We start from the raw sequence: 54,948 nt of genomic DNA on the forward strand, positions 1-54,948 counted from the left end.
ACTGAAGACTGCAAGCGATGCAAGGAAAATCGCCAGCACCAGGCTCGATGCGATAACCGATAATGCAAAGCGGAAGCTGAAGAAGAGGTTCGCGCCCATCATGAAGATCGCGCCGAACACCATATAGTAGGACAGACTTTCAACTCTTGTCGTCAACAGCGTCGGAATGACCCATCCCGCATAGCCCAGGACCAAGGCGGCCGCGCATGTCAGATCGAGGTAATTGGTACGAACGCCTCGCCGAAGTTGAACTTCAAGCACGAGCAGCGCTCCGACCCCGACGATCACCCGCGCGATTATGGTGAGCATCGCCACATCCGGAACAAGGAGCAGGTCGGTCACGAAGAACATCAGATAGACCGGGACGGCCAGCCAAAGGCCAGCGCGGGTGGATGTTCTGCGGCGCTGATCGCCCTGTTCGAGATAAAGCGCGCGCAGCTCGCAGGACTGATAGGCCCTTTGCTCCGCAAAGAGCGTTGTTTCGACTTCTGCCAGCGTGTGCCTCATGCACGGTTCACCCGAACTCATCGAAATTGAAGGGTTTCCGTCCGCTTCCGCGACGTCGAAACAATTTGCGGTCATTGCAGATGGCACAGCCAAGGTTATCGCGATGATAGATATTGCCGATGAAGTTTTGGTTAAGCCCCATGCCCGCACAAGGTTGCAGGGTGACAATGGGTTACCAATTTTCCGCTATTGCGCCATTTATTAAACTCTAGCGCGAGGCAATTTCTTTTTCTATAGTTAGCTTAGTATTAACGGAAACAACAAAGTGAACCGATTTCAGACAGTTCTCGACGGAGTTAGCCTCGTCACCCCTGACCTCATCGCGGGAAGTTCAAAATTATCAGACAGCGGGTATCTGCAAGAACGCTTCATTGAAGGGCGTGCAGAACTGGCCGTTTTGCTCGCCTTGAGCGAGCAACAATTCCAGAACCGCTTGCCACCGGCAGAAATCGTTCGCGATCTGACGACGCGGCTGAGTGACCTGAGGCAAAAGCTGCCTTCCTCCGTCTGGCAGCGCCTCACGCCGATTGCTCGCGAGCATCCCGTCGCTGCCTATCTTCTTGAAGATCCCCTGACCCGCTGGTCCTTTGAAAAACCTCGCGGCTACTCGGGCGACGCTCAACTTCTCGACTTCATTTACGAGCATCCGAGCATGAAGGGGGCGATCGAGCAGGCTTCGGCTCTCGGACGGGATCTTTATGCATACACAAAGCAAGCTTCGTCATCTGTCGCAGTGCGCGAAAGACGGAACCTTCTGACCGCAAAGGTGGACGCCATCGCCTCTGATCGGCCGGGCGACACCGAGATCCTGACGATCGCCGCTGGACATCTGAGGGAAGCGGACCAGTCGCAAGCGTTGCAGGACGGCGCGATCAGCCGCTGGGTGGCGCTCGACCAAGACCCGCTCAGTGTCGGATCAGTGGCGCGCGACTTTGCCGGAAGTCCGGTCGAGGCCATCAATGGCTCCGTCCGCACGCTCTTGTCACGTTCTCAGCAACTGGGCCGTTTTGACTTTATCTACGCGGCCGGCCTCTACGACTACCTTGCGCACAATGTGGCCGTGAAGCTTACCGAACGTTGCCTGCAGATGCTCAAGCCCGGCGGTCAATTTCTGTTCGCCAACTTCGCGCGCGACATACGCGTCGAGGGATATATGGAAACGTTCATGAACTGGGCTCTTCTATGGCGCTCTGAATCGGAAATGTGGTCGATTATAGGGGGCCTTCCAAATCAGGATAAGTTTGAAGCAAAGGTGGAGTTCGGCGAAAACAGGAACGTCCTCTACGCGATCCTGAAGACCTGAAGATCGACGCTGATGCGGGCGGCCTGAGACATGGACCGCCTCGACTGGCTCTTGCTGGAACGGCGGTCGTGAAGAGGCAGCAACAGCGCCGCGCCTTTGCGCGGCGCTTGAATTATCTCTGCGGGTTCAAACCGCCAGGACCGCGGCGCAATCGCCAGGCTTTATCAGTCCCGGAAAATGCCGTGCAGCGAGGATGCCTGTCATGCTTGAGCGGAGCTCGACCGGCAGACCACCGGTCTTTCCGACCGGATGGATGCGAGCTACAACCTCACCCTTTTTCACGGCTTCGCCGAGGTCGACTGCAAATTCGACGAGCCCGGCTTCCTCTGCGAAGAGGAAGCAGTCTCCATCCGGCATGTCGAGCCATTGGGTGGGCTGCTCTTCGACGATGCCCTCAACGATGCCGGCATGCGTTAGAACGTTCATCACCCCGCGTTTGGCAATGGCTGCGGTTTTCGCCGTCGCCGTTCCGCCGCCGCCGAGCTCGGTGGTGATGAAGATCTTGCCCATCTCCTCGGCGGCCGTGTCGTACATGCCCACGGCGTCGATCTCCAGCATTTTCATCGAGTAGGGCGCGCCGAACGCCTGAACGAACTCGAAACCCTTTGCCTCCTGTTTCTTGTCTGGAAGAATGTGGGCGGCGCAGAAAGGTAGAAAATCGAGTGTCCTGCCGCCCGAATGGAAGTCGAGCACGATATCGGCAAGTGGCAGAAGGACCCGCTGGAAATAATCGGCGATCTTCTGCGTGACCGTGCCGTCCGGCCTGCCCGGAAAGCTGCGGTTCATATTGCCCTTGTCGATCGGCGAGGTTCTCGTCTGCGACAGGAACGCCGGATAGTTCATGGCGGGCACGATGATGACGCGGCCTTTGACGTCTTCTGCCCCAAGCGTGCGGGCAAGATCGAAGAGTGCGATCGGCCCTTCATATTCATCGCCGTGATTGCCGCCTGTCAAAAGCGCGGTCGGGCCTCGGCCGTTTCTAATGACGGTGATCGGAATCATGACCGATCCCCATGCGGAATCATCGCGGCTGTAGGGTAGCCGCAAGAAACCATGCTGAACGCCGTCCGCCTCGAAATCGACCGTCGCACTGATCGGCGATGGGCGCATTATTGTATCGCTCATCATCCCATCAGTCCTTGACCATCAACTTTCGCGGCACATTGGCGAGGCACTCGACGCCAGTCTTCGTGATCAGAATGCTTTCGGTCGTCTCGAAGCCCATGTCTTCGAGCCAGAGACCTGTCATGAAATGGAAGGTCATGCCGGGTTTCAATTCCGTCTTGTCGCCGGGACGCAGGCTCATGGTCCGCTCGCCCCAATCCGGCGGATAGGAAAGCCCGATCGGATAACCGGTACGATTGTCCTTCACGATCCCGTATTTTTTCAGGACCGCAAAGAAGGCATTGGCGATGTCTTCACAGGTATTGCCCGGCTTTGCGACGGCAAGGCCGGCTTCCATGCCTTCGAGCGTTGCTTTTTCCGCATCGAGAAAAGCCTGCGTCGGCTTGCCGAGGAAAACGGTGCGCGAAAGCGGCAGATGGTAGCGATTATAGCAGCCGGCGATCTCGAAGAAGGTTCCCTCGCCCCGTTTCAACGGCCGGTCATCCCAGGTGAGATGCGGGGCAGAGGCCTCCACGCCCGACGGCAGCAAAGGCACGATGGCCGGGTAATCCCCACCGATCCCATCGACGCCTCTTGTCCCTGCATCGTAGATCTCTGCGACGAGATCGCATTTGCGCATGCCGACTTCGATCTTGTCGAAGATGCGCTGATGCATGACTTCGACAATTCGGGCGGCATTGCGCATATATTTGACTTCCGTCTCGCTCTTGACGGCGCGCTGCCAGTTGACGAGCGCCGTCGCGTCGACGAAACGGGCATTCGGCAGATGCTTCTGCAGCGAAGCGAAGGCTGCCGCCGAAAACCAGTAATTGTCCATCTCGACGCCGATCGAACTCTTACTGAGGCCGCGGTCCGTCAAAATGCCGGAGAGGTAATCCATCGGGTGCCGCTCGGTCGACTGCACGTAGTGATCAGGATAGCCGATGATGTTTTCGTGTTTCAGGTAGGCGGTGAGCTTCGCGCCATTGGCGTCCTGCCCACGGCCGAACCAGATCGGTTCGCCGGACGGCGGCACGATCACGGCCTGATGCACATAGAAGGACCAGCCGTCGTAGCCGGTCAGCCAGGCCATGTTCGATGGATCGCTGACGATCAACAATTCGATGCCCTTGGCTTCCATCGCCTTTCGGGTCTTGTCGAGGCGGGCGCCGTATTCCTCGCGCGAAAATTTGAGTTTAGGCTCACTCATGGTCTTTTCTCCCTTGTCCGGTGCCGCACCGGTCAGCTTTCGAATATGGTTCCGGCGTTGGCGGCCTTGGCTCGCGCAAAGGCAAGCGTGGCGATGGCGGTGTCCTGTATGCCGGTGCCGGTCAGGTCCGCGATCGTGATTTGCGTGGCGTGCGAACGGCCCCGACGTTGACCGGCTACGATCTGTCCGAGCTCCGGAAATGCCGCGTCGGCGGCAACCGTGCCTGTTGCGATCGCGTGGTGAAGTTCGCCCAGCCGGCGCGTCTGCTTCAGGCTGTCGGCGACATAGAGCCAGGCTTTGGCGATTGCGACGGGGTCAATCTCGTTCTTGTGTTCCGCATCAGAACCCATGGCCGTCACATGCTGGCCGGCCTCCAACCATTCGGCTTTCAGGATCGGCGTTTGCGAAGGCGTTGTCGTGACGATGACGTCGGCCCCAGCGACCGCATTCTTCGGGTCCGCCACCGCGGTGACGGCCAACCCAAGCGACTTCGCGAGCTGCGCGGCAACACCCTGCGCCTTGGCAAAATCGCGCGCCCAGATCCGCGCCTCGCGGATCGGCCGTACCAGCATCAGGGCCTCAAGCTGCAATTTCGCCTGCATACCCGCCCCGAAGATCGCCGCGACCTTCGAATTCTCGCGCGACAGATGCTTTGCTGCGACGGCCCCTGCAGCCGCGGTCCTCACGTCGGTCAGGTAGCCGTTGTCGAGGAGCAGCGCTTGAACAAGGCCCGTTCTGCTGGAAAGCAGCACCATCATTCCGTTCGTGCTCGCAAGCCCGATTTTGGGATTGTCGAAGAAGCCGGGACTGATCTTGATGGCGAAGCTTTCGATGCCTGGGACATAGGCCGTCTTCACATCGAGTTCGCCACGATGTTCCGGAACATCGAGCCTCAGAATCGGGGGCATGGAGACGGCTTTCGTCGCCAGCGCTTTAAAGGCGTCTTCGACGCAGCCGACCGCATCAAGATCGAGGCCGATGACCTTCCGGAGATCTGCTTCCGTCAGAATGACCATGGAGCTCATGCCACATCCTTTCTGGTAGGCGCGGTCGCGCCGTTGATCACACTTCGATGCTGCTCCATGTCGACATTGCGCCCTGACAGGATCGCAACCACCGGCCCGGTGATCTCGATCTTGCCGGCAAGCAGCGCCGCAACACCGACAGCAGCCGCTCCCTCGATCACCTCGCGTTCCACGCAATAGGCATGACGCATGCCCGCGGCGATCTCCGGTTCGCTCAGAAGAACGACGTCATCGAGCAGGTCGCGGCACATCGAGAAAGTGAGCTGGTTATGAAAGCCGATGCCGCCACCCAGGGAATCGGCAAAGCTCTCCTCTTCCTGGACCTCCACGGGGCGCCCTGCCTCAAGGCTTGCCTTCATGGCGGCACCCCGCTGCATGGTGAGGCCGATGATGCGAACGTCCGGATTGATCGCTTTCAGCGCGGCTGCGACACCAGACGCGAGACCGCCGCCCGACAGCGGCACGAGGACCGTTGCGGCCTCGGGGCAATCCTTGAAGACCTCCAGCCCGAGTGACCCCTGCCCGGCAATCACCCTGGCGTCATCAAAGGGTGGGACCGCAACCAGCCCGTCGTCTTGTACAAGACGGTCGACCTCCAACTGGGCGTCGTCCTGCGAGCGCCCGATGATTCTGACATTTGCCCCGAGCCGGCGGATCTCGGCCACTTTGTTTTCGGGAACCAGCCGCGACATGCAGATCGTCGCCGTAGAACCCGCCGCCTTTGCGGCATAGGCAAGCGCGCGCCCGTGATTGCCGGTCGAGGCGGCAACGACGCCCCGCGCCTTCTCCTCTGCCTTAAGCGAGAGCACGGCATTGGTGGCGCCGCGCAGCTTGAAGCTGCCGGTAATCTGCTGGTGTTCGAGCTTCAGGTAGACGGCTGTGCCCACGCGCTCGCTGAGTGCGTCCGACCTAATGATCGGGGTTTTGCGGACCCGGCGGGAAATGCGCTCGGACGCAAGAATGATGTCCCGGAGGCTGACTGGCAAAGAAGTGGTCATGACATCAATTTTCCGGATAAGGCATCGTCATGAGACGGGCGACTTCCGGCCGCGCTTGATCCTCGCCGCAAAGCCTCAGGCAGGCCCAGGCAGTCGCAAGATTGCTGCTGACCACCGGCTTGCCGATCTTCTGTTCGACCCTGCCTGCGACCTGGGCGGCCCGCAGCGCCGTACAGGAGATGAAGAGGGCATCGGAGCCTGGCGCAGTGGCGTCAAGCGCAAGCGCTGCGATCTCGTCCGGCGCAATCCGCGCCATCTCGCGGTCGTCGGTGAACCCAAGGCAGGTGAATCGGTCTATTTCGAAACCGAGCTCTGCAAAATAATCCGCCATCGGCCTGCTCGTTTCGACGGTGTAGGGCGTCAGGACCGATATTCTCTTTGCACCGAAGGCGCGCAGCGCGTCGACCGCAGCCGCCGTTGGCGTGACGACCGGCACGCCGGGCTTTGCAGCGGTAATTGCAGCCTCGACCTTAGCATCGCCGATGACGACCGAGGCCGACGTGCATGAATAGATGATCGCATCGAGCGGTTCGCCTGGCAGGATGAGACCTGCTCCTGACGTCAGCGAAGGCTGCATTTTCAGCAGGTTTTCCGGCGTCGTCGGATTGGCATAATGGATGCGGCTCACATAAACGCCGATGCGATCGCTCGCGACCATTCGCTGGAAGTCGACTTCCGTCGTATGGTCGGTTGCAAGGATCACAAGGCCGACGCGCTTTTCCAGGGGGCGCTCGTCCAGCCGCGGACGGCGGCTTGCGGTCAGGATATCGATCGTTGCCGTCATCTCAATCTTCCGTGCGAGCATAGCGCTCTTCGAGCCAGCGCAGCCCGATCACCGAGATCAGGCTGATCGCCAGGAAAAAGATACCGACCAGCGTCATCGGCTCGATATAGCGGTAGTTGCTGTTGGCGATGCTCTTGGCCTGGTTCATCAGTTCGAGCACCGTGATTGCCGAAAGCAGCGGCGTCTCCTTGAACATCGCGATGAAATAATTGGCGAGTGCCGGGATCATCGGAGGGATCGCCTGCGGCAGGATGACATGGATCCACGCCTGGCGCGTGGTGAGGTTCGTCGCCTTTGCCGCTTCCCACTGCCCACGCGGCACATTCTCGATGCCGGCGCGGTAGACTTCGGCGGTATAGGTCGCGTAGTGCAGGCCGAGGCCGATGACGCCGGCGACGAGTGGCGCAAGTCTGATGCTGATATCCGGCAGCACGTAGAAGATGAAGTAGAGCTGCACCAGGAGCGGCGTGCCGCGGATGAACTCGGACAAGAAGCCGACGCCGTGCGATACCGCGGTGATCGGCGAACGCCGCACAAGCGCGATCGCAAGGCCCAGGATCGCTGCAACCACCGCGCCGAGTACCGTCGCAAGGATGGTGATCTTGAAGCCTTCGATGAGCGTCGGCATGATCTGCCAGACGAAATCCCAGTCCCATTCCATCGATCTAGACCCTCATTCCGTCGAGACCGCGGCTCATGCGCCGCTCAAGCCAGCGCATCGCAGTCGAAATTGCCCAGGCCATCAGGAAGTAGAGAACGAGAATGGTCGCAAACGGTATCAGCGTATTGCCCGTCTGTGCTCGCACGACCTGCGCCTGGAAGGTCAGATCGGTCAGCGAGATCAGCGAGACGACGGCGGTGCCTTTCAGAAGTTCGATCGCATTGTTGCAGAAGGTCGGCAACATCAAGGGCAGCGCCTGCGGCAGGATGATGTAGCGCATGCGCTGGTAGCGCGACAGGTTGAGCGCGATGCAGGCTTCGGTCTGTTCACGCCCGATCGCCTTGACGGCACCGCGAACGACTTCTGCCGCATAGGCGCCGACATTCAGTCCGAGAGCAAGAACGCCTGCCTGGAGCGGCGTCAGGGTGAGCCCGGCAAAGGGCAGCACGAAATAGACCCAGAAGAGCTGCACGAAGATCGAGGTGCCGCGAAAGAACTCGATATAGGCTGTTGCAAGCGCCCGCACGGCGAAGAAGCGGGAAAGCCGCGCAAGCCCGGCCACGAATGCCATGACAAGCGCCAATGCCGATCCCATGAGCGTGAGCTTGATGGTGACGAGCGCACCTTCCAGGATCAATGTGAGGTAGCCGGACCATACCGACATCTGGACGGGTCCCTTTCAGGAGATTGAGAAACCGGCTCCGCTCGTTGGCGGAGCCGAACGTCGGCAGGCTTACTTTGCTGCGCAGAGCTTTTCGCGGCTGGTCGACATTGCGGCTGCGGCCGAGAAGCCGTAGGGCTCGATGATCTTTGCGAACTCGCCGGATTCCTTCATCTTCTTGAGCTCGACGTCATAGGCGTCGCGAAGGGCAACGTCCTGCTTGCGGAAGGCCGCACCATCGCAATAGACGGGGGCGCCCACGACCGGTGCAACCGTCTCAAGGTTCGCATCATTGGCCTTGGCCATCAGATCATGGATCGACAAAACCGGCAGGGAGTAGGCGTCGATGCGGCCATCCTGCAGCATCTTGATGCCGCTCTGGCCGTCCGGAACGACGATGACGCGATCGCGCGGCACGCCGGCCTCAAGCGCGAGTTTTTCTTCCGTGCCGCCGCCGGGTGCGCCGATCTTGGCATCCGCATTGTCGGCGATATCCTTATAGCTCTTGAGCTTCAGCGGGTTGCCCTTCTTGACGGCGAAGGCTTCGGCGTCGCAGAGCATCGGCTCCGAATAGGCGACAGCAGCACAACGCTCGGGCTTCATGAAGAGGCCGGCGGTGATCGCATCGTGGCGGCCGGCCTGCAGGCCCGGGATCATCGCGCCATATTCGGAAATCGAGGCGACAACTTCCTTGACGCCGAGGCGCTCGAAGATAACCCGTGCAACGTCGGGGGCAGCGCCCGAAACCTTCCCGTCCGCGCCGACCGACGTGAACGGCGGCTCGTTTGCGATGGCGATGCGGGCAAAGCCCTGCTCTTTCAGCTGTTCGAGATCGACGGCCTGTGCTGGCGCAATCGCTGCCGAAAGAAGTGCGGACAATGCGGCTGCACTGAAAAGAATTGTCTTTTTCATGTTCCCTGCTCCTGGTTTTCCTTGGATTATTGCTTGAGGCTGCATAGCGGTCAGATGCGATGTCCGGCCGCGATGATCTTGCGCAGGAAGGTTTGCGTCCGCTCCTGCGTCGGATTGCGGAAAATGTCGTTGGGACTGCCTTCCTCGACGATCTTGCCGCGGTCGAAAAAGAGCACGCGATCGGCAAAATCGTGGGCGAAGCCCATTTCGTGCGTGACGAGAAGCATCGTCATGTCGGTTTCCGACGCGAGGTGCTTCATGACGCTCAAGACTTCCTCGACGAGTTCGGGATCAAGCGCTGATGTCACCTCGTCGAAGAGCATGATCTTCGGTGACAGCGCAAGCGCTCTGGCGATTGCGACACGCTGCTTCTGGCCGCCGGACAATTGGGCAGGAACGCTCTTGGCCTTGTCAGCCATGCCGACCATGTCGAGGAGTTCCATCGCACGCTTTTGCGCGTCGGCGCGCTTGATGCCTTTCGTCAGCATCGGCGCAAGCGTCACGTTGTCGAGGACACATTTGTGGGGAAACAGATTGAAGTGCTGGAAGACCATGCCGATCTTCTCCCGCATGCGATGCAGGTGGCGCTCGTCTGCCGGGACAAGCTCCTTGCCGCGCGGCATGTGATAGAGCTGCTCTCCGTCGACCTCGATATGACCGCCGCTGATCGATTCAAGCGTCATCAGGATGCGAAGGATGGTCGTCTTTCCCGATCCGGACGGCCCGATGAGCGCCAGCTTCTCGCCCGGCATGACATTCATCGACAAACCGTCGAGCACAGTCAGCGGACCGTACTTCTTGACGATGTTGTCGATGCGGATGATCGGCGCCGTCATTCATCTCTCCCTGTTGAGACAGGCAACGCACTAACGATGACGGCCGATCCAAATCATGTCAATTCGCAAAATAATATCATGACAATTATTCTGGCGCTGCCCGTTTCGCAGGCAGCAGCGTCAAATCGCAAGCAGCAGCGCCTCGGGATTTCCTTGCGCCAGCGATGCGACAATGCCAAGGCCGGTGCGCAATTCGTTTTCCGTGGTCGAGCCGAGTGAGATGCGCACGGCGGGCGTCCAGCCCTGGTCGACGGTCCTGAAAGAGGTGCCGGGCGCAATCGCAACGCCACGCAGGCGGGCCTGCGACACGAAGGAATCCTCCTGGTGTGCGCCCGAAAGCGGCAGCCAGACGTGTAGGCTTTGGGGATGGGCGCGATAGGCAAGGCCCGTCAGCGTCTCTGCGGCGATCGCATGCCGGCTCTTCAGCGCCTCGCGCTGCCACCTGACAAGTTCCAGAGCCGTGCCGTCGCTTACCCAGCGGGTGGCGATTTCGGCAATCGCCGGCGTTGCCATCCAGCTCGAAACGAGATGGCGGTTGGCAACGGCGGCGACGTAGCGGTCGGGTGCTGCGAGATAACCGATGCGCAAGCCCGGTACGGTGATCTTCGTGAAGCTCGTGACATAGAGCGTGCGCTCCGGCGCAAAAGCGGCAATCGGCGGCGCGCGATCCTCCACCAGCGGACCCAGGATGTCGTTTTCGATGATCGCGATATCGTGGCGCGCTGCGACATCGGCAAGCTGCTGCCGGCGCTTGGCGCTCATCAGCGCCGCCATCGGGTTGATGACGGACGGCTGCAGAAAGACCGCCCGGATCGGGCCCTTGCGGCAAGCCTCGTCGAGCGCTTCGGGGATCATGCCCTCCTCGTCGATTGCCAAACCTTCCAGATGAAGGCCCAGATAGGTGGAAAGCGGCACGAGCGTATGGTGGCTGATTGCTTCGGTCGCAACGGTGGAGCCAGGCGGGGCAACGCTCATCAGCGCGACGGTCATGCCGGAGGTCGCACCATTCGTAAGGCAGATATTCAGCGGAGAGACGTCCAGGCCGCAGCGCGACAGCCAGTCCGCCGCAATGGCGCGGTGACGCGGAAAGACCATGTTCGGTCTGAAAGACAGCGCCGAACTTGATGGAAGATTCTCCGAAAGCCAAGCAAACGCCTGGCGCATTTTTTCAAGATGGACCTGCTCGCAGACCGGCTTGAGGATCGAAAGGTCGATCACCTCGCCGAGCCGCTCGGGCAGGTAGGGCGGTTCGGGCTCGCGCGGCTGCGTCTGCACGAAGCTGCCGCGGCCGATCTCCCCCGATATCAAGCCGCGGCGGATCAATTCGTCGTAGGCCCGGCTCACCGTCTGCACGGAAAGCTGCAGGTCATCGGCCATCTTTCGGTGCGGCGGCAGCCGGTCCCCGTCCGAAAGCTTTCCGTCGGCAATCGCCCGGGCGATCTGCTCGGCAAGCGAAAGATAGGCCGGCCGGCGAAGCTGGGAGGGATCGGGGCGCCAATTTGTCATGATTTAAACACTGGTGAAAATCAGTTCAATTGACAATGGCAAAATGCGCTCCCATTGTCTTTTCCTCACCTTTGGAATGATTTGCGCAGCCGGGAATGCCATGAAACTCGACGCCATCGATCTGCGTATCCTCGACGCCATTCAGCGTGACGGACGCATCACCAAGCTGGCGCTTGCCGAAAAGGCCGGCCTCTCGCCGACACCGTGCTGGATGCGGCTTAGAAAACTGGAAAAGGCAGGCATCGTTACCGGCTATCATGCCCGCGTCGCGCTTCGCCGGATCGCCCCGGTTGCCAGCGTCATGGTGGAAGTGACGCTCGCCAATCATCGCCAGAGCGACTTCGAGCGCTTCGAACGCGTGATTGCGACGATTCCGGAAGTCATCGGCTGCTGGTCGGTGGGCGGCGGGATCGACTATTTCTTGAAGATCGCAGCACCCGATATAGACGCCTACCAGCGGCTGATCGATGACCTGCTTGACCGTGAACTCGGCATCGAGCGCTATTTTACCTATATTGTCACGAAGACGGTCAAGGACGAGACGGTCCTTCCCGTTGGCTCTTTGATCGGTCGAGCGTGAGCAATCCTGGTTAGAGGGCGATGGGTATCGGCTGGATGTGAGCGAGCATCGGCAGCAGCCTCGGCCAGATCCGCTCGGATCGGAAGCGTTCTCGATCATCTGCGATGCGATGAAGGCCGACAAAGTGGTCGGCGCCTCATGCCTGGTAATTGGTCGACGCGAGCGAGCAGTTGTCCTTGAGCCACGGACGAAGGGATCGAGGGGATGGAACCCTAAGCCTCTGCAGGTGTTAAGAACGGACAAGCAAGTGATTGCTCAACTCAAACAGGGGATTTCCATGAATAATCTCATTTGGCTTGTCGGCGCCGTCGTCATCGTAATTGCGATTTTGAGTTTCTTCGGCCTTCGCTGATCGCAGACGTCGGTGATGTGCGGCGGCTCAACCACGCCATCTCCGGCATGCGGAAGCCTGCCGCGCGCACCGGCGTAGAGTTGGCCTGCCGGTGCTCATCAAACATGGTGACGATAGGCGAAGGTTTATCTCTGGCAGCCTCGTCAGGAACTGGCCCGGCATCGGGCGCTTGTCCGCTCGAATTTCGGGGCCTCCCAAAAAAGGCAAGCCTGCTGCTGGCGGCCTTTGAAATGGCGTCCGCTTGATCGCGGTTCTCCCTTGAAGTGGCGTGTATCATGTCCTTCAGCCGATCATAGCTGATAGCCCTGCCCCGTCTCGGATTGTCATGCGCAGACCGGCGCGTAGATAGATCAGCCGCGGCACGCCAAAGCCTTAGTCAATCTCTCTCTTCTGGCCATCGGCAATGGACAATTTCTCGCCTCCGCCTGTGGGAGACTTGCCCGTCGGCAATGAGGAGATAAATCATGACCGCGGTTTTTGCCCGCCCCGATTTCCACACTGCGCTTTCACGCCTCAAGGACAGGCATCTGCTGCGTGATCTTGCCTATATCGGCGGACGCTGGTCGGCGGGCGACGCCGGCAAAAGCTTCGAAGTCACCGATCCTGCTTCCCGAACAACGGTTGCCTGGGTGGCAAGCCTTGGCGCGGACGAAACGGCAACGGCGATCGACGCGGCGGCGCGGGCAATGCCGGCCTGGCGCGCCATGCTGCCGCAGCACCGGGCTAAAATCCTGCGCAACTGGTTCGATCTGATCCTGGCATCAAAGGAAGATCTCGCCTTGATCATGACGCTCGAGCAGGGCAAGCCGCTGTCGGAATCCTTGGGCGAGATCGACTATGCCGCCTCTTTCGTCGAATGGTACGGTGAGGAAGGCAAGCGGCTGAATGCCGAAAACGTCACCAGCCACCTTTTGGATGCTGAGATGATCGTCCGCCGCGAGGCGCTCGGTGTCGTCGGTATCGTCACGCCGTGGAACTTTCCGTCCGCCATGATCACGCGCAAGGCTGCGGCAGCACTTGCTGCGGGCTGCACCGTCGTTGCCCATCCTTCATCCGAGACCCCGCTTTCGGCACTCGCACTTGCCGAGCTTTGCGAGCGCGCCGGGATTCCGGCGGGCGTATTCAATGTTGTCACCGGTGATGCGGCAACCATCGTCGGCCGCATGTGCGAGGACGAGCGCATCAGGGCGATGAGCTTCACCGGCTCGACCGGGGTCGGCAAGCTCATTGCCGCTCAATGCGCGTCAAGCATGAAAAGACTGGTGATGGAGCTTGGCGGACATGCACCGCTTATCATATTCGACGATGCCGACATCGAGCGTGCGGCCAGAATTGCCATCGACGCCAAGTTCGCCACGTCGGGCCAGGATTGTTTGGCTGCCAACCGCATCTTCGTGCACCGCTCAATTGCCGATCGCTTCGCTGAAGCATTTGCACGCCACATCAAGGCACTGAAAGTGGCAAATGGCCTTTCGGCGAACGCCGATATCGGCCCGCTGATGCACGAACGTGCGATCGTCAAGGTCGAGGAACAGGTCTGCGATGCACTGAAGCGCGGAGCCAAACTGGTCACCGGCGGTAAACGTCACGTCGCCGGCCAACTGTTCTTCGAACCGACGCTGCTGACAGATGTTCCTGCCGATGCTCTCATCATGCGCGAGGAAACTTTTGGCCCCGTGGCAGGCATCAGCGTCTTCGACACGGAAGACGAAGTGATCACAAAGGCGAACGCCACCGAATACGGTCTCGTCGCCTATGTCGTCACGGACAATGGCGCCCGGCAGATGCGCCTTGGACGTGCGCTCGAATACGGCATGGTGGCGATCAACCGGGTGAAAATCACCGGCGGTCCCATTCCCTTCGGCGGCTGGAAACAATCCGGACTTGGGCGCGAGGGCTCGAGGCACGGCATCGAAGCTTTCACCGAGCTCAAATATCTCTGCATCGACACGGCCGCCTGAGGCCCTTCATTTTAACATCAAGGACAATGCCATGCTGGAACGAAGCAACGAACTCAACGCCTGGGACCGGGATCATTTCTTCCATCCCTCCACTCACATGGGCATGCACGCGCGTGGCGAGACGCCGACGCGGGTGATCGGCAGCGGTGAAGGCGTCTACATCACCGATACGAGCGGCCGCTCCAGTCTCGATGCCTTTGCCGGACTTTACTGCGTCAATGTCGGCTACGGCCGGCAGAAAATCGCCGATGCGATCGCCGAACAGGCAAAGAGCCTTGCCTACTATCACGCCTATGTCGGCCATGGCACGGAAGCATCGATCAGGCTGTCGAAGATGATCATCGACCGCGCGCCCGAAGGCATGAGCCGCGTCTACTTCGGCCTTTCCGGGTCCGATGCGAACGAGACGAACATCAAGCTCATCTGGTATTACAACAACATCCTAGGCCGCCCGGACAAGAAGAAGATCATCTCTCGCTGGCGCGGTTATCACGGCTCGGGTGTCATGACAGGCTCGCTGACGGGGCTTGAACTTTTCCACAAGGCTTTTGACCTGCCGCGCGCGCCCATTCTCCACACGGAAGCTCCTTATTATTTCCGCCGGCCCGACCGCTCGATGGACGAGGAACAGTTTTCGCAATTTTGCGCCGACAAGCTGGAGGAGATGATCCTTGCCGAAGGTCCCGAAACAATTGCCGCCTTCATCGGCGAACCCATCCTCGGGACAGGCGGCATCGTTCCGCCGCCCGCCGGATACTGGCAGAAGATCCAGGCCGTGCTGGGAAAGTACGATATCCTGCTGGTTGCAGATGAGGTGGTGACCGGTTTCGGCCGCTTGGGCACGATGTTCGGCTCGGACCACTACGGCATGAAGCCGGACCTGATCACAATCGCCAAGGGCCTCACCTCGGCCTATGCACCGCTTTCCGGTACGATCGTTTCCGACAAGGTCTGGCAGGTGCTCGTCCAGGGCTCCGATCAGATGGGGGCGATTGGTCATGGCTGGACCTACGCCGCACATCCGATCTGCGCCGCCGCTGGGATTGCCAACCTGGAACTGATCGATGAGCTTGATCTCGTGGGGAATGCCGGCGAGACCGGCGCCTATTTCCGCTCGGAACTGGCAAAGGCCGTCGGCGGTCACAAGAACGTTGGTGAGGTGCGTGGAGACGGGTTGATGGCGGCTGTTGAGTTTGTTGCAGATCGGGACGATCGCAAATTCTTCGATGCTTCCCAAAAGATCGGTCCGCAGGTGGCCGCTGCACTGCTGGAGCGCGGCGTCATCGGCCGCGCCATGCCGCAGGGCGACATCCTCGGTTTTGCGCCGCCGCTTTGTTTGACCCGGGGCGAGGCCGATACTGTGGTCAAAGCTGCGGCCGAAGCCATCGACAGCGTCTTCAAATCCATCTGAAGGAGTGTGAGATGACCCTTGTTCCGAAGACGATGGCAGCCGTACAACTCGTCGGTCATGGCGGGCTCGACAAGCTGGTCTATAACGAATCCGCTCCTGTCCCGAAGCCGGGCGCAGGCGAAGTGCTCATCAAGGTCACGGCCTGCGGCATGAACAACACCGACGTCTGGGTCCGCCAGGGCGCCTACGGCACCGAAGACGATCCGTCGGCCGTCTCCACCTGGCGCAGGAAGGGCAATACGCTGACGTTCCCCCGCATCCAGGGGACGGATGCTGTCGGCCATATCGTCGCGGTTGGCGCCGGCATCGACGCAAAACGGATCGGTGAGCGTGTAATGGTCGATTTCTCGATCTATAATCGCGAAGACGACAGCCTTGCCGACATCGACTATATGGGTCACGGCCGGGATGGCGGCTATGCCCAATATATGGCGCTGCCTGCGCAAAACGCCCATATCGTCGATACCGATCTTACCGACGTCGAACTTGCAACCTTCTGCTGTGCCTACCTGACCGGAGAACGGATGCTTGAGCGGGCGCGGCTTGCTGCGGGCGAACACGTGCTGGTGACGGGGGCATCGGGCGGTGTCGGATCGGCGATCATCCAGCTCGCAAGAGCGCGCGGCGCAATCCCGATTGCGATAGCTGGTCCTGGCAAGGAGCAGGCTGTGCTGGACATCGGCGCAGAAGCAGTCGTCACACGCGGCGGCGATGATCTCGTCGAAGCCGTCGATCGGGCATCAGCCGGCCGGCCGATCGACGTCGTGGCCGATCTCGTCGCCGGATCGATGTTCAACGATCTTTTGAAGATCCTACGCCCCGAAGGCCGCTATACGACGGCCGGTGCGATCGGCGGGCCGGTGGTTCAGCTCGACTTGCGGACAATGTACCTGAAGCAACTGGAGTTGCATGGATCGAGCCAGGGTACGCGCGCCGACTTCCGTCGGCTCGTCCGCTATATCGAGGACAAGAAAATCCGGCCCCTGGTCGGCGGCGTCTATCCGCTATCGGATTTCCATCGGGCTCAGACGGACTTCATGGCAAAGAACTTCATCGGAAAGCTCGTCGTCGTCCCCGACTAAACGAGATTTGCGGCCTGGACCCGGCGCCGCAGCTCTCGCTTTCGGCGCCGGCCGCTCCAATTGTGACTTGCCCGCAGCGCTGTCACATGGCTGGGACGAATTTCCAAAACACTCCTTCCTGGCGATCCGTATAATACTTGAACTCGCACTCAAACTTCCGGCCGTAGGCTTTGGCAGCCTTCAGGCATTGGTCGCTGACCGGGTTCATCCCTGTATCAGGGGCAAACCAGTCCTCAAGCAGATCGTCCGGCACATACGTACCGATGCGCAGCGGAAGAGTGGCGAGTACAACGTCCATTTCATTTGGCACCATGATCAAAGCCTCCTTTTTTCGGATTAACCGCGGTCGGATGAACCGGTTCCATGCTGCCTTCCACTACATCCCGCAGACCGCATCATGTCAACGAAACCACTGCCCGGACCGGCTTTGGCGGGCACCTTTCGACACTCCTCTGGACCGTTGCGGCGTTAGCAGGCGACCGCCGATGACATCAACGGTGCCAAGCGACCGTACCAGCCGGAATTCCTGATGTTACGATGGTCTAAACCACCGCGAATACGCTTCGAGAAGCCGACAACGTGCTGCTCCATACCGCCGTCAATAATAAGCTCGACACTGTCTTCCTCGAACTGCTGGAATTGCCCATAGTGGCCACCGGTTTCGAATTTAGCCGCATCATGTAATCACAAACGAGATGGGTCCATTAAGACTTGAATAAGGTGTATCGGCCGCAATGACGTATCTGAAAAATGGAGTGCTAATCGCAGCGGTTATGCTGGCTGCATTGATAACGTCCTTGCCGCCGACTTTTGCCAAAGATTGTGAGCAAGAAACGTTCCACGAGGCGCGATACATTGTCTGCACCCTGGAGCCGGGGAAAGCTGACCTGCGATTGTTCTGGAAGGGCATGGATGGCGAGCCTTACCGCTATTTCTCGAGCGTCGCCGAAGCCGTGCGGAAACAGGGACGAGCGCTGACATTCGCGATGAACGCAGGGATGTACCGCGCCGATTTTTCTCCGATAGGACTTTATGTCGAGGCCGGCCGAGAACTACGACCCGCCAATACGGCCCGAGGTGAAGGCTCAGCCGGTCTGCTGCCAAATTTCTATAAGAAGCCGAACGGCGTGTTCTTTTTTGACGACACAAGGGCCGGAATACTCCCGACAGATCAATTTTTGAAACGTCGCCCCAAGGTGCGGTTCGCCACCCAGTCTGGTCCAATGCTTGTCATTCAGAACAAGCTGCACCCAGCCTTTATTTTAGGGTCGACAGACCGAACCCGTCGCAGCGGTGTGGGAGTCTGTAGCGGTGGCACGGTTCGCCTTGCCGCAAGTGACGACATGGTGAATTTCCATGATTTTGCGCGCCTGTTCCGCGACCATTTAAAATGCCCCAATGCATTGTTTCTCGACGGTGGACGAGGTGTGGGGATTTACAACCCGAAGATGGGCCGCAATGACAGATCCTGGCATGGCGGGTTCGGCCCGATCTTTGGAGTTGTAGAATAACGCCACGAATGGCTACGACAATGAGCGCGGGAAGGTGATCATCGACCCGGACCGCAGGGGCGGCTGGCCACCAAAATTGAAGCCAGCCGATCTGAAAGGACGCAGCGCGCTCCTGGCCGATCCGGAGATCAACCTGGAGGACATGGCGCGCCGCCTGGATATCTCGCCGGCGACGTTTGCCAATATTCCCGCAGCTAGCTCCAGCATGGGGTTAGCCGACTACGCAGATAGCAAGGGTCTCGGAACGCGCTGCGCAAGCGCTGCAGTAAGGAGGCCTCTCCTATCTGCGGGGAGAGTACGCACCGTCGTCGCTCAGACGCCCGCCTTGCCCGCTCGCTAGGGCGCTATATGAGAGCTCCCTCGTGCCGCTGCTCGCAGTCATGGTGACATACGCAAGCCCGCCGATAAAGCCTTCGCCCGGCTCAGGAGTCGATCGAAGGAAAATCAGGTGCTTGCCACTAGGCAGCAAGCGCCGCAGCCATCCTGCGCAACTCAGGCATCATCCGCGGCTCTTCAGGTTCAACGATCTCCGAGCCAATATCCATCACGATGGACTTGACCAACGTTGTCTTATTCAACGCACTTTTCTTGACGAGTTCGTCAAACTCGTCGCCAACGCGCGGGGTTACCTTCATCGAAAGACGTTTTGACGGGGCATCGTGCCAGCTTTTCCACTTCGCTCGATGAACCTCGGCGTTTCTGCGAAGCCGCTCGACCAAGGAACCGTCGTTTACAGACCTGTGCACGAAGTACGCTATCAGTGATTTTCGCAGGATCACGCCAGCAAAAGGATCAATCGCCTCGGCATTTACGGCGAAGCCGCGATAGACCAAGCCTCCTGGGTCCGCTTGGAGACCGATGGAGCGATCCCAAGTCATTGCGGTGCCGCCGATGATCAGCTTTCCGGGCGGCACCTGGCGTTCCATCCAATTCCGTTGCTGACCGGTCAGCCGGCGGCCCGCATTTCCGCTTGTGGCTGCACATTCTGGTTCATGCGGAACAGATTCTGAGGATCGTAACGCCGCTTGATCTCCGTCAGACGTTTGTAGTTGCCGCCATAGGCCGCTTCGACGCGATCGCTTTCATCCTCCGGCATGAAGTTGATGTAGGCTGTGCCGATGGCATGCTTCTTCGTTGCCTCGAAAAGCTCGCGTGCCCAGCCAATGCACGTGCTATCCATCGAATTCTCGCGCCAGCGCGCATGAACGTTCATGACGAAATGCGAGTTGCGCTGTGGAAACGCCGTATCCTCCACCGCGATGCGACCCGCTGCACCGCCCACATGGCCAATGAAGATCTCACATTCCGGCCCCGGAAGCTTGCGAACGGCATCGAGGAGAACTGCAATCGTCGCATCCGAGAGCTCTGCGAAATCCTGGCTCTTCCAATAGTTGCGCGCGCCTGGCGTCAGCAGCGGGTCGAATGCCTGTTGCCAGGCGGCAAAAGGTGTCGGACCGACAACATCGGCAATCGGATTACCGATGTCACGAAGCGCCGCGGCAGCGACTTTGCCCGCTTCGATGTCGCCGCAATGGCACATGGCGAGTGCAAGGATTTCCCTGCCGTGCCATTCGGCGGGCAGGAAAGGCAGTGGCGGTGCCTTGCGCATGACCGCCCAGCATGTGAGTTCGTCCGGCGCCGTTTCGAGCACCTGGCGATATTGCCTGAGCACCATTTCCGCGTCGGCAAAAGGATGGACGACCAGGCCTGCCAGAACCTCGCCCGGCAGGTCGTGGAGTCGGAACTCAAAGGAGGTTACGACGCCGAAATTGCCGCCGCCGCCGCGTAGCGCCCAAAACAGATCCGGCTCTTCCTTCTCGCTCACGCGTACCAGCTTGCCCTCAGCGGTTACGACCTCCATCGAGATGATATTGTCGATCGTCAGCCCGAACTTGCGTGTAAGCCAGCCGAAACCGCCACCAAGTGTCAGTCCGGCAATGCCGGTCGTGGAATTGATCCCTGTGGGTAGAGCCAGCCCGAAAGCCTGTGTTTCGTTATCGACATCAGCAAGCGTTGCGCCCGGCTCGACCCGCAAACGCCGTGTACCCGGGTCGACCCTTACCGATTTCATCGGCGACAGATCAATGACCAGGCCGCCTTCACAGACGGCATTGCCGGCGATGTTGTGCCCGCCACCGCGGACCGCCAAAAGAAGATTGTTTTCGCGCGCGAAGCGGACTGATCTCATAACGTCGGCGGCACCAGCGCAGCGCACGATGAGACCCGGGCGCCGGTCAATCATCCCATTCCATATGGCCCGCGCCTCGTCGTAATCGGCGTCCGTTCCCGTGAGCAATCTGCCGCGCAGACCGGCGGCGAAGGCATTGAGCGCAACGTCCGTCATGGCCGTTTGGCCCTTCTGCAGGGTCGTAAGGTTCAAGTTGTCCATGATTTCCTCCCCAAGGCGGCAGAGCCCCGTTCCGCCGTGGCAGCATCTTGCGCTTCGTTCCTTTGCTACGCAAGATAATGCTAATAAACATTCCTGCCGGGACCCTTCACAAGCCGGGTTTATTGCTTTAAGAGCGCTCCCGTAATCCGGTCGCAGCCCACCCGGTCAAAACAAGGGATCCGAGATCATGAAAACCATCGTCATCTGCTCCGGCGGATTGGACTCCGTTTCGCTTGCGCACAAGGTTGCCGCGGAACACGAACTCATCGGCCTTCTCTCCTTCGACTACGGACAGCGGCACCGCAAGGAACTCGATTTCGCGGCTGCATGCGCCAAACGCCTGAATGTGGCCCATCAGATCATCGACATCAGGAACATAGGCAGCCATCTGACGGGATCGGCGCTGACCGACGACATCGATGTTCCGGACGGACATTACGCCGAAGAGACGATGAAGGCGACCGTCGTACCGAACCGCAACGCCATCATGCTTGCCATCGCCTTCGGACTTGCGGCGGCGCAGAAGGCCGATGCGGTCGCAGTCGCCGTGCATGGCGGGGACCACTTCATCTATCCGGACTGCCGGCCAGGTTTCATCCAGTCCTTCCAGGACATGCAGAACCAGGCGCTCGACGGCTATGCCAGCGTTTCGCTTTTTGCACCTTACGTCACCGTCTCGAAGGCCGACATCGTAACCGACGGCGCCAGGAACGGCACTCCGTTCGCACAGACCTGGTCGTGCTACAAGGGCGGTTCGCGCCACTGCGGCCGCTGCGGCACCTGCGTCGAACGGCGCGAAGCGTTTCATCTGGCCCGCATCGACGATCCGACGGACTATGAGGACCCGGACTTCTGGGTGGCCGCAACCGCAGGCTTTGCTGCTGACGAGGTGAAATGATGTTCCGCATCACCAAGGAATTTCATTTCTCCGCCTCGCACCGGCTCACGAGCCTGCCCGCCGACCATCAATGCGGCCGCCTTCACGGACACAATTACGTCGTCGAGGTGGAACTTTCGGCAGCAACCCTCAACAGCCACGGATTTGTCCGCGATTACCACGAACTTGCGCCGCTGAAGTCCTATATTGACGAGTACTTCGATCATCGCCACCTGAACGAGGTCCTCGGTCATGATCAGGTGACGGCTGAGTGTCTGGCGAAGCATTTCTACGATTGGTGCAAGGATCGCCTGCCGGAAACCTCGGCCGTGCGCGTCAGCGAGACGCCAAAGACCTGGGCGGAATACCGGCCATGACCGTCGCCCGCGAGGCCGGGATCCGCGTCAGCGAAATCTTCGGGCCGACCATTCAGGGGGAAGGTATCTTGATCGGCCTTCCGACCGTTTTTGTCAGGACGGGGGGCTGCGATTACCGCTGCTCATGGTGTGATACGCTGCATGCCGTCGACAGCGAGTATCGTGATCAATGGCGTGCGATGTCGGTCGACGCTATCTGGCAGGAGGTCTTGCGGCTTTCGGGCAACAAACCGCTGACGGTATCACTATCGGGAGGCAATCCGGCGATCCAACCGCTCGGGCCGCTGATAGAACGCGGACACAGCGAGGGTTTCCGTTTCGCGCTGGAAAGCCAAGGCAGCATTGCCAAGGATTGGTTTGCCGACCTCGACGTTCTTGTCCTGAGCCCGAAGCCGCCGTCAAGCGGCATGGAGACCGACTGGCGCGCGTTCGAGGCCTGCCTGAAAATGGCTGCCGAAAAGCCGCAGCTTGCGCTGAAGATCGTTGTGTTCGACGATCGCGATTACCTCTTCGCCCGGACCGCCGCGGCACGTTACCCAACGCTTCCTGTTTATCTTCAACCCGGCAATCATACGCCACCCCCGCCCGCAGACGAAGAGGCAAGCGTCGATATCAACGGCATCATGGACCGGATGCTCTGGCTGATCGACAAGGTGACGGAAGATCGGTGGTTCGAGGCGCGCGTGCTGCCGCAACTACATGTGCTGCTGTGGGGCAACAAGCGCGGCGTCTGACGATTCCTTCGGGTACGCTGGAGAAAGCGACGCAAGGCTCAGCCATTCGTCGCCGATCCCGAGGCACAAAGGACATCGATCAGCGGAACCGCGGCTGTTTCGGCGAGACGTTCGCCCGAATCTCATGAAGGGGTGCGTTCTTGCCAAGCAACCGCAGGAGCTTGCGCTCCTCTGCCGGATCAACCCCAAGTTTCTTGCAGTGATCGGCAACGTCACGATCGTGCGGGCCTGGCACATGCACTTGTCTGTTGTTCATATTCTTCATGGTCATTTTCCTCCTCGTGAGGATAACGCCTGACGATCACAAATCGTTCATTAGTCTGCTCTAAAGTTGACAGGGAACGCCTTTCGACGAGCTCAACCTCATACGCTTATACGCGTTCGAAAAACGGCGTTTTCGCGCAGGTTGCGGTTAGTCCGGCCGTCTGAACCTGGACATGAATGGTTTGAGGCCACAGGTGGAGGGGCGAGCAGCTTGAGGCATCGGCGCAAGACAAAATGCGGCTGTCGGGCTCTGATTTAGCGGCATTGGCCGAGGATACGCCGCAGGCTATCTGGGGCAAGTTCATCGACTCTGCATCCACACAGCCAGATAAAACGTGGGTGGTTATCAGGGTCGCCGACAGGACCTTCTACGAGATTGAAACGTAAACGGCGACGAGGCCGCACTTGGCTCTCAGTCGTCGGCCCTTCGATCGCCGGCACGTCGGCGGCAGCTATTACGTTTCTCTGGTGTTTAGTCATTCCGAATTGCTCCCTGCGATCTCGGCCCGCAAAGCATGTTCGTTTTGATTGATGAGCTGTCGGATGACTTCCGATACCGATGCTGTCTGCATCGTCCCCCGCATCATGCGGCTGGCGGCTATCTGCTTGCTTGATCGGGAGTTATAAGGTTTTGGCAGATACTTATAACAGCGGTGTATAATGTGAGCGGCGACGACTTCATCAGCAGAAGGCAAGGGCGCTTCGACAAGGCGATGGCCGAGCTTGCCGCCGAGAGGGCCGCCGAAATGCCAATGATGAAAGAGATCGACATCAGCTATCGGACGATGTTCGCGGAACTGGCGCAGCGGACGCTCGACGGGCAGTTTGTGGCAGACTTCCCAATGGAGGGATGGTTCGTGACCGTCACAGTGAAGGGCCGCGATTACTGGTATTTCGATCTCCCTACTCCCGAGGGAAAGGACAAGCGAACCTATGTCGGCCCACACAGCGACGAGGCGATCACGGCGCGGGTGAAGGCCCACAAGGAGATCAAGGACAACATCCGGGAACGGAGGCGCATGGTTAGCACGCTGCGACGTGCTGGCCTCCCCGGTCCCGATCCATTTGCGGGCGACATCACGAAAGCCCTCGCTGACGCCGGATTGTTCCGGATGCGGGCCGTCCTGATGGGGTCGGTGGCATTCAGCACCTATGCGGGGACGCTCGGCATTCGGCTGCCCTCGTCTGCCATGCAGACAGGCGACGCGGATTTCGCGATCTCGGCCGGGGTCCAAGACAGCCTGCCGCCCGTGCTGGAAATCCTCCAATCGGTCGATCCCGCATTCCGAGCGGTTCCGCACCAGGCGGATAAAGCCAAGATGGTCGCCTTCCAGAATGCCAAGGGCTACCGGGTGGAGTTCCTGACGGGAAACCGGGGATCGGACGAATACACGGGCAAGCCGTCCCCTATGCCCGCCCTCGGGGGCGCGTCGGCGGAAAACCTGCGGTTCCTCGACTACCTGATCTACGAACCTGTCCGCACGGTGCTTCTCTTCCGCGAAGGCGTGAGCGTCCTCGTCCCCGCTCCCGAGAGGTATGCCGTCCACAAGCTTATCGTATCCTCCAGAAGGCTCACAGACACGCTAGGACGCGTAAAAGCGGACAAAGACCGATCGCAGGCCGCCTTGCTCTTCGAAGCCCTCGTAGAGACGCGCCACGACGACGAACTGGCCGACGCATGGGCAGAGGCATGGGATCGAGGAGATTCGTGGAGGGAAGGGCTCTCCGGCGGCCTCTTGAGGCTGCCTGACAAAGGCACGAAAGCGCTCGGCAAAGCGTTGGGATCGCAGATGCCCGATTTGGAGAAGATGAGAGCTGATGGTCGTTCCGAATGATTTACTGCGGCTGTGGGGCCGTTTGCCGACCGGCAGTTTCTGGCGTCCAAAAAAGCGATAGCGGACATTCGGTCCAGCAGGTCCGAGGTCCATGACTGACCCATAGGCAGACGCTTGCCGAAGGCCGGCCAACGTCTGCACTGGACGTGGAAGCTGACGTCTTACCAATCCGCTCAGTTTCCGGTTGCCAATCGTCACTCGTCGCAGCTGGCTCAGGTGGTCTTGAGCGTGCCGTTCATCCCTTCCGGATAGAAGCCGCCCTTGCTCACTCCGTCCTTGTCGGTGAGGTAGACGATCCGGAGCACCTCCTGCGGCGTTCTGGTGAACGCGATCGCATCGGGCGTCGAGGGAACGATGTTGGCTTTTCCGTCCCCCTGGATCCCCTGGTCCTTATCGTCTGATCCGTCGATTTTGTCTCGGGCATCGGAGACAGCGTTGGCGGCCTTCCAGGCTTCCTCTCCCTTTCGGTATAGCGTAGATCGCGCCATTCCCATGTGATAGGCCTCGACCGCCAGGATGCCTGCGGCTGCGGCGAGGAAGTCCTTGTTTTTCAGAACTGTCGCCGCACCGGCATAGGCGGTGACGCCGACATCCTCGAACAACATCCCGCCCAGAACGAAGTTCGTCTCGTTGCCGAAGGGGTCGAAGTCCGGCCCGAGGCCCGCTGCTTCCGCGACGGCTTTGAAGCCCGCACCGAAATCGATGGCCGGCCGGTCAACCGCGTTGGTTCCAAGCGTCTTGCGGTAGAAGCGGACGTGCGCGAGTTCGTTTTCCGCGACTTCCTGCATGAATTCGCCGATGGCGGGCGTCTCGAACGAGACTTGCTTTCCACCAACGACGTCGCCGGGTTTCGAACCGGCATCGGCTGCGTCGATGCCCATTCCGGTGGTGCCGCGGAGGTAGTATTCAGCCTCCATATATTCGAGGTTGAGCGCAAAGCGGAAAATGTCCTCGTCCGATATGTCCTGTGCCAATACCGGAGAGGGCCGCGCGATTTCGCTGAGTGCCGCTCCGGCACCGAGTACGATAAGTCCCTGAAGCGACTGACGCCGGGATAGGTGAAGTGCGCCCTGCATGGCGGTCTCCTATGTTTGTTGATTCAACACCGCTATCAGCACCGCGGCACCGAATGCATTTGCCTGACGATTAGATGGTCCGGGCCGCCAAAATATTCCCGTGTCCCGCTACAAAGGCCCTGCGAAAGGAGCCGGCGTAATCTCGGCGTGGACGGCGTCTACGTGCGCTCAGTCGCCGCGTTCTGAGTATCCTTTCGAACCAGGCGGATTGCGAGCCGATCGAGGACTGATTGCGCGAGGCGATCACAACGAGCGCCAGCGAAGAGAAACGTATCCGTGAACACGGTGGCGAGCTTGTCCCGCAGCGCCTCGCGGAGCAGCCGGCGTGCGCGATAAAGACGGGTGCTCACTGTCTGAGGTCGCAATGCCAAAAGAAAAGCCGTTTCCTCAATGCTCATTTCCTCGACGTCCCGCATGACAAAGACGATGCGAAAGGGCTCTGGCAAGTCACCGACGGCTCGCTCCAGGAGGCCGCGGATTTCAGCGAGAGCGGCCGCCTCTTCGGGATCAGGCTTGTGTGCGCTGCACGGAGCGACCATGCCTTCGATGGCTTTCGCGTCTACGGTGGGTCGCCTTTTACGGCGGCGTCCCAGCGCCTCGTTCAGCGCGATCCGGGTGAGCCAGGTCGACAGCCGCGCCTCCGCGCGGAATTCGGCCAGATGGGTGAAGGCGTGGATATAGGTCTCCTGAAGTACGTCCTCCGCCTCGGTGTCGTCATTCAGGACGGCGCGGGCGACCCGGTGAAGCCGCTGATTGTGACGCTTGATGATTAGCCAGAATGCGGCGGGGTTACGCTGTCGCGCGTGTTCAACCACCCCCGCGTCGTCAAGGTCCTCGATTCTCACTGCCTCGGTGGATCCGCTCGGCTTCATCATAGGCGCTCCAGATGCATCAGCTTACTATGCAATAAGCGTTTTCCGGCTTTTCGGTCTGCGGCCAGGTGGAGACTTGGGACTCTAGCGGACCAGAGGTCTGCTGACCAAGTAAATCGGACTTGTTGCAGTTCCATCTTCCGGTTTCGGCGCAACTGAGACTTCCAGCGTGGTCGCCGGCGATGCCTGCTTTCAGGAAGCGGCAAAGATGATCTCTACGGCGGACATGAGGCGCGAAGAAACTATTTTCGGCGTTGGGGCCGTTAGCCGGCGGACTGCTTTCGGAGAGCAGGCGTTGAAAGCTGACATTCGTTCATCAGCGGCTCGACGGTCCGCATTTGACCCCGCAGCAGACGATTTTTTGCTGCCGCCGCCGCGGTGCATGACCTCGGATGACCGGTTTACTGCATGGAAAGTTCGGGATGCTTGCGCTTCCTGCGCGACCAGGTTATACACTGAACTAGATGGTTCAGTATTTAAGTCCTCCCCTCGATCTCTCGTTTGCGGCGCTGTCCGATGCGACCCGCCGCGGGATCATCGATCAGCTTGGGCGAGAGGACGCGTCGATCACCAGTCTCGCGGATAAGTTCCAGATGACGCTGACCGGCATGAAGAAGCACGTCCAGGTTCTCGAGCGGGCGGGACTCGTAGTCACGCAGAAGGTCGGACGGGTGAGAACCTGCAAGCTTGGGAAACGCGGCCTCAAGGCGGAGGCCGAATGGATCGAGGCGCATCGCAAGCTCTTCGAGGCCCGCTTCGAAGCATTGGACGAAATCATCAGCGAAATGAAACAGGAGGGAAGCGATGAATCAGCAAGTTGACAGTGCAGGTGGTGCGGAGAACCGCACGTCAGTCCAGCGCAGAGGGGATCGCGAACTCGTCGTAACGCGGACATTCAATGCGCCGCCGAGCACGGTTTACAGGGCGTGGAGCCAGCCCGAGCTGTTCCAGCGCTGGTGGGTGCCAAAATCGGCATCCGGCGTTTCGCTCGTATCGTGCGATATGGACGTCCGTACCGGCGGCAAATATCGGCTGGAATTCGGCGCCGACGGTTCGGACACCATGGCCTTCTATGGCAAGTATCTCGAGGTGGTGCCGAACGAGCGCATCGTCTGGACCAACGACGAGGGCAACGAGGGCGCGATCACGACCGTGACCTTCGAGGACCAAGGCGGGAAGACGCTGCTGAATTTCCACGAAGTCTATCCGTCCAAGGAGGCGCTTGAGGAAGCACTACAGGGCTCGGCGGCCGCATTGCCGGAGCAGTTGGAGCAGCTCGACGAATTGCTTTCCAGCATAGGCGAGTAGCGCGGGTCGGGAAACTCGCCTCGAGAACGTCTGCTCTTGGGAAGTGACTCCACCGGCCTTTCTGGCCGGAGCGGGGGCGCGTGCGGTCAAACAGTACAGGGGCCGACAGCGAACTCGGGGCCAGGCACCGGATAGCTGCTTTTGATCGCTGCGATCTTGAAATGTGATGATGACTACGCGGCCAATTGCCCGTGTCGTTCCAGGAGCCGCATCAAGACCGCATTGGCGTGAGTGAAATTCGAAAGTTGGTTCATAGCCGGTCCGTCGGGCGATCTCGCTGTAAGACAGCCCATCCTGGCGCAAGGGGTGGAGCTTCTCAAATATCTCCTGGGCGGGATTGCCTGTGCGCGAGACGGGCGCGACGGCGATGTGTTGCCGCGTCGATGATGACTTCCTCGGACAGGCTCGCCCTGCCTGAGGCACGGCCCGAAAGGCTCATCTGTTCTTCGATTGCCGCACGAAGATTTTGGACCAGATGGAACCGATCGACGACTTACTGCGCCTGCGGCGCGCCTTCACGAGCGGCCTCCGCATACAGACCGCAGCAGTCTCGGCTGACGAACTCGACGGAGGGACGATTCCGCAGCCACCTGGCTGCACTATCGACACTCCGGTCATCGAGAAAGTCAGCAACGGAGCGACGCTCGAGATCAACCATGATGGTCCCGTATCGTGTTGCTCGTCGCCAGCTCCAGTCGTCGATGCCAACCACTCCTCGGAGGCGCAGTGAGCGATCGCGGCATTCCGCTTCAGTTGCCGCAGGATGGTGTCGTCGCTGACCGGCATCCCGAGCCGTTGCATGAGGCGCTCGCCAGGCTGGCCGCCCGCGTTATGGCCGAAAAGGCTGACAATCTCCACGATCCTTGTCGTCCGGCGCGCATAAGGGGAAGCAATCGGTGGCAGTCGGTCGGTGAACGTTTGTCGTTCACACTTTTGATGGGCGCATCGCCAGCGGCTCAGCAGAACTTTCACCGTCACCGGCTTGCCCTGGACCGGTAGATCTTGAAGGCTGCGGTTGGACCAGCCATGCCGATTTCGGCTTCGCCGTCCGCAATCGGGACAAATGCCGATTGCGAGTCCGGCAGCGGAAACAACCCAACTGCCTTCATCAGCGAGCGCGACACCCGGAACTTTGCCCCCTGGACCGGGCGACCATTTTAATTTCGTTAGCATGCGCGCCAGTAGCAATGACGTCGCTAATAGCGCGCCCATCCGACATGAGCCTCTTTGACAAGCTTCAAAAACAGATCGAACCAAAACCGATACTCGGGTCCGTCTCGACTGCCGGACCCCTCGAACGCGCAATACGCAACTGACGTCGTCGGGTCTTTGCCGTGTTTTTCGATCGCAGCTTCAATCGCCTCTTCGTCAGTTAAGACCTCCCATGCCATAACAACGCTGTCATGATTTTCCACACCGACCACCTCAATACATTTGGGAAAGATAAGATTTGGGCGGTCCTGTGTCGCCCCTCGGTAGGCCCCGCTTCGCACTAATGCAGCTCGTTTCGCGGGGCCAAAAGCAGCTGCACGGTCTGTTCTGCGACGATTTTCAGCTTTTCCCAATGCGTGAGGTCACACTCGCCTATCCGTTCTTGAAGGGCGGCGAGCATCCAGCCGGCAGCTGCGACGTCGTCTTCGGCCCTATAGACGTTGAAACGTTCGAGGCAGGCGATGATTCGAGGGCGGGCCGAGCCGCTTTCAAATTCGATCGTGGCCACCATGCGCTGCGCCTCGTAATAGGCCTCCGCGATCCGGCGCCGATCTTCAGCGTTGCTGTTGGTGACGACCCCCAAGGTGAAGACCAAGGTTTCCAAAAGCGCTGAGGCTTCGTCCTGCATAGCTAATTCCTTCATGATGTGACCCCTATATCGGAACTGCGGTCTTCCGGGCAGATGCAGAAAATTCTTCTCGATCTCCGGATTCGTAGAGAAGCAGCCGGTCGGCTCGCCCTTCTCTTTGAGCGCCTCCTTGCGCTAGATGACATTGCTGGCGAAATGCGCAACTCCCCTTCCCCCTCATCTCTCCGGCCGAGCCAATGATCGGGCTCTCGACAATATCATCTCGCGAGGCGGTTGGATCTTCTTTGTTCCAGGCAACACCAGCCCGATCCTGAAATCGATGCCCCTCACCGCCTTCAACTCGAAGGCCCGCTTCGGCAGACCCTCGGTCCATTCCGGCGCAAAGCCGATACCAAGGCCGGCCGAAATCAGCGACACCAGCGAATAGGTGTCGTCGCAGCTATAGGCGATGTTGCGGGTCAGATCGTATTCGTCGAACTTCATTGAAGTATCGCTCGGTGTAGGAGAGGTTCTGGCGATTGAAGGCGATGATCTTTTCGGAGCGCAGATCGTCGATACTGATCTCCGACTGCCCGGCCAGCCGGTTCGTGCGGGTCACCGCCAGCAGATAGCGCTCATGGGCGATCGAGAAGAAGCGCAACGAGCCGATGTTTTCCACCGGGCGGATGAAGCCGAGATTGATCTGGCCGCTTTCCAGGTTGCGGATGATGTCGCCGGTATTGCCACTGGAGATATGGATGCGAATATCCGGGTACTTGAGGACGATCTTTGAAAGAAACGCCGGCAATACGCCGGTGGTCGCCGGATAGACGGTGCCGATCCTGATCTGCCGGATGGTCTTGCCGGCCACAGCCCGGGTGATCTCGGCAGACAGATCGATCTCGCTCAGGATCCCGACGCAGCGACGATAAAAGGTCTCCCCTGCCCTCGTCAGTTCCACCCGTCTGGTCGAGCGGATGAACAGCTGGCAGCCGAGCTCGCGCTCCAGCGCCTGCACATGATTGCTGAGCGCCGGCTGGGCGATGCGCACCTTGGCAGCGGCACGGCCGAAATGGAACTCCTCGGCCACCGCGACGAAGTAGGAGAGCTGGCGTAGTTCCATTAGCGCGTCTCCTCTCCATGCCCTGCCCCTCCACCGCATCATTCAGTGACCAAGGTCGGGCAACAGTGATAATATGTAGGATATATCCGATGGATTAATGCAATGCAAGATGGTGGCCATGAGATATGGACACTCGCACACGCATAGCTTGGAACCTGCGAAATCTCAGGGTCTCGCAAAAAGTCACACAGGAGAATCTCGCTGTGGACGCGCAGGTCGATCGAACAGTCATTAGCGATTTGGAGAGAGGCAAGCACAACGCCTCTATCGATCTTATGGATCGTCTCGCTGTCGCCCTCTCTATAGACATTTCAGCATTTTTCTCCGAGCCGTCTCCGTCCGACGGTAAGCCAGAACCAATGAGGGCCGGACGCAAGCCAAAGTCTTGATTTCCCGCGCCGAGCAACACTCGCAGAGCCTTTCGTGCCGGCCAGGCGCAGCGGGAACCGCGTCCCCAGTTAGCGGCAGGAAATCATCCATGCCGTAGACGAGCGCTTTGCAATTTTTCCCTGCGAACGCCGCTGCAGCATCGGCCGCCAACCTGATCGGCCGCATACGTCAGCTGAAATTAAACACCCGCAGTTCCTCGAAGTGCGTCATGTCATTAAAGGCGCAAAATGCCGGCGGGCGAAGCTCGAGTATTGCCGCACGTTCGGAAAGCTCGCCCACGACCTCACCCAGCATCTGCTGCCAATGCGGCAGCGCAGTCTCGTCCAATCGTTCGATAACGTAGCTGAACGTGATATGAAATTCATAGGTGTCGTGATCCGGATGGCGGTATCCGAAAATATCCGCCAAGGCATCGCGCCAGCCTTTCATCGCGTTGCGATCATCGGCAGTAAGACCTTCAACCACCATACCCCTTGGCTCTGCCTTCGTTACGTGGACGCGGAAAGGCCGGTAGCCAGTAAAGGACTTCAACCTCTTAAGAAACAGCTCGGTCGTTACCTCAATCGGCGTGTCGAGATCTACGCCTACGGGCCAAAAAGGCAACCGACGCCGATATTCGATGATCCCTTGAAAGAGCGTCATATGCAGGCTGGAGATCGGCGTGAACGCGAACTGCGACGCCTCCGGCATTGCTAAGTATTTGGCGCGCGCTGCTATGACCGCCTTTTCGGTCTCCGACCCTTCGACAAGGTGGCAGACAACCGTATTGCCCGGCTCCTGCAGGAAATTCCCGGACCGATCATAGCGTCGACCGAGTCCACCCGGCGGAGAGGGGTTGTGCGCCTTTGAACAATGCAAGAGCTCCGGTGAGAAGGAGGAGGTATCCATTTCCATGTCCGCCGAGCGAGAGATGTCTGCGGCCTTATGCGAGTTGGATGAAGGACTTGTGACGCGCCATGCTGTTTTGAGGGGGCCACGGAACACTTTCACCCATAACGGTCTTTCCATCCCACGCCTTGAACAGATACGAACCAGCGACCCTGTTGATACTAATCCATTTGTTTCAATAACGTTCGAAGCGGCCATAAGCTTAGATGAATGACCGGTTTGGGGCCGGGAGCGGGCTGTCCGCTTTCAAGGCCCAAACTGCAATAGCGGCCATTCAGATCAGAGGCAGGCAGCTCCGCCAACGCGGTCATTGCGACCTGTTTGCCATGCGCGCGATGCGCGAAATGAACGTGACCAAGCAGGATTAGCTGCCTTCACACCCTAGTCGAAAAGCAAGAGAGGGGCTGGATGGCGACGCACCGGCCTTCTTCCAAGGACTTTCGAAATTGAGCCGAGCGCCCCATGGGGAGCTCGTGCTATAGTGCGTGCCTTAAAACTGGGAGAAAGGTACGAGTCCGTGGGCCAGCCCCAGGTGGAACGCAGACTGGCAGCTATTCTGGCTGCCGACGTCGTGGGCTTCAGTCGGCTGATGGGAGTCGATGAAGCTGGAACGGCGCGTGCGCTGCGGGGCCACCGCGAAGCCATCTCGCCGATTATCACAGACCACGGCGGTCGGATTGTAAAGACCATAGGCGACGGCGTGCTACTGGAGTTCCCCTCGGTCGTCGCGGCCGTCGCCTGCGCAGCGGCCATCCAGAAGTTGATGGCGGAGCGAAATGCGGTGGCACCCGCCGATCAACGGATGCTGTTCCGCATCGGAATCAATCTCGGCGACGTCCTGATCGAGGGCGATGACATTCTGGGAGACGGTGTCAACGTGGCGACCCGGCTTGAGGAGATTTCCGAGGCCGGCGGAATCTGCATCTCCGAAGACGTATACCGACAGATCGATGGCAAGGTCGATATTAGTTTTGCCGATATGGGCTTGCACCACCTTAAGAATATCGCGCGCCCGCTGAGGACCTTCCGAGCGCACCTCGAGCAGATCATCCCGTTGCGGGCGCCTGGACCCGCGTTACCCGACCGGCCATCGATCGCAGTACTGCCGTTTGGGAACATGAGCAGCGATCCAGCACAGGACTATTTTGGCGACGGCATCGTCGAAGAGATTATCATCGGGCTGTCGCGCATTCGTTGGCTCTTCGTTATCGCCCGCAATTCCAGCTTCACGTACAAGGGGCGCGCTGTCGACGTGAAGCAGGTCGGGCGCGAATTAGGCGTGCGCTACGTGCTGGAAGGCAGCGTGCGCAGGGCGGCCAATCGAGTGCGCATATCTGCCGAGCTTGTTGAGGCCACGACGGGCGTACACATTTGGGCGGATCGCTTTGAAGGGGAACTGGAAGACATTTTCGAACTGCAGGACCGAGTAACCTCGAGCGTGGTCGGCGCCATCGGACCGAAGCTCGAGCAGGCTGAGATCAAGCGGGCCAAGCACAAGCCTACCGAGAACCTCGACGCCTACGATTACTTCCTGCGAGGCTTGGCAGCCTTGCATTGCTGGAGCCGAGAAACCAACAATGAGGCTCTGCGGCTCTTTTACCGCGCCATCGAACTCGATCCGGAATTTGCTGCGGCTTACGGCATGGCGGCGCGCTGCTATTCTCAGCGGAAGGCAAGTGGTTGGATGGTCGATCACGCGCAGGAGGCTGCCGAAACCGAGCGGCTGGCCCGGCATGCAGCGGCCCTGGGCAAGGATGATGCGGTGGCGCTCTGCACCGCTGGAATCGCCTTCGCGTATGTTCTTGGCGCACACGATTATGGCGCAGATTTATTGCAACGTGCTCTTGGGCTCAATCCCAATTTGGCCTCAGCATGGCTGTTCAGCGGGTGGGCCAGGATTTGGCTTGGCGAACCGGAGGGGGCAATCGATCATCTCACGCGGGCCATGCGGCTGAACCCACAAGACCCCCAGATTTGTAATGCGCAAGCCGCAATGGCCGCCGCCTACTTCTTTGCTGGCCAATACGCGGATGCGTCATCATGGGCGCACGCGGCCATTCGTGAGCAGCCGGTCCACTTCATCGCAACCTGCGTCGCTGCAGCAAGCCACGCACTGGCTGGACAAGCTCCAGAGGCCACGGAGGCGATGACACGATTGCGTCAGCTTGATCCCGACTTCCGCCTCTCCAGCCTCAACGATTTCTTCCCGATCCGGCGACCGGACGACGCCGCACGATGGGCCGATGGTTTGCGAAACGCAGGCCTGCCACCGTGACGACTCATTTCGCTATGCGAGAAACCTGACCGTAATTCGACGATGTCGCGGTCATGCCGGCGGGTAGGGCTGCGAGGACTGTCGCTTTATCTTTAAATGTAAGACTCGTTGGCCAATGATTTCAATTGGTTGCCGTGCCACTTAATTTGGGATTTAGCAGTTAATGTGAGATTTTGACTTGGCTTTTGGGAGATTCAGGCGATCGAGATAATGATGGTGCCTTGGCAAATTGACGCATTTCCTGATGAAGTCGATGAAGCGCTTTGGGATGAAGCGTGCAAACGCGCAGACGGCATTCGGGAATTCCTGAAGCATCGAACTGGTCCGATGACCGCCGCGGACGTGAAACAACTTACAACTGAGCTCGACGTCAGCCGATCAACGGTTTACCGCCTTATCAAACTGTTTCGATCAGGTGGGACGGTCACCTCTCTAGTCGACCGTAAACGTGGCCGGCCTGAGGGCCACCGGGTACTGGATGCAAAGCGGGAAGAGATCATCCGCGTTACCCTTAGCAAATACTACCTGACGCGAAACCGTCCGACAGTTTCGCAACTGATCCGGGATGTGTGGACGAATTGCATATCGGCCGGGCATCTAAATCGGCAACGACGAAATCGCATCGTTCGATCCCCGTCGCGCAACCTAGTTCACTCGGGACGTCGGCGGCGGCCCAGTTCCAGGCGATTTGACGTTGACCCAAAAGACTCGGCAACGATCCCAGTTCGATGCCAAAGGGCGCCGAAATGTAGCAGCGGTGAAACCTGCGAGGGGCTCTTTAAACATTGCTCACTCCCATCGCTGCAATTCACGCAGTTCGTGGATGCTCGTCAATCTGGCCCAGGGGATCGGCAGCTCACAGTACAGCTAAAAAGTAGCCCGAATGGCCGAAATGAAGGCGCTTTTCCGTTCGGCAAGATCGGGGCCGATTCCAGACAATCCGGTCTTGGAACAATCTGGCGATAACCGCCATTCGGCGGCCGACCCCATTTTGGTCATTGGCCGTGGAAGCCGACAAGCCTAAAAGCAGTCGCAACGCAGGTTGCGATAGCGTAGGTGCTGGAAGGAGCGCGGCTGATGCACAGCGATCAAATAGCCATCAAAGTGACGCACGCAAGCGACTTGATCTACGATCAGTTTCCTCAATTTCGAGGAGAAAAAATCGTCGCACTGGACACAGCGGGCACCGTCAATGCGATTTTTCGTATTGGCTCCAAGTACGCGGCACGTTTTCCTTTGCAGATGATGGACCCTGTCGAATGTACCAAATTGCTGGAAGCGGAAGCGAAGGCCAGCGCGGAATTCAACGAGTGTTGCCCTTTTTCCAGCCCAAACCCAATCGGCGTAGGTCGGCAGAGCTCGGCCTATCCATTGCCGTGGCTCGTACAGACGTGGATCGAGGGACATCCTGCTACGCCGAATGGACAAAGCAGCTCATCTGCTTTCGCGCTCGACCTTGTCCGGCTGATCACGTCGCTCCGCGCGGTAGAATTGAACGGACGGACATTCGACGGCCAGGGCCGGGGCGGAAATCTGCCCGATCATGACAACTGGATGGAAGTGTGCTTCTCGAGAAGCCAACACCTTCTTGATGTGGAGCGCCTACGACGCATGTGGGCAAGCCTTCGCGAACTGCGATCCCCAAAGTACGAAGTGATGAGCCACAAAGTCCTCATTCCGGCAAATCTTTTGGTACGGGGCGAGCGTTTAGTCGGAGTGCTCGACACTGGCGGTTTTGGCCCTGCCGATCCGTCGCTTGATCTCGTGGCCGGGTGGCATTTATCCGATCGGGAAAACCGAGCCATCTTCCGCGAAGCCCTGCAAATAGATGACCTTGAATGGCGCCGTGGCGCGGCTTGGGCATTCCTGCAAGCGATGGGTCTAGTTTGGTATTATAAGGAAACGAACCCGATCATGAGCGGGCTAGGCCGAAGCACGATTTCCCGTCTCCTCGAGGATCACTACGACTTGGTTTAGCGCGATTCCGGCGACCGCTCACAAATTTGTAATCGTGAAACCTACCGTTCTGCTCCCCACCAACAGGGACGTTGCAACGACAAAAGCTCACCGGCGGCTTTTCGAATTATTGCCCAAGCTGTCCGAACGACCAACAAGAGGGCGCTTTTCCGTTCTGCAAGATCGGGGCCGCAAACGGATAGTCAGCTTTCAAGTTGGACGGGCTTGAAAGCAGACCAGCGCGTTTGGTGTGGTAAAGTTTGCTTCGCGCCTCGGAGAGCCTTGCGTCCGAAACCAACCATTCAGCCACGATCAGTCCGTGAGGCGCGCACGAAACAACGTGGAGCCGTCCGTTAGGCGCGACCTGGAGATATCCCGCAATCCAGCCTCGGTCATCCACGCACGATACTGACCTTCAGTGTACGATTCGCCGTGGCGATAGAGGTTCAAGAAGGTGAGATTCAGAAAGACACCCTCAGGCGGGCCAAGGCGGTCGTCATCGACAACACCCCACCCCGCAATTGCGATCTCGCCTCCGGGTTTGAGGCAACGCGCCGCGTTCAGGATCGAACTGCGCGCCTGGTCCGGCGGAAGGACTTGGACGACGGCCTTCAGGATCGCCAGATCGTACCGACCGATCGATGGCGCGACAGTTATGTTCCCCTCTTCGACAACCACGTCGTTGGCACCGTATTCTGACAGGATATCTGGCGCGACCGCTGCGACCGTTGGGAGTTCCATCAGCGTCGCCGCAATCTGCGGCCGCCGCTCGCGAAGGCCAACGAGAATGGTCCCGGGCCCCCCACCGATGTCGATCACCGACCCGATCGCCGAGAGGTCTATCTCCTGGGCCAGTTGTCGGCCGAAAATCACCCCACCCGGTGCGAGCATGCGGCTGAACGCCGCCGCGGCCTCAGGCCCCGCTTCGGAAAAGTCGTGCAGCGCAGCCGGCCGGTTCTGTCGCAGTGACTCTGCGGTTAGCAGGTCGGCTCCCCAGATCTCGCGCAGGAGCGCATGATCGCCGCCGCGATAGGTCGGCTTGGACGCGTCGAGGAAGGCGGACGCTTCGGCTCCGTTGCGAAATTGGCCATCCTTGACTTCGAGGAGACCGATGCTGGCGAGCGCGTAGAGAAGCCGCGACAGACGGTCGGGCTCGACTTTGAGCACGGCCCCAAGGCTGTCAGCGGTCAGCGCGCTGCCACCAAGTCGGGTGAAGATGCCAAGGTCCAGCCCGGCGCGAAGCGCCAAGGCGGGGGCACCGCTGCGATCAGGTTGTCGATCCGATCTGAATCCACCATGTCACGTCCCCTTCCGCGATCCAGAACCGACTTCGAAGCAGCTCCCATAAAATTAGAACCTCCGTTCTCCGGAAAGTGAAGTCAAAATCATTATCCGAAGGGTGATACGTTCAATTTCCGAATCGATCCCGCCTTGAAGGCCGCATTCACGCAGGCGGCGGAATCTGAAGATCGGCCCGCCGCCCAGCTATTGCGGGATTTTATGCGGGCCTATGTCGAACGCCAGAAGCGCAAGGCATTTGAGGGCGAGGCGCGGCGGCAATCGCTTGCCGTGGCCAAACGCGCCCGCAACCCCGAGAGCGACGATGCAAATGAAGGAGCTGGATGCACTCATCAATGAAGAACAGCTCAGGGACGAATGGAAGGTATGAAGCGCGGCGACCTGGTGACGTTTGCCGTCAGTGCTGACTATGGCAAAGCGCGCCCTGCGCTCATTGTGCAATACGACGCATTTGCCGAACTGCCTTCCGTGACCTTGCTGCAAATAACCAGCGACGTCCATGACGAACACTTGATCCGAATCACGGTGCAGCCCGATGACGGCAATGGCTTGCTCAGACCTTCACAGGTGATGGTCGACCGCACCATGACAGTACCGCGATCAAAGACAGGCGCAGTATTCGGCAGGCTGGATTCGAATACGATGGCAATAGTCGACGCGGCGATGGCCCGGTTCTTCGGTTTAGGAAGCCGCGGCCTATGACGAACAACGGCAAGGGAAGGTCGTGTCTCAAGACGACAGCGCGGTCGATGCGGCAAGGGACGCGGTCGACGATCGAAAAGAACGGCGCACAGCTCGGCGCGGAAATAACCATCATCGGCAAAGCGTAAAGGCGGAATTCGACAATGAGAGAATCCGACAACCCCTGGAATATGGCTCTGATTTGGACGGATCTTTCAGGACCTTGCCACGGCCGCCGAGCGACTGGGCGCCACACGAAAGCGTGATAACTGACCAGTATTTTCGCTAAGATCAGTAAGTCTGCCGTCAGGCCCGCGGTACGCCCGCCGGCCGCAGAAGCTTTCTGAGCGCAGCGATGCGGAAAATGGCGTTTGCCGCACCGTATCCCCGATAACCGCGCCTTTCGACAATCTCGAAGAACAGACCTTCACCGTAGGTAGGACTGTAGAGCTGGAAATATTCGCCATGCTCGTCGCGGTCATAGAGGATGTTGTTCGCCTTCAATCGTTCCGCAAATTCCGCGTCCAGACCGAAACGGGCTTCCAGGTCGTCATAATAGTTCGGCGAGATCGCAAGGGATACGAAGCCGTTTGCGGAAAGGGCAGCGGCAGCGGAAAAGATATCCTGCGTTTTGAAGGCCAGATGCTGGATGCCGGAGCCGAAGGTTTCGGCGATGAAGTGGCCGGCAAGTGTGTTGCGGTTTTCGGCACCGTTCATGGTGATGCGCAGCGACCCGTCGGCATTTTCTATGGCCTGGCTTCTCACTATGCCGGACGGATCGATGATGTCGACCATCGGCGTCTTATGAGCATCGAGGATCGATGTGTAGAACAGCAGCCAGGTGAGCAATTCCTCATATTTCATGGTCTGGGCTATGTGATCGATCGACTGAAGCCCGACAGGCTCAGGCGCTGCCGTGTCTTCGACCGGATCAAACTCGATCTCCCATATGCGGGCAAGCTCCGTCTTGGGGTCGAGGAAGTAGAGGATGCCGCCACCGACACCTCGTACGGCCGGCATCTCGATCTCGCCAGCATCGAGGGGTTGCCGAAAGCGCTCGGCGCCCAGGGCCACGGCGCGTTCGACTGCCGCCTTCGCATCGTCGACCATCAGGCCGGCAGCATAAGCCGTCGTGCCGTGGACTGCGTATGACGCGCCGGCAAAGCCCTTCTGCTCGGTATTGACGACAAGATTGATGCCGCCTTGGCGAAAGACTGTGACACTCTTGGTCTTGTGTCTCGAAACCTTTCGAAATCCGAGGCTTGCAATCAACCTTTCGAGTTGCGGCGCTTCGTCCTCGTCGACCGTGAACTCGACGAAGGCAACACCTTCGACGGAGGAGCGCGGCGGCATCGCGGGGACGGGCAAGGAGCTTTCCGGCTCCTGCCGCTTTACCTGATCGCCGAGATAGATCAGAGAGCGCCGGCCATCGACTGCGATTGCCGTGGGCGAGCCGCCGCGGAACTGATCGTTGAAAATCTCCAGCGACAGATATCCGTCGTATCCGGTTGCCGCCACGGCTTTCATGAAGTCCAGGACCGGCAAGTCGCCCTCGCCGGGCATGTTGCGGAAATGCCTGCTCCAGAAAAGCAGATCCATGTCGATCAGGGGCGCATCGGCAAGCTGGATGATGAAGATCTTTTCTTTCGGGATCGAGCGGATCGAGTTGACGTCGATCTTGCGCGACAGCGTATGGAAGCTGTCGAGGATAAGGCCGATGTTGGGATGGTCGGCACGCCGCACGATCTCCCAGGCGTCGCGGTGATCGTGAATGTGCCGCCCCCAGGCCAGCGCCTCGTAACCCACCCTCAGCCCGCGCTTTGCCGCGCGCTCGCCAAGTTCATGAAAGTCGACCGCGGCTCGGTCGAGACCGCCAAGCGATGCCGGCGACACATTGGAGCAGACGAGTACCAGATCCGTGCCCATTTCCTGCATGACGTCGAATTTGCGCTCGGCACGATCGAATGTGCGGCTGCGAAGCGGCTCGGGCATTCCCTCGAAATCACGGAACGGCTGAAATAATGTGATCTCCATCCCGAGATCACGCACCATCTTGCCGACCTGACGCGGGCTTTCATCAAAGATGAGGAAGTCGTTTTCGAATATCTCGACGCCATCGAAACCGGCCTTGGCGATCGCTTCGAGCTTGTCGCGGAGATCGCCGCTCAACGATACGGTCGCTATAGACGTCTTCATCGGCCTGCTCCCTTGTGCTGTCGAATGGAGGGTTATTCGGTCATGGCCTTGAAATGCGCGAGCATTCGGGCTGCATCCGGTGTTCGTCCTGTCAACAGACGAAAAGCGCCAACGGCCTGGAAGACCGCCATGCCTCCGCCATCGAGCGTCCGGCAGCCACGATGTCTGGCTTGCCTCAGCAGTTCGGTCTCCAAGGGGAAGTAGACGATCTCGGCGACCCAGTGCCGTTCCTCAAGCAGGTCCGGCGGCAAGGGGATGCCCGGATACTTCGTCATTCCGGTCGGCGTTGCATGTATGAGGCCGGCTGCCTGTCCCATCTCGGATGCCAGATCCCTTCCAGCGATGATGGAAGCAGCGGGAAAGAGCCGCGCCATCGTTTCCGTCAAGGCCGCAGCACGTTGCGCGTCGCGATCGAAGACGGCCAACCTCTGCAAACCAAGAACGAGCATTGCATAAGCGGTCGCAACGCCTGCGCCGCCAGCACCGAGCTGGACGGCCGAAGAAAGATCGGCGTCCGGCAGCCCGCGACGGAAGCTTTCGGCAAAGCCCCACCAATCGGTATTGTGTCCATATCGCCGCCCATCTTTGAAAACGACGGTATTGACGGCCCCGAGAGCCCGCGCCTCGGATGACAGGTCGTCCAGAAAAGAGATGACGATCTGTTTGCAGGGATGGGTGATGTTGAGACCTGCAAGACCTTGAGCTTCGGCCTTAGCCAGAAGTTTCGGCAGGTCGGCTGGCGAGGCACCAATCCGGTGAAGGTCGATCAGTTCATACTCGTAGTTCAGACCCTGGGCGGCACCCTCCTTCATATGCATGGCGGGTGTCAGCGACGCTTGGATGCCGGCGCCGATCAGGCCGGCCTTTAGCGGTCTTATGATTGTTTCGGCCATCCGTCTTTTCCGTGGTTCCGATAGAAAGAGACCAGGCCCGCAGCAGCGGGCCTGGTCCTTTGCTTATTTGCCGCGAACGGTGTCGAGTTCCTTCATGAGCTGGGCGACCGTTTCCGCGCCGATCTGAGGGCTGAACTTGTCGATCAACGGCTTGACGGCGTCGCGCAGCTTCTGCGTCTCTTCCGGGCTCAGCTCGCTGACCTCCATGCCGGTCTTCTTGATCTCTTCAATCGCCTTGGCGTCCATCTCGCGCGAAACCTTGCGCTGATAGTCGCGCGCCTCGGTTGCGGTCGATTGAAAGAGGGCTTTTTCTTCATCGTTGAGCCCATCCCAGAACTTCTTGCTGATGAGCACGATCTGCGGATTGTACTGATGGCGGGTCACCGTCATGTACTTCTGCACTTCGAAGAACTTGGCATTGATGATGTTCGCAGCCGGATTTTCCTGGCCGTCGACAGTACCGGTTTCGAGCGCCGTATAGAGCTCGGTGTATGGAAGCGGAACGGCGTTGGCGCCAAGGCTGTTGAAGAGCTCGATCGGGATCGGCGACTGTATCGTGCGGATCTTAAGACCCTTGATGTCCTCAAGCTTGGTGACTGCGTGGCGATTGTTCGTCAGGTTGCGGAAACCGAGCTCCCAATAGGCAAGACCGACGAGGCCGGTATCCGGCAGAAGCTTCATCAGGCCGGAGCCGAACGGTCCATCCATCACCTTGTCTGCTTCCTCGCCGCTATTGAAGAGGAAGGGCAGATCGACGGCGCCGAACGGCTTGACATTGCTTGCAAGGATGCCGGCATTGAGCACCGTCATTTCGATCACGCCGCCCTGCAGCGCCGAGACGGTCTGAACGTCGCCGCCAAGCACGCCGCCGGGAAAGAGTTTGACCTCGATCTTGCCGCCGCTCTTGTCCTTCAAGAGCTCGGCGAACTTCTCCATTCCCATGACCTGGGGATGGCCCTTATTGTTCGCCGACGCGAATTTGAGCTGGTGCTCGCGGATTTCGGCCATGGCCGGGCCGGTTGCCAGCAGTGCGATCGGCAACGCCAATCCCAATGCCAGCTTCGTCAATTTATTCAGCATGTCTTCCTCCCAGGTTGTGGCCGGCATCTCCCTCCGGCCGCGTTTAAATTCATTCGCCGTTGCCGGCGAAACTGCGATCAGTGTCCGAACCAGGAGACCGGGACAGTCACCAGTTGCGGAAACAGGACGAGCAGAAACAGGACGATCAGTTCGGCGATGAGGAAGGGCATGACGCCCTTCATCAACTCTTCCATCGAGAGTTTCGAGACGCCGCAGATAACATTGAGCACGGTGCCGACCGGCGGCGTGATGAGGCCAATCGCATTGTTGATGATGAAGAGCACGCCGAAATAGACGGGATCAATTCCCGCCTGCTTGATGATCGGCATCAGCACCGGCGTCATGATCAGGATCGTCGGCGTCATGTCCATGGCGGTTCCGACGACAACGATCAGCACCATGATGGCGAGCAGCAGAAGGGTCTGATTGTCCATCAGCGGTTCGACCAGGGCCGCGAGCTCGCCGGGCACGTCGGCAACTGTGATCAGCCAGGCGGAAACCGCCGCACAGGCAACCAGAAACATGACGACGGAGGTGATCTTGGCGGCCGCCACGAACACGTGAAACAGTCTCGCCGGGGGCAGTTCGCGATAGATGACCATCGAGACGAAGAGCGAATAAACAGCGGCAACAACGCCGGCTTCGGTTGGCGTGAAGACACCGAATTTCAAGCCGACGATGATGATGACCGGCAGCATCAGGGCCCAGATGCTGTCGATGAAGGCTTTGAGACGCAGCGCGCCGGTCTGCTTCGGGGGAAGTGCGAACTGCTCCTTTCGAGCAACGATCAGCCAGGTCACACAGAGTGCGGCTGCGATCATGAGCCCAGGGAAAATTCCCGCCAGAAAAAGCTTGGTAATCGAAACGCCGCCGACCACACCGAAGAGGATGAAACCGATCGACGGAGGAATGATCGGCCCGATAACCGAAGCTGAGGCGAGGAGGCCGCCGGTGCGGGCCGGGTCGTGTCCGGACTTCTGCATCATCGGAAAGAGAAGCGCGCCCAAGGCTGCTGCATCGGCAACGGCCGACCCGGAAAGGCTCGAAAGGACACAGGCGGCGAAGATGGCGACAAAACCGAGACCGCCGCGGACATGGCCCACCATCGCCATGGCAAGGTCGACAATGCGGCGAGAAAGTCCGCCGGTATTCATGACCTCGCCGGCAAGAAGAAAGAAAGGCACCGCCATCAGCGGAAAGCTGTCGGCGCCGTTCAGCACGTTCTGCGCCACGATCTGCGCATCGAACATGTCAAGATACATCATCAACGCAACACCGCTGATGATAAGGGCAAAGGCGATCGGCACCCCAAGCGCCATGGGACCGAGAAGTGCTCCGAGGAAGATGGATACCGTCATTTCCCGTCCCTCAATGCTTTGTCACGAGCTTGGCAAGTGCCGGATCGTGATCCTCGAGCGCGACTTGTTCCTCACTGTCGCGGACAAGTTCGACCGTCGTGACATCGATGCGGCCCGTGGCGATCGCGAATGCGTCCCACAGGAGAATGAGAAATGCCGGAATGCCGAACGCCAGGCCGGCGCCGTAGAAGAATGCCATCGAAATTCCGGTTGCCGGCGCTGCCACATGGACGTTGATCAGGGTCTGCGTCCAGGCACCGCTGATCATCAGCCAGGTCGCGAGCAGCATCAGTGTATGCCCGGCGAGCGCAGCCATTCTGGCAGCCGTGGGTGGCAGGCGCCGCAGCACGGAATCGACACCGAGGTGGCCATGCTCGCGCATTGCGACGACCGCGCCGAGAAATGTCAGCCAGACGAAGAACATCCGCGACAGCTCTTCGGAGGACGTGATGCCCTGATTGAAGGCATAGCGAAGGACGACATTGCCGAAGACGAGCACGACCATGCCTGCCAGCAAGAGCGCGATCGTCGCCTTCAGCACGAGAAAATAGAAATCGATGATGCGGGTCATTCGCTCCTCCCAAAGCGTAGGCCACAGATCCAAGTGAGCTTCCGACGTCCCTTAGTCGCGCGGGGACGCGCATCTGAGCGGAGACCTCGCGCCCCTCCTCCGGGACATGTTGCCTTGATTTCAAAATGTACTAACTAGTTCGAATGTCAAGCGGTGATGTATTGAAACGGACGTGCAAGGTGAATATGACTTTGTCGTCGAGCGCGCATGAAATGGCAGCCTCCACGTTAAGGCTCCCGTTTTGACGATTGGAAACAGCGATTTAGGGAATATGGTCGTGAGAGAGATGGCGGAGCGGGCTGAAAACGGACGAAAGAACGATCCGCAGCGGACGCAGGCGGATATTCTCGTCGTCGCGACGAAGGAGTTCGCGACCCATGGCCTCGCCGGTGCGCGCGTCGATGCGATCGCGGAAAAGACCCGCACCTCGAAGCGGATGATCTATTACTATTTCGGCAGTAAGGAAGGTCTCTATCTCGCCGTCCTGGAGCAGTCCTACCGCAAGATCCGCTCGCTGGAAGCCGACCTTCAGCTTTCGAACCTTGAGCCGGAAGCAGCCCTGCGCACGCTAATCGCAACGACTTTCGATCACGACGAGGCCAACCCGGATTTCGTCCGGCTGGTGAGCATCGAGAACATTCATCACGCCGCGCATATGCTGCGCTCGGATGCCATCCGCGACCTCAACGTCTCGGTCATAGAGACGATCGCTAAAATCCTGGAACGTGGTTTCGAACAGGGCGTATTTCATCGCAAGGCCGATCCGATCGATCTCCACATGATGATCAGCGCCTTCTGTTTCTTCCGCGTCTCGAACCGCTATACCTTCGGCACGATTTTCAGGCGGGATCTCTCGGAAAGCGAGACGATTGACCGGCACCGCGGAATGATCGCCGATGCCGTCGTCAGCTATCTCAAGTCCTGCCCGTCGCCGGATTGACACCGGCCAGCTTTGCGGCGGCGATCAACCATTTTGTGTCGGAAGAAAGACGAGGCGGCCGCCGCGAACAACATGTCCAACTCGACAAGGCCTGAAGGTTCCTCGTAGCCGCGCCGCCGATACCAGTAACGCGAGAAGCGTTCATCTGGGTGGCGCACTCTTTGCATAAAAAGGGAATTTTTGTCCGGAGATCCACTTCGGGCCACAATCTGATCGACCGCCTTGAAGGGATCCGAACCGACGACCGGTTTTTACGAAAACCTATTCATCTCAAAGGCGCGAGCAGCGGTCATTGCACACACCGACCGCTCAGCGCCTTCGCAGTCATTGACTCGACTCCCCCAACCCTAAAACAACGCTAACCGCGAGGTACCTATCGGTATTGTCTCCATCGGTAGAAATCCACAAGCGCACGGAAAGCCGGCGAAGCAAGGCGACGGCTCGGGTAATAGAGATGGTAGCCTTGGAAGGTCGGACACCAGTCCTCGAGGACATTGCGGAGCGAGCTGTTTTCCACATGTTGGCGAACCAGGTCTTTCGGCACGTAGGCGAGCCCGATTCCGTCGAGAGCGGCGTCGATGGCCGAGGCGATATTGCTGAGCGTCAACGGCCCCTCCACCCGGACACTGAACTCACGACCGTCTTGCTCGAACTCCCATGCGTAGAGCGTCCCAGATGTTGGCAGGCGCAGGTTGATACAGTCGTGGCCTGTCAGTTCCTGAGGGTTTGATGGGAACGGAAACCGCGCGAAGTATGCAGGCGCGCCCACAACAGAGTACGTGACATCCGGCCCCACCCGAACAGCTATCATGTCGCGGGCCACGGCCTCGCCAAGCCTGAGCCCGGCATCGAACTGGCGCTCGACGATATTTGTGAACCCGTTATCCACGATGAGTTCTACGGTGATGTCCGGGTTTTCTCCAAGGAAAGCGGGAAGCCTCGGTCGGAAGACCAGATCGATAGCATCATCGGGGCAAACGATACGGACATGCCCCGACGGCCGGTCCCTCAGTTCCTTGATCGCGTTGATTTCCGACGCGATGCCTTCAAAATGGTGTGTAATCCTCTCGACAAGACGCTCCCCTGCGGTTGTCGGAGCTACGTCACGTGTCGTCCTCGCAAGGAGACGTATGCCGAGCCGCTCCTCCAGCGCCCTGATCGTATGGCTCAGAGCCGAGCGTGTCACACCCAGCTTCGCCGCTGCGCGCGTGAAGCTACGCTCCCGCGCCACCTCCAGGAAGGCTTTCATTTCCGCGAATTCGTCACGACGCATTGTTGAGGCTCCTTCACCACGGCATGCAGACTATACCTCCTAGTGGCTCGAAACCAACCTGACTATCTTGCTTCTCACAACAGAAGCGAGATGCACGAATGACTGAGATCACACTGCAGGAAGGTTTTTCAGGGCGCGTGGAGACAACGCCTTGGGGCGCGGTCATCTGCCTGTCGCTCCTCACCTTTCTCCTGGTTGGGCTTGAGTTCTTGCCGACCAGCCTTCTGACCCCGATCGCCCGGGACCTCTCTGTCACAGAAGGTCAAGCAGGGCTTGCGATCGCGGCGTCCGGCTTTTTTGCGGTCATGACCAGCCTGTTCGGAAATGTCGTCTTAAGCAGATTGGACAGGAGAACGGTTGTCTTCGTCTATACTGCCGTGTTGGCGGTCTCCAGCCTCGTGGTAGCGCTTGCAGGCAGCTTTCCAGTTTTCCTGATCGGCCGAGCGATGGTCGGCATCGCGATCGGCGGCTTCTGGTCGCTTTCGACTGCTATCCTCGCACGTCTCGCATCCGGCCCCGACCTCGCAAAGGCCATCGCCCTGCTCCAGGGTGGGACCGCGTTGGCGATCGTTACCGCCGCGCCGCTTGGGAGTTTCCTCGGTAGTCTCATCGGCTGGCGAGGTACCTTTCTAATCACAGTACCCATCGGTCTCGCGGCATTGGTATGGCAAATCGCTGTGTTGCCGAAGATGCCGGCCGCCGCAGCCGCATCGGTGACTGAAATGTTCGGGTTGCTCAGGTGCCGCACCTTCGCGATCGGAATGGCGGCAACGACGCTCGCGTTCATCGGCATGAACTCGCTATCGATCTACCTGCGGCCGTTCCTCGAACGCGTCACTGCCCTCGACATCAACATTCTGTCCATGGTCCTGCTGGGCTTGGGCGTTGGCGGACTGGCCGGAACACTTGCAATCGGGCTCGTGCTGCGACGACATCTGAGTGCTGCCTTGATCGGGATTCCATGCATCCTCGCGCTCCTCGCAGTCCTCCTGGTCTGTATCGGCTCGTTCAAAGCCGTCACAGCGGCCGTCCTCGTGCTGTGGGGCTTCCTCTCAACGCCGATTCCCGTTGCGTGGAACACCTGGATGACACAGATCATCCCCGACGATCTCGAAGCTGGTGGCGGACTTCAGGTCGCGTTGATCCAGTCTGCAATTGCCGGAGGCGCATTCGCCGGAGGGATGCTCTTCGATACCGTCGGTTGGTGGAGCGCGTTTCTGCTGGCTGCCGTCCTGCTCGCCGGGTCTGCCGTGCTCGCGACAATGTCGCGTCCCGGCACCCAACACCAATCCAATTTTTGAACTGGAGATCATCCTGTCGCAGGGGATCGAAAACAAGGTCGTCGTAATAACTGGCCCAAGCAGTGGACTGGGTGAGGCGACGGCCCGCCATCTGGCCGAGCGTGGGGCCATTGTCGTCCTTGGTGCTCGCAGGGCCGATCGCATCGAGGCTCTCGCCAGCGAACTCACCGCAAAAGGTCATAAGGCAAAAGCCGTCCAGACAGACGTGACGGAGCGTAATCAGGTCAAGCATCTCGTGGACTCGGCAGTCCGGGAGTTTGGCCGCATCGACGTCATGCTGAACAATGCGGGCCTGATGCCTCTGGCTCCGCTTGAGCGTCTCAAGATCGACGAATGGGACCGCATGATCGACGTCAACATCAAGGGCGTCCTGTATGGTGTAGCCGCCGCACTCCCCCACATGAAGACCCAGAAATCCGGACACATCATCAATGTGTCGTCGGTCTGCGGGCATGTAGTCGATCCAGGAGCGACCGTCTACTGCGCCACCAAGCATGCAGTCCGCGCCCTCTCCGAAGGCCTGCGCAAGGAAGTTAAGCCCTACAACATCCGCACCACGATCATCTCTCCCGGCGCGGTCAGCGCCGAGCTTCTCGAGCATATCAGCGAAAAGGACATTCAGGCCGGTACCCGAGAGTTCGTCAGCAAGATCGCGGTGAGCGCCGATACCTTTGCCCGAACCGTGGCCTTTGCCGTCAACGAGCCTGACGACGTCGACATCAACGAAATCCTTTTCCGTCCGACCGCGCAGCCTGTCTGACTGGAGGAAGAGCATGTCTTCGTCTTCACATCTTACCCGCCGCAAAATCTTGGCCGGAACCTTGATTTCCGCTGCTCTGCCTTTTGCATCGTTCGCACAACGGGGGCGCGATCCGGACAGCCAGGAGCCGACGGACGTTCGTATCGGGATGAGCTTTGGCGACTACGCCATGACGGCGACGCTCTATGACAATCCGTCGGCACGAGACTTCGCGTCGATGCTGCCCCTGAGCCTCAAGATCGAGGACTACGGCGGAAACGAGAAGATCGTCTACCTTCCCCGCAAGCTCACCGAAGACGGTAGCGGGCCGTTCGGCAACGAACAGCCCGGCGATCTTTGCTACTTCAAGCCCTGGGGAAACCTGGCTCTCTTCTACGCCGACTACAAATGGGATGGCCTGATCAGGCTCGGCCGCTTCGATGACGGCTTCAAACCTCTGCTTGTTCGCGGCGAATTCCCGGTGCGCATAGAGCGGAATTGACACCACGCCTTCATTCCATCCATCAGGAAAGGACCTGCTTGATGAACACCTTCAAGATCCCGATCATAGCAATGGCTATGGCCGTATCGTCCCCGGCCCTCGCCGACGACGAAAAGGGCTCTATCGTTGGTGCGTGGAACATGACCTTCCTTCAGTTCACCGACGCGAGCGGCAGACAGAACACGATTCCGTATTCCGGGCAGGTGATCTTCTCGAAAAGCGGCACACTATCCGTGCAGGCCATGAACCCAGACGCTGCGGCGGAGCCGACGCCTTACACGGCAAACGGCTATGAGGCCTATTATGGCCCGGTCGAAATCGACGAAGCGAAAAAGACGTTTGCCATCACGGTGGGTTCATCGCTCGTTCGCAACCACGTTAACCGTCTGGCTGCTTAAGAAAAGTTTGCGTTTCTATTTTGACGTAGCCTGTCTTCCTCGGGTCGTAGTCCGCACCGGGACCGTCTTGCCGTACTCGTTCCACCACGCGCTCAAGGCTTCCATGGTCGGCCCAAGACCTCTTGCCTTGGCGGTGATCTCGTAATCGACCCGTGGCGGCACCTCGGCGTAAACTGTTCGCGAAACGAGTCCATCCGCCTCCAGTTCCCGCAGTTGCGCCGTCAACATATGCTGCGTAATGCCGGGAATAGCCTTCCGTAGCTCGCCGAAGCGGTAGACCCGTTGGTTGAGCAACCACATGATCTCCAGCTTCCATTTGCCGGAAAGCAACGAGAAGGCTCGACGCATCTCCTCGTGCATGTTGATGCCGTCGTCATCTTCAGTATGCATTTCCATACCAGCCCATCCAAATTCATCCTACTTGCGCATATCGATCTTACACTACATTTTCTTTGCGAACACCAGAGCCGCGTTGCGCTGGAGCCACGAAAAATCGACACGCACGAAACCCGCCGGGGACCCGGCGGGAAAGGATACTCTATGGCCGAAAATCACATCTACTGGATCAGCACGACGCTTCTTAGCCTGCTGTATCTCTCATCCGCCGTGACCTACGTCGTAAAGACCGAGTGGGTTCGCACAACGATCGTTGGATTCGGATATCCGGCATACCTCGTTCAGGTTCTTATCACCGTCAAGGTTCTCGCCGTCGCAGTGGTGCTGTCACGTTTGAGCATGGCACTGAGCGACCTGGCGTATGCTGGCATGCTGTTTCACCTTGTCCTTTCCGCCATGGCGCACCTCGGCGTTCGTAAGCCTCTCGGCGCGCTCCCCGCGCTGCTTGGACTGATTTTCCTCGTAACCTCGTTCGCGACTCAGAACGCTGCACGCGACATCCCCTCACCCTACGCGCTGTCACAGAAGTACTGAAAGCCTTGAAAAGGAGATTTGCCATGGGAAGACTCAACGGAAAAGTTGCGATCGTCGCGGGCGCTGGCCGCGGCATCGGACGCGCAACGGCGAAACTGTTTGCCGCTGAAGGTGCAAAGGTCGTCGTAGTTTCGCTAACACCTGCAAATGTGGATACGGTCGTCGCCGAGATACGATCGGTGGGCGGGACGGCGCTTGGAGCGGCCTGCGATCTCGGCGACGGAGATCAGATCAAAGCTGTTGCGTCCAACGTCGTCGAAACCTACGGCGGTATCGACATCCTCGTAAACGTGGCCTTTGATAACTCGGCCGTACGGTCGGCCGTCATTGACGTGTCGGTCGAGCAACTGCAACGCAATTTCGATACGGGACCGATCGCCTACTTGCGGATGATGCAGGCCTGCTACCCTTATCTGAAGGCAAGCGGCGAAGGCCGCGTCATAAATTTCGCTTCTCTCGCAGGAGTCCTCGGGCTACCTCCATATGGCCCCTACAACCTTGCGAAGGAAGCGGTGCGTGCGCTGACCCGGACAGCAGCGCGCGAATGGGGTCCAGACGGGATCACCGTCAACACCGTGCTCCCGGTTTTGATGGAGACAGCTGGATTTTTTCTGCTGTCGTCCGGCGTTTGGCATTTGCCCCGATCGCGGACAGCCGACCCGAAATCGGCACGGATGGTCCAACCGCAGTCTTCAAGATTTGCCGGTCCCTCGGATCAAATAAAGAGCGAACCCTACGTTCATTAACGTGGGCACTAGCGGCGATTCGGGCCAGCGCGCTTGCTAGTGGCGCCACCTCATTCCGCGGCCCGTACACCAGAGTTTGCCATCGTACGATGGGCCTGCTCCCAGTTTGCCATGTAATCACGGGTGAGCGGGACGGCGTCTGCCCGCTTGGCAAGCTGCATCTGAAATACCATCATCGAGCGAAAGCGGAATCCGATCTCGCACAGAACGAGATAGAATTCCCACATGCGGCAGAACCGTTCGTCATAGAGTGCCGCAATGCGCTGACGATTAGCCATGAAACGCTGACGCCAGTGGCGGAGGGTATCCGCGTAGTGCAGACGCAGAATTTCGACGTCGGTGACAACTAGGCCCGCACGCTCTACGGACGCGAAGACCTCGGAAAGGGACGGAATATCCGCTCCTGGGAAAATGTACTTGCGAATGAACGGATTGATCGGAGCAGGCGCATCGGAATATCCGATCGAATGCAGCAGCGCGACGCCGTCGGGGGTCAGGAAATCGCCAAGCCTGGCAAAGAACTCCTCGTAATTCCCTTTGCCTACATGCTCGAACATGCCGACCGAAACCACCCGATCATATTGACCAAGTTCCTTACGATAATCACGCAGACAAAAGCGTACGCGATCAGCGAGGCCCGCAGCGGTAGCGCGTCCCTGCGATACCTTGTGCTGCTCGACGCTCAAGGTGAGGCCCGTGACGTCCGCGCCGGTCTCCTCGGCCAGGTACAAACCGAGGCCCCCCCAGCCAGAACCAATGTCGAGTATCTTAAGATCCGGCCGGTCGAGGAGCAGCTTTGAGGCGATGTGGCGTTTTTTATGCTCCTGCGCCGCCTCGAGATCATCGTCCGCGCTCGTGAAGTAGGCGCAGGAATACTGGCGGTCCTTATCGAGGAAGAGATCGTAGAGCTGGCCGGACAGATCATAATGATGGGCGACGTTGCGCCGTGCGCGATCGAGCGGATTGCATTGCTTCAGCCGACGCATGATCCGGGACAACAGCGAGAACCAAGCCATCTGCTCGAAGTTGCGATAGTTTTTGGCAGCAATTTCGAGAAAGTCGAAAAGGGTTCCTTCCTCGATGGTCAGCAAGCCATCCATGTAGGCTTGCCCTATCGACAGTTCGGGGTTCAGGGCCAACGTATAGTCGAGATGGCGAGCGCCGAGCCGGATCGTACAGTGAGGTGAAGTGCCGTCTCCATACGCGTGAACCTTCCCCGCCCCATCGATTAACCGTACACTGCCAGTCCGCACGATTGATTTTAGGATTGCAGGAAACAGCATGTGGCAAGTCCTCAGCTCTGATCGTCGATCGAATGCCTCTGGCGCACCTTCTCGCAATGATCGAACACCTTTGCGACGAGTGACGATGCGCCGAAAGATCCCGCTAACAGGGATAAAACGTTGCGGATCATCGTTCGAGAGACTGCGATTTTCAACTCTCGCCGGTCCTGTGGAACTATAACCACCGTAGCCATGGCTGTCGAGATTCCGGGAAAGCAGGTCGTCGTCTGATCACTCCATTTCGGCAATCAGGTCAGGGACGAAGTAAAAGGAATATCTACTCGGCAGTGCGCTGTCGTCGATCCGGACGCTACCTGCAGGGCGTGCCCCGGGTCGCTGACCGGGCGGTTGGTTCGTATTTATCTCGGATCAAGCATGGGTTCCGTTAATCGGCGCCCGGCGTTTGATGAAGGACTGCTCGCCCGGATCACGGAAAGAAGTTCACACCCTCGGTGCGAAACAGATGAAAGCGATCCGCCACCTGAGACGCTTGCGGCGCTCCTTCACGGGTAGCCTGCGCGTAAAGTCCGCATCTATCTCGGCTTACGACCTCAACAGAGGAATGCCGTTTCAACCATTGTGCAACGCTTGACACGCTCCGATCCTCGAGAATGTCAACGACCTTTCGGCGCTCAAGATCGACAATGATCGTGCCATAGCGCCACGATTTCCTCCAACTCCAGTCATCGATGCCGACGATCCGAGCCGGGACTTCGTCAGCAGCTCTTGCAGCATTGCGCGCCGTGATATCGACGCCGTCTGTAACGCCATCGACCTGCCCTGGAGCAATGTCAGGCAGAAGGTCAGATCAACCGACTGAAGACGATTAAGCGCGCAATGTATGGCAGGCAGGCCCAGAGCTTCTCAGAGCGCGGATGATGCCGATGAAAGTGATTACATAAAGTGAGGAAGAGCCCAATAAAGTGCCTGTCGGCACAGATTAGGCGATCTCTGGAGAGCATTTCTGCCCGCTCCGGAATTTAGCATCACGGAACAAATCGTGAACCCGGATGAGACTTGATGAACCTCGGTGGTGGTCGTGCAGCTCGTGCGACTGAAATGACGAGGACTAAGCAGGGTCACAGGTGTAAGCTGAATATCCTGAACCTGTGGGACAGTGCATCAGAACAACGGTATTCGACCATGTCAGATGGATGCTAGGTCATGCCCGACATCGGAGATTGGCTTGCCAGCATTAGGCTTGAGCGGTACCGTCAAACCTTCTTGGAAAATGGCATCGATCTCGATGTCGTCGACGATCTCACCGATGTCGACCTGAAGGAGCTCGGACTGTCCCTTGGTGACCGCAAGCGGTTTCTCAGGGCGGCCGCGGCCCTAGCTCACCAGTCGCCTCCTGCGGCGACACCGCACCCCTCGGTGTCCCCGATCCACAGCGAGGCGGAACGGCGACAGCTTACGGTAATGTTCTGCGATCTCGTTGGATCGACAGCATTGTCCACGCGTCTCGATCCAGAAGACCTCCGGCAGTCGATCGTCGCGTACCATTCTTGCGCCACCCAGATCGTCGGCCGGTACGACGGCTTCGTTGCCAAGTATATGGGCGACGGCGTCCTCGTATACTTCGGCTATCCGCAGGCTCACGAGGAGGAAGCCGCGCGGGCCGTGAGGGCCGGCCTAGCGGTTGTTGAAGCAGTCGACCGGCTGGATGCGGCAGGCGAACGCTTAGCTGTTCGCATCGGAATTGCCACTGGCCTGGTTGTGGTGGGCGACATCATCGGCGCCGGTGAGGCCGAGGAACGTAGCGTAGTGGGTGAGACGCCGAACCTAGCGGCCCGCCTGCAGGCGCTGGCCGAGCCCGGCACAGTCGTCATTGCCGAAGCGACGCGCGCGCTGCTGCGGGGCCAGTTCAAGCTAGAAAGCCTCGGGGTGCGGCCGATCAAGGGGTTTGCTGAGGCGGTTGAGGCCTTTCGGGTGCTCGGCGAAGTGCGGAGCGAGGACCGCTTCGAGGCCGGTCACGCGACTGTGCTACCGTTGGTCGGCCGAGATCAGGAACTCGCACTGCTGGTTGATCGCTGGACTCTGGCCAAGGCCACCGAAGGTCAGGTCATCCTGCTCGAGGGCGAGGCCGGAATCGGCAAGTCGCGTCTTGCGCTGGCACTTCGCGAGCGCATCTTCAGGGAGCCGCATCTGTTGCGCCGTTACTTCGCCTCACCCTACCACATCAACAGCGCGCTTCGTCCGGTAATTGC

Annotated in this window: 57 protein-coding genes and 4 pseudogenes (2 of these 61 cut by a window edge); 29 read left to right on the top strand and 32 right to left on the bottom strand. The window is 59.3% G+C overall.

The window, feature by feature from the left end:
* Nucleotides 1-507 carry the 5' end (the start) of a putative bifunctional diguanylate cyclase/phosphodiesterase gene (locus tag A3C3_RS37510; RefSeq protein WP_022712918.1) on the bottom strand. 1,497 nt of this gene lie to the left of the window's left edge, so only the first 507 of its 2,004 coding nucleotides appear in the window; its start codon is at nt 505-507; its stop codon lies off the left edge, out of view.
* Between A3C3_RS37510 and A3C3_RS43080 the strand changes: the two genes are divergently transcribed.
* Both A3C3_RS43080 and A3C3_RS0101870 read left to right on the top strand, forming a co-directional pair.
* Nucleotides 506-712 carry a hypothetical protein gene (locus A3C3_RS43080; RefSeq protein ID WP_022712919.1) on the top strand — a complete coding sequence of 69 codons (207 nt, stop codon included), beginning with the start codon at nt 506-508 and terminating at the stop codon, nt 710-712. The genes A3C3_RS37510 and A3C3_RS43080 overlap by 2 nt on opposite strands.
* Before the next feature lie 60 nt (nt 713-772).
* A complete protein-coding gene (locus tag A3C3_RS0101870; protein WP_022712920.1) occupies nt 773-1,810 on the top strand; it encodes a class I SAM-dependent methyltransferase in 1,038 nt (345 codons plus the stop codon).
* A gap of 126 nt (nt 1,811-1,936) precedes the next feature.
* Here the strand turns inward: A3C3_RS0101870 and doeB are convergent, their stop codons facing one another.
* The 10 genes from doeB to ehuR form a co-directional block, all read right to left on the bottom strand.
* Nucleotides 1,937-2,935, bottom strand: coding sequence for a N(2)-acetyl-L-2,4-diaminobutanoate deacetylase DoeB (gene doeB / locus A3C3_RS0101875; RefSeq protein ID WP_028739314.1), 999 nt, complete (start codon nt 2,933-2,935; stop codon nt 1,937-1,939).
* 7 nt (nt 2,936-2,942) lie between these two features.
* Nucleotides 2,943-4,124 carry an ectoine hydrolase DoeA gene (doeA, locus tag A3C3_RS0101880; RefSeq protein WP_022712922.1) on the bottom strand — a complete coding sequence of 394 codons (1,182 nt, stop codon included), beginning with the start codon at nt 4,122-4,124 and terminating at the stop codon, nt 2,943-2,945.
* 32 nt (nt 4,125-4,156) lie between these two features.
* Nucleotides 4,157-5,149 (bottom strand): ectoine utilization protein EutC, encoded by a 993-nt coding sequence (gene eutC / locus A3C3_RS0101885; protein ID WP_022712923.1) that lies wholly within the window; start codon nt 5,147-5,149, stop codon nt 4,157-4,159.
* Nucleotides 5,146-6,147, bottom strand: coding sequence for a hydroxyectoine utilization dehydratase EutB (eutB, locus tag A3C3_RS0101890; protein WP_022712924.1), 1,002 nt, complete (start codon nt 6,145-6,147; stop codon nt 5,146-5,148). The genes eutC and eutB overlap by 4 nt, the downstream gene beginning before the upstream one ends.
* A gap of 4 nt (nt 6,148-6,151) precedes the next feature.
* Complete coding sequence (eutA, locus tag A3C3_RS0101895; RefSeq protein ID WP_028739315.1) at nt 6,152-6,931, bottom strand: ectoine utilization protein EutA; 780 nt, start codon at nt 6,929-6,931, stop codon at nt 6,152-6,154.
* A gap of 1 nt (nt 6,932) precedes the next feature.
* Nucleotides 6,933-7,592, bottom strand: a complete 660-nt coding sequence (gene ehuD / locus A3C3_RS0101900; RefSeq protein WP_022712926.1) for an ectoine/hydroxyectoine ABC transporter permease subunit EhuD — start codon at nt 7,590-7,592, stop codon at nt 6,933-6,935.
* A 4-nt stretch (nt 7,593-7,596) separates the two neighbouring features.
* Nucleotides 7,597-8,256: an ectoine/hydroxyectoine ABC transporter permease subunit EhuC gene (gene ehuC, locus A3C3_RS0101905; protein WP_022712927.1), complete on the bottom strand. Its 660-nt coding sequence runs from the start codon at nt 8,254-8,256 to the stop codon at nt 7,597-7,599.
* A gap of 69 nt (nt 8,257-8,325) precedes the next feature.
* Nucleotides 8,326-9,165 carry an ectoine/hydroxyectoine ABC transporter substrate-binding protein EhuB gene (gene ehuB, locus A3C3_RS0101910; RefSeq protein ID WP_022712928.1) on the bottom strand — a complete coding sequence of 280 codons (840 nt, stop codon included), beginning with the start codon at nt 9,163-9,165 and terminating at the stop codon, nt 8,326-8,328.
* A 50-nt stretch (nt 9,166-9,215) separates the two neighbouring features.
* Nucleotides 9,216-10,001, bottom strand: a complete 786-nt coding sequence (gene ehuA, locus A3C3_RS0101915; protein WP_022712929.1) for an ectoine/hydroxyectoine ABC transporter ATP-binding protein EhuA — start codon at nt 9,999-10,001, stop codon at nt 9,216-9,218.
* Nucleotides 10,002-10,121: 120 nt separating this feature from the next.
* Nucleotides 10,122-11,507 (bottom strand): MocR-like ectoine utilization transcription factor EhuR, encoded by a 1,386-nt coding sequence (gene ehuR, locus A3C3_RS0101920; protein WP_022712930.1) that lies wholly within the window; start codon nt 11,505-11,507, stop codon nt 10,122-10,124.
* 100 nt (nt 11,508-11,607) lie between these two features.
* Here ehuR and A3C3_RS0101925 point away from each other — a divergent pair, with 100 nt between their 5' ends.
* The 5 genes and pseudogenes from A3C3_RS0101925 to A3C3_RS0101945 all read left to right on the top strand — a co-directional run bounded on the left by A3C3_RS0101925 (nt 11,608) and on the right by A3C3_RS0101945 (nt 16,893).
* Nucleotides 11,608-12,087 carry an Lrp/AsnC family transcriptional regulator gene (locus tag A3C3_RS0101925; protein WP_028739316.1) on the top strand — a complete coding sequence of 160 codons (480 nt, stop codon included), beginning with the start codon at nt 11,608-11,610 and terminating at the stop codon, nt 12,085-12,087.
* Between the two features lie 67 nt (nt 12,088-12,154).
* Nucleotides 12,155-12,284: pseudogene (locus tag A3C3_RS46580) on the top strand (non-homologous end joining protein Ku); the annotation flags it as partial.
* 619 nt (nt 12,285-12,903) lie between these two features.
* Entirely contained in the window at nt 12,904-14,400 is a 1,497-nt protein-coding gene (locus A3C3_RS0101935; RefSeq protein ID WP_022712933.1) for an NAD-dependent succinate-semialdehyde dehydrogenase, read from the top strand.
* A gap of 31 nt (nt 14,401-14,431) precedes the next feature.
* A complete protein-coding gene (locus tag A3C3_RS0101940) occupies nt 14,432-15,811 on the top strand; it encodes an aspartate aminotransferase family protein (protein ID WP_022712934.1) in 1,380 nt (459 codons plus the stop codon).
* Nucleotides 15,812-15,822: 11 nt separating this feature from the next.
* On the top strand, nt 15,823-16,893 hold the full coding sequence (locus tag A3C3_RS0101945; RefSeq protein ID WP_022712935.1) for an alcohol dehydrogenase family protein: 1,071 nt from the start codon (nt 15,823-15,825) through the stop codon (nt 16,891-16,893).
* Between the two features lie 82 nt (nt 16,894-16,975).
* Here A3C3_RS0101945 and A3C3_RS0101950 read toward each other — a convergent pair whose 3' ends face one another.
* Nucleotides 16,976-17,209, bottom strand: coding sequence for a hypothetical protein (locus A3C3_RS0101950; protein WP_167378059.1), 234 nt, complete (start codon nt 17,207-17,209; stop codon nt 16,976-16,978).
* Between the two features lie 418 nt (nt 17,210-17,627).
* Between A3C3_RS0101950 and A3C3_RS0101960 the strand changes: the two genes are divergently transcribed.
* Entirely contained in the window at nt 17,628-18,404 is a 777-nt protein-coding gene (locus A3C3_RS0101960; protein ID WP_028739318.1) for a phosphodiester glycosidase family protein, read from the top strand.
* Between the two features lie 458 nt (nt 18,405-18,862).
* On the opposite strand, the gene A3C3_RS0101970 is transcribed toward A3C3_RS0101960, so the two are convergent.
* Both A3C3_RS0101970 and A3C3_RS0101975 read right to left on the bottom strand, forming a co-directional pair.
* Nucleotides 18,863-19,330: a hypothetical protein gene (locus A3C3_RS0101970; RefSeq protein ID WP_022712940.1), complete on the bottom strand. Its 468-nt coding sequence runs from the start codon at nt 19,328-19,330 to the stop codon at nt 18,863-18,865.
* A gap of 20 nt (nt 19,331-19,350) precedes the next feature.
* A complete protein-coding gene (locus A3C3_RS0101975) occupies nt 19,351-20,793 on the bottom strand; it encodes an FAD-binding oxidoreductase (protein WP_022712941.1) in 1,443 nt (480 codons plus the stop codon).
* 187 nt (nt 20,794-20,980) lie between these two features.
* Here A3C3_RS0101975 and queC point away from each other — a divergent pair, with 187 nt between their 5' ends.
* The 3 genes from queC to queE are packed head-to-tail and all read left to right on the top strand — an operon-like array spanning nt 20,981 to nt 22,781.
* Nucleotides 20,981-21,691, top strand: a complete 711-nt coding sequence (gene queC / locus A3C3_RS0101980; protein WP_022712942.1) for a 7-cyano-7-deazaguanine synthase QueC — start codon at nt 20,981-20,983, stop codon at nt 21,689-21,691.
* The gene (queD, locus tag A3C3_RS0101985; protein ID WP_022712943.1) at nt 21,691-22,047 is read left to right on the top strand and encodes a 6-carboxytetrahydropterin synthase QueD; all 357 of its coding nucleotides are present in this window, start codon (nt 21,691-21,693) and stop codon (nt 22,045-22,047) included. The genes queC and queD overlap by 1 nt, the downstream gene beginning before the upstream one ends.
* Nucleotides 22,044-22,781 (top strand): 7-carboxy-7-deazaguanine synthase QueE, encoded by a 738-nt coding sequence (gene queE, locus A3C3_RS0101990; protein ID WP_022712944.1) that lies wholly within the window; start codon nt 22,044-22,046, stop codon nt 22,779-22,781. Before queD ends, queE begins: the two co-directional genes overlap by 4 nt.
* Before the next feature lie 79 nt (nt 22,782-22,860).
* Here the strand turns inward: queE and A3C3_RS0101995 are convergent, their stop codons facing one another.
* Complete coding sequence (locus A3C3_RS0101995) at nt 22,861-23,046, bottom strand: hypothetical protein (protein WP_022712945.1); 186 nt, start codon at nt 23,044-23,046, stop codon at nt 22,861-22,863.
* A gap of 751 nt (nt 23,047-23,797) precedes the next feature.
* On the opposite strand from A3C3_RS0101995, the gene A3C3_RS0102010 reads away from it, so the two are divergent.
* Entirely contained in the window at nt 23,798-24,880 is a 1,083-nt protein-coding gene (locus A3C3_RS0102010) for a nucleotidyltransferase family protein (protein ID WP_028739319.1), read from the top strand.
* A gap of 212 nt (nt 24,881-25,092) precedes the next feature.
* Here A3C3_RS0102010 and A3C3_RS0102015 read toward each other — a convergent pair whose 3' ends face one another.
* Both A3C3_RS0102015 and A3C3_RS0102020 read right to left on the bottom strand, forming a co-directional pair.
* Entirely contained in the window at nt 25,093-25,956 is an 864-nt protein-coding gene (locus tag A3C3_RS0102015) for a ferritin-like domain-containing protein (protein ID WP_022712949.1), read from the bottom strand.
* 158 nt (nt 25,957-26,114) lie between these two features.
* On the bottom strand, nt 26,115-26,831 hold the full coding sequence (locus tag A3C3_RS0102020) for an RNA polymerase sigma factor (RefSeq protein ID WP_022712950.1): 717 nt from the start codon (nt 26,829-26,831) through the stop codon (nt 26,115-26,117).
* Between the two features lie 461 nt (nt 26,832-27,292).
* Here A3C3_RS0102020 and A3C3_RS0102025 point away from each other — a divergent pair, with 461 nt between their 5' ends.
* Both A3C3_RS0102025 and A3C3_RS0102030 read left to right on the top strand, forming a co-directional pair.
* Nucleotides 27,293-27,649: an ArsR/SmtB family transcription factor gene (locus tag A3C3_RS0102025; RefSeq protein ID WP_022712951.1), complete on the top strand. Its 357-nt coding sequence runs from the start codon at nt 27,293-27,295 to the stop codon at nt 27,647-27,649.
* Nucleotides 27,633-28,136 carry an SRPBCC family protein gene (locus A3C3_RS0102030; protein ID WP_022712952.1) on the top strand — a complete coding sequence of 168 codons (504 nt, stop codon included), beginning with the start codon at nt 27,633-27,635 and terminating at the stop codon, nt 28,134-28,136. The genes A3C3_RS0102025 and A3C3_RS0102030 overlap by 17 nt, the downstream gene beginning before the upstream one ends.
* A 249-nt stretch (nt 28,137-28,385) precedes the next feature.
* Here the strand turns inward: A3C3_RS0102030 and A3C3_RS43085 are convergent.
* The 4 genes and pseudogenes from A3C3_RS43085 to A3C3_RS41090 all read right to left on the bottom strand — a co-directional run.
* Nucleotides 28,386-29,309: pseudogene (locus A3C3_RS43085) on the bottom strand (ISL3 family transposase); the annotation flags it as partial.
* Nucleotides 29,310-29,332: 23 nt separating this feature from the next.
* A complete protein-coding gene (locus A3C3_RS0102050; RefSeq protein WP_022712956.1) occupies nt 29,333-29,527 on the bottom strand; it encodes a hypothetical protein in 195 nt (64 codons plus the stop codon).
* Between the two features lie 101 nt (nt 29,528-29,628).
* A complete protein-coding gene (locus A3C3_RS45895) occupies nt 29,629-29,991 on the bottom strand; it encodes a hypothetical protein (RefSeq protein ID WP_051154415.1) in 363 nt (120 codons plus the stop codon).
* Between the two features lie 162 nt (nt 29,992-30,153).
* A pseudogene (locus A3C3_RS41090) lies at nt 30,154-31,039 on the bottom strand (LysR family transcriptional regulator).
* A gap of 125 nt (nt 31,040-31,164) precedes the next feature.
* On the opposite strand from A3C3_RS41090, the gene A3C3_RS0102065 reads away from it, so the two are divergent.
* Nucleotides 31,165-31,428, top strand: a complete 264-nt coding sequence (locus A3C3_RS0102065; protein ID WP_022712958.1) for a helix-turn-helix domain-containing protein — start codon at nt 31,165-31,167, stop codon at nt 31,426-31,428.
* 169 nt (nt 31,429-31,597) lie between these two features.
* On the opposite strand, the gene A3C3_RS0102070 is transcribed toward A3C3_RS0102065, so the two are convergent.
* Nucleotides 31,598-32,317, bottom strand: coding sequence for a DUF1868 domain-containing protein (locus A3C3_RS0102070; RefSeq protein WP_022712959.1), 720 nt, complete (start codon nt 32,315-32,317; stop codon nt 31,598-31,600).
* A 532-nt stretch (nt 32,318-32,849) separates the two neighbouring features.
* Between A3C3_RS0102070 and A3C3_RS0102080 the strand changes: the two genes are divergently transcribed.
* From A3C3_RS0102080 to A3C3_RS0102095, 3 genes are all read left to right on the top strand, one after another.
* Nucleotides 32,850-34,592 (top strand): adenylate/guanylate cyclase domain-containing protein, encoded by a 1,743-nt coding sequence (locus tag A3C3_RS0102080; protein ID WP_022712961.1) that lies wholly within the window; start codon nt 32,850-32,852, stop codon nt 34,590-34,592.
* Between the two features lie 327 nt (nt 34,593-34,919).
* Nucleotides 34,920-35,558, top strand: coding sequence for a helix-turn-helix domain-containing protein (locus tag A3C3_RS46590; RefSeq protein WP_233450596.1), 639 nt, complete (start codon nt 34,920-34,922; stop codon nt 35,556-35,558).
* Nucleotides 35,559-35,669: 111 nt separating this feature from the next.
* Nucleotides 35,670-36,569, top strand: a complete 900-nt coding sequence (locus tag A3C3_RS0102095) for an aminoglycoside phosphotransferase family protein (RefSeq protein WP_022712964.1) — start codon at nt 35,670-35,672, stop codon at nt 36,567-36,569.
* A 291-nt stretch (nt 36,570-36,860) separates the two neighbouring features.
* Here the strand turns inward: A3C3_RS0102095 and A3C3_RS0102100 are convergent, their stop codons facing one another.
* A complete protein-coding gene (locus A3C3_RS0102100; protein WP_028739321.1) occupies nt 36,861-37,796 on the bottom strand; it encodes a methyltransferase in 936 nt (311 codons plus the stop codon).
* 183 nt (nt 37,797-37,979) lie between these two features.
* On the opposite strand from A3C3_RS0102100, the gene A3C3_RS41095 reads away from it, so the two are divergent.
* From A3C3_RS41095 to A3C3_RS47845, 3 genes are read left to right on the top strand one after another with little or no spacing between them, the layout of a single operon-like run.
* Nucleotides 37,980-38,186, top strand: a complete 207-nt coding sequence (locus tag A3C3_RS41095) for a hypothetical protein (RefSeq protein ID WP_198019843.1) — start codon at nt 37,980-37,982, stop codon at nt 38,184-38,186.
* A 27-nt stretch (nt 38,187-38,213) separates the two neighbouring features.
* The gene (locus tag A3C3_RS0102110) at nt 38,214-38,549 is read left to right on the top strand and encodes a type II toxin-antitoxin system PemK/MazF family toxin (protein WP_028739322.1); all 336 of its coding nucleotides are present in this window, start codon (nt 38,214-38,216) and stop codon (nt 38,547-38,549) included.
* Entirely contained in the window at nt 38,546-38,677 is a 132-nt protein-coding gene (locus A3C3_RS47845) for a hypothetical protein (protein WP_022712966.1), read from the top strand. The genes A3C3_RS0102110 and A3C3_RS47845 overlap by 4 nt, the downstream gene beginning before the upstream one ends.
* A 157-nt stretch (nt 38,678-38,834) precedes the next feature.
* Here the strand turns inward: A3C3_RS47845 and A3C3_RS0102120 are convergent, their stop codons facing one another.
* The 5 genes from A3C3_RS0102120 to A3C3_RS0102140 all read right to left on the bottom strand — a co-directional run bounded on the left by A3C3_RS0102120 (nt 38,835) and on the right by A3C3_RS0102140 (nt 44,626).
* A complete protein-coding gene (locus A3C3_RS0102120) occupies nt 38,835-40,724 on the bottom strand; it encodes a bifunctional sugar phosphate isomerase/epimerase/4-hydroxyphenylpyruvate dioxygenase family protein (RefSeq protein ID WP_022712967.1) in 1,890 nt (629 codons plus the stop codon).
* Between the two features lie 32 nt (nt 40,725-40,756).
* A complete protein-coding gene (locus A3C3_RS0102125; RefSeq protein WP_022712968.1) occupies nt 40,757-41,617 on the bottom strand; it encodes a shikimate dehydrogenase in 861 nt (286 codons plus the stop codon).
* Nucleotides 41,618-41,680: 63 nt separating this feature from the next.
* The gene (locus tag A3C3_RS0102130; RefSeq protein ID WP_028739323.1) at nt 41,681-42,697 is read right to left on the bottom strand and encodes a TRAP transporter substrate-binding protein; all 1,017 of its coding nucleotides are present in this window, start codon (nt 42,695-42,697) and stop codon (nt 41,681-41,683) included.
* A 77-nt stretch (nt 42,698-42,774) separates the two neighbouring features.
* The gene (locus A3C3_RS0102135; RefSeq protein ID WP_022712970.1) at nt 42,775-44,055 is read right to left on the bottom strand and encodes a TRAP transporter large permease; all 1,281 of its coding nucleotides are present in this window, start codon (nt 44,053-44,055) and stop codon (nt 42,775-42,777) included.
* Nucleotides 44,056-44,065: 10 nt separating this feature from the next.
* Entirely contained in the window at nt 44,066-44,626 is a 561-nt protein-coding gene (locus A3C3_RS0102140; protein ID WP_022712971.1) for a TRAP transporter small permease, read from the bottom strand.
* A gap of 286 nt (nt 44,627-44,912) precedes the next feature.
* Here A3C3_RS0102140 and A3C3_RS0102145 point away from each other — a divergent pair, with 286 nt between their 5' ends.
* A complete protein-coding gene (locus A3C3_RS0102145; RefSeq protein WP_022712972.1) occupies nt 44,913-45,566 on the top strand; it encodes a TetR/AcrR family transcriptional regulator in 654 nt (217 codons plus the stop codon).
* Nucleotides 45,567-45,939: 373 nt separating this feature from the next.
* On the opposite strand, the gene A3C3_RS0102150 is transcribed toward A3C3_RS0102145, so the two are convergent.
* Nucleotides 45,940-46,839, bottom strand: a complete 900-nt coding sequence (locus tag A3C3_RS0102150) for a LysR family transcriptional regulator (protein ID WP_022712973.1) — start codon at nt 46,837-46,839, stop codon at nt 45,940-45,942.
* A 98-nt stretch (nt 46,840-46,937) separates the two neighbouring features.
* Here A3C3_RS0102150 and A3C3_RS0102155 point away from each other — a divergent pair, with 98 nt between their 5' ends.
* Genes A3C3_RS0102155 through A3C3_RS37530 form a run of 4 tightly spaced genes read left to right on the top strand, consistent with a single transcriptional unit; the run spans nt 46,938 to nt 49,779 of the window.
* Nucleotides 46,938-48,140, top strand: coding sequence for an MFS transporter (locus tag A3C3_RS0102155; RefSeq protein ID WP_022712974.1), 1,203 nt, complete (start codon nt 46,938-46,940; stop codon nt 48,138-48,140).
* 13 nt (nt 48,141-48,153) lie between these two features.
* On the top strand, nt 48,154-48,900 hold the full coding sequence (locus A3C3_RS0102160; protein ID WP_028739324.1) for an SDR family oxidoreductase: 747 nt from the start codon (nt 48,154-48,156) through the stop codon (nt 48,898-48,900).
* Nucleotides 48,901-48,913: 13 nt separating this feature from the next.
* Entirely contained in the window at nt 48,914-49,381 is a 468-nt protein-coding gene (locus A3C3_RS0102165; RefSeq protein WP_022712976.1) for a cyclophilin-like fold protein, read from the top strand.
* Nucleotides 49,382-49,422: 41 nt separating this feature from the next.
* A complete protein-coding gene (locus tag A3C3_RS37530; RefSeq protein ID WP_022712977.1) occupies nt 49,423-49,779 on the top strand; it encodes a hypothetical protein in 357 nt (118 codons plus the stop codon).
* 15 nt (nt 49,780-49,794) lie between these two features.
* On the opposite strand, the gene A3C3_RS0102175 is transcribed toward A3C3_RS37530, so the two are convergent.
* The gene (locus A3C3_RS0102175) at nt 49,795-50,175 is read right to left on the bottom strand and encodes a winged helix-turn-helix transcriptional regulator (RefSeq protein WP_022712978.1); all 381 of its coding nucleotides are present in this window, start codon (nt 50,173-50,175) and stop codon (nt 49,795-49,797) included.
* Between the two features lie 144 nt (nt 50,176-50,319).
* Here A3C3_RS0102175 and A3C3_RS0102180 point away from each other — a divergent pair, with 144 nt between their 5' ends.
* Entirely contained in the window at nt 50,320-50,709 is a 390-nt protein-coding gene (locus A3C3_RS0102180; protein ID WP_022712979.1) for a DoxX family protein, read from the top strand.
* 23 nt (nt 50,710-50,732) lie between these two features.
* The gene (locus A3C3_RS37535) at nt 50,733-51,455 is read left to right on the top strand and encodes an SDR family NAD(P)-dependent oxidoreductase (protein WP_022712980.1); all 723 of its coding nucleotides are present in this window, start codon (nt 50,733-50,735) and stop codon (nt 51,453-51,455) included.
* 50 nt (nt 51,456-51,505) lie between these two features.
* Here the strand turns inward: A3C3_RS37535 and A3C3_RS0102190 are convergent, their stop codons facing one another.
* Entirely contained in the window at nt 51,506-52,738 is a 1,233-nt protein-coding gene (locus tag A3C3_RS0102190) for an SAM-dependent methyltransferase (protein WP_028739325.1), read from the bottom strand.
* A gap of 460 nt (nt 52,739-53,198) precedes the next feature.
* A pseudogene (locus A3C3_RS43100) lies at nt 53,199-53,459 on the bottom strand (ISL3 family transposase); the annotation flags it as partial.
* Nucleotides 53,460-53,902: 443 nt separating this feature from the next.
* On the opposite strand from A3C3_RS43100, the gene A3C3_RS0102200 reads away from it, so the two are divergent.
* On the top strand, nt 53,903-54,948 hold the beginning of the coding sequence (locus tag A3C3_RS0102200) for an adenylate/guanylate cyclase domain-containing protein (protein WP_022712983.1). 2,317 nt of this gene lie beyond the right edge of the window; only the first 1,046 of its 3,363 coding nucleotides appear in the window; the start codon lies at nt 53,903-53,905; the stop codon falls past the right edge of the window.

The organism is Rhizobium mongolense USDA 1844, assembly GCF_000419765.1.
GTDB classification, from domain to species: domain Bacteria; phylum Pseudomonadota; class Alphaproteobacteria; order Rhizobiales; family Rhizobiaceae; genus Rhizobium; species Rhizobium mongolense.

Bases quoted from the DNA above. Each gene is read 5' to 3' on its own strand.
- doeA (WP_022712922.1), bottom strand. From the start codon at position 4,124: ATGAGTGAGCCTAAACTCAAATTTTCGCGCGAGGAATACGGCGCCCGC.
- ehuR (WP_022712930.1), bottom strand. From the start codon at position 11,507: ATGACAAATTGGCGCCCCGATCCCTCCCAGCTTCGCCGGCCGGCCTAT.
- A3C3_RS0101935 (WP_022712933.1), top strand. From the start codon at position 12,904: ATGACCGCGGTTTTTGCCCGCCCCGATTTCCACACTGCGCTTTCACGC.
- A3C3_RS0102175 (WP_022712978.1), bottom strand. From the start codon at position 50,175: ATGGAAATGCATACTGAAGATGACGACGGCATCAACATGCACGAGGAG.
- A3C3_RS0102095 (WP_022712964.1), top strand. From the start codon at position 35,670: ATGCACAGCGATCAAATAGCCATCAAAGTGACGCACGCAAGCGACTTG.
- A3C3_RS37535 (WP_022712980.1), top strand. From the start codon at position 50,733: ATGGGAAGACTCAACGGAAAAGTTGCGATCGTCGCGGGCGCTGGCCGC.
- A3C3_RS0102140 (WP_022712971.1), bottom strand. From the start codon at position 44,626: ATGACCCGCATCATCGATTTCTATTTTCTCGTGCTGAAGGCGACGATC.
- A3C3_RS0102020 (WP_022712950.1), bottom strand. From the start codon at position 26,831: ATGATGAAGCCGAGCGGATCCACCGAGGCAGTGAGAATCGAGGACCTT.
- A3C3_RS0102070 (WP_022712959.1), bottom strand. From the start codon at position 32,317: ATGGATACCTCCTCCTTCTCACCGGAGCTCTTGCATTGTTCAAAGGCG.
- A3C3_RS0102190 (WP_028739325.1), bottom strand. From the start codon at position 52,738: ATGCTGTTTCCTGCAATCCTAAAATCAATCGTGCGGACTGGCAGTGTA.
- A3C3_RS0102130 (WP_028739323.1), bottom strand. From the start codon at position 42,697: ATGCTGAATAAATTGACGAAGCTGGCATTGGGATTGGCGTTGCCGATC.
- A3C3_RS47845 (WP_022712966.1), top strand. From the start codon at position 38,546: ATGACGAACAACGGCAAGGGAAGGTCGTGTCTCAAGACGACAGCGCGG.
- A3C3_RS0102015 (WP_022712949.1), bottom strand. From the start codon at position 25,956: ATGCAGGGCGCACTTCACCTATCCCGGCGTCAGTCGCTTCAGGGACTT.
- queC (WP_022712942.1), top strand. From the start codon at position 20,981: ATGAAAACCATCGTCATCTGCTCCGGCGGATTGGACTCCGTTTCGCTT.
- queD (WP_022712943.1), top strand. From the start codon at position 21,691: ATGTTCCGCATCACCAAGGAATTTCATTTCTCCGCCTCGCACCGGCTC.
- A3C3_RS0102150 (WP_022712973.1), bottom strand. From the start codon at position 46,839: ATGCGTCGTGACGAATTCGCGGAAATGAAAGCCTTCCTGGAGGTGGCG.
- A3C3_RS0102165 (WP_022712976.1), top strand. From the start codon at position 48,914: ATGTCTTCGTCTTCACATCTTACCCGCCGCAAAATCTTGGCCGGAACC.
- A3C3_RS0101995 (WP_022712945.1), bottom strand. From the start codon at position 23,046: ATGAAGAATATGAACAACAGACAAGTGCATGTGCCAGGCCCGCACGAT.
- A3C3_RS0102155 (WP_022712974.1), top strand. From the start codon at position 46,938: ATGACTGAGATCACACTGCAGGAAGGTTTTTCAGGGCGCGTGGAGACA.
- A3C3_RS0102065 (WP_022712958.1), top strand. From the start codon at position 31,165: ATGGACACTCGCACACGCATAGCTTGGAACCTGCGAAATCTCAGGGTC.
- A3C3_RS0102110 (WP_028739322.1), top strand. From the start codon at position 38,214: ATGAAGCGCGGCGACCTGGTGACGTTTGCCGTCAGTGCTGACTATGGC.
- A3C3_RS0102125 (WP_022712968.1), bottom strand. From the start codon at position 41,617: ATGGCCGAAACAATCATAAGACCGCTAAAGGCCGGCCTGATCGGCGCC.
- A3C3_RS0102135 (WP_022712970.1), bottom strand. From the start codon at position 44,055: ATGACGGTATCCATCTTCCTCGGAGCACTTCTCGGTCCCATGGCGCTT.
- A3C3_RS0101925 (WP_028739316.1), top strand. From the start codon at position 11,608: ATGAAACTCGACGCCATCGATCTGCGTATCCTCGACGCCATTCAGCGT.
- A3C3_RS45895 (WP_051154415.1), bottom strand. From the start codon at position 29,991: ATGAAGGAATTAGCTATGCAGGACGAAGCCTCAGCGCTTTTGGAAACC.
- A3C3_RS0102025 (WP_022712951.1), top strand. From the start codon at position 27,293: ATGGTTCAGTATTTAAGTCCTCCCCTCGATCTCTCGTTTGCGGCGCTG.
- queE (WP_022712944.1), top strand. From the start codon at position 22,044: ATGACCGTCGCCCGCGAGGCCGGGATCCGCGTCAGCGAAATCTTCGGG.
- eutA (WP_028739315.1), bottom strand. From the start codon at position 6,931: ATGACGGCAACGATCGATATCCTGACCGCAAGCCGCCGTCCGCGGCTG.
- A3C3_RS0102050 (WP_022712956.1), bottom strand. From the start codon at position 29,527: ATGGCATGGGAGGTCTTAACTGACGAAGAGGCGATTGAAGCTGCGATC.
- A3C3_RS0101940 (WP_022712934.1), top strand. From the start codon at position 14,432: ATGCTGGAACGAAGCAACGAACTCAACGCCTGGGACCGGGATCATTTC.
- A3C3_RS37530 (WP_022712977.1), top strand. From the start codon at position 49,423: ATGAACACCTTCAAGATCCCGATCATAGCAATGGCTATGGCCGTATCG.
- eutC (WP_022712923.1), bottom strand. From the start codon at position 5,149: ATGAGCTCCATGGTCATTCTGACGGAAGCAGATCTCCGGAAGGTCATC.
- A3C3_RS0102120 (WP_022712967.1), bottom strand. From the start codon at position 40,724: ATGAAGACGTCTATAGCGACCGTATCGTTGAGCGGCGATCTCCGCGAC.
- A3C3_RS0102030 (WP_022712952.1), top strand. From the start codon at position 27,633: ATGAATCAGCAAGTTGACAGTGCAGGTGGTGCGGAGAACCGCACGTCA.
- ehuC (WP_022712927.1), bottom strand. From the start codon at position 8,256: ATGTCGGTATGGTCCGGCTACCTCACATTGATCCTGGAAGGTGCGCTC.
- doeB (WP_028739314.1), bottom strand. From the start codon at position 2,935: ATGAGCGATACAATAATGCGCCCATCGCCGATCAGTGCGACGGTCGAT.
- A3C3_RS46590 (WP_233450596.1), top strand. From the start codon at position 34,920: ATGACCGCCGCGGACGTGAAACAACTTACAACTGAGCTCGACGTCAGC.
- A3C3_RS0102010 (WP_028739319.1), top strand. From the start codon at position 23,798: ATGATGAAAGAGATCGACATCAGCTATCGGACGATGTTCGCGGAACTG.
- eutB (WP_022712924.1), bottom strand. From the start codon at position 6,147: ATGACCACTTCTTTGCCAGTCAGCCTCCGGGACATCATTCTTGCGTCC.
- A3C3_RS0101970 (WP_022712940.1), bottom strand. From the start codon at position 19,330: ATGGAACGCCAGGTGCCGCCCGGAAAGCTGATCATCGGCGGCACCGCA.
- A3C3_RS0102145 (WP_022712972.1), top strand. From the start codon at position 44,913: ATGGCGGAGCGGGCTGAAAACGGACGAAAGAACGATCCGCAGCGGACG.
- ehuD (WP_022712926.1), bottom strand. From the start codon at position 7,592: ATGGAATGGGACTGGGATTTCGTCTGGCAGATCATGCCGACGCTCATC.
- ehuA (WP_022712929.1), bottom strand. From the start codon at position 10,001: ATGACGGCGCCGATCATCCGCATCGACAACATCGTCAAGAAGTACGGT.
- A3C3_RS0101945 (WP_022712935.1), top strand. From the start codon at position 15,823: ATGACCCTTGTTCCGAAGACGATGGCAGCCGTACAACTCGTCGGTCAT.
- A3C3_RS0101960 (WP_028739318.1), top strand. From the start codon at position 17,628: ATGACGTATCTGAAAAATGGAGTGCTAATCGCAGCGGTTATGCTGGCT.
- A3C3_RS43080 (WP_022712919.1), top strand. From the start codon at position 506: ATGCACGGTTCACCCGAACTCATCGAAATTGAAGGGTTTCCGTCCGCT.
- A3C3_RS0102180 (WP_022712979.1), top strand. From the start codon at position 50,320: ATGGCCGAAAATCACATCTACTGGATCAGCACGACGCTTCTTAGCCTG.
- ehuB (WP_022712928.1), bottom strand. From the start codon at position 9,165: ATGAAAAAGACAATTCTTTTCAGTGCAGCCGCATTGTCCGCACTTCTT.
- A3C3_RS0101975 (WP_022712941.1), bottom strand. From the start codon at position 20,793: ATGGACAACTTGAACCTTACGACCCTGCAGAAGGGCCAAACGGCCATG.